The sequence below is a fragment of the Thiocapsa marina 5811 genome (assembly GCF_000223985.1).
GTDB lineage: Bacteria > Pseudomonadota > Gammaproteobacteria > Chromatiales > Chromatiaceae > Thiocapsa > Thiocapsa marina.
The window spans coordinates 169,566-227,236 of record NZ_AFWV01000001.1; the positions used below are offsets into that span (position 1 = coordinate 169,566).

General features: G+C 65.2%; 49 protein-coding genes and 1 tRNA gene (2 of these 50 cut by a window edge). 13 read left to right on the plus strand and 37 right to left on the minus strand.

Going from position 1 to position 57,671, the window contains the following annotated elements; genetic code table 11:
- A protein-coding gene (locus THIMADRAFT_RS00755) for a ferric reductase-like transmembrane domain-containing protein (protein WP_007191030.1) crosses the window boundary here: on the minus strand, positions 1 to 497 show its 5' portion. Its footprint begins 160 nt before the window's first position; 497 of the gene's 657 nt are visible here — the first part of the coding sequence; it begins with the start codon at positions 495 to 497; the stop codon falls past the left edge of the window.
- Between the two features lie 2 nt (positions 498 to 499).
- Complete coding sequence (locus tag THIMADRAFT_RS00760; RefSeq protein WP_007191031.1) at positions 500 to 715, minus strand: 4Fe-4S dicluster domain-containing protein; 216 nt, start codon at positions 713 to 715, stop codon at positions 500 to 502.
- A gap of 327 nt (positions 716 to 1,042) precedes the next feature.
- On the opposite strand from THIMADRAFT_RS00760, the gene THIMADRAFT_RS00765 reads away from it, so the two are divergent.
- The 3 genes from THIMADRAFT_RS00765 to THIMADRAFT_RS00775 all read left to right on the plus strand — a co-directional run bounded on the left by THIMADRAFT_RS00765 (position 1,043) and on the right by THIMADRAFT_RS00775 (position 4,868).
- The gene (locus tag THIMADRAFT_RS00765; RefSeq protein ID WP_007191032.1) at positions 1,043 to 2,644 is read left to right on the plus strand and encodes an ATP-binding protein; all 1,602 of its coding nucleotides are present in this window, start codon (positions 1,043 to 1,045) and stop codon (positions 2,642 to 2,644) included.
- A gap of 31 nt (positions 2,645 to 2,675) precedes the next feature.
- Positions 2,676 to 2,957 (plus strand): hypothetical protein, encoded by a 282-nt coding sequence (locus THIMADRAFT_RS00770; protein ID WP_007191033.1) that lies wholly within the window; start codon positions 2,676 to 2,678, stop codon positions 2,955 to 2,957.
- 624 nt (positions 2,958 to 3,581) lie between these two features.
- Positions 3,582 to 4,868 (plus strand): Lcl C-terminal domain-containing protein, encoded by a 1,287-nt coding sequence (locus THIMADRAFT_RS00775; RefSeq protein WP_007191034.1) that lies wholly within the window; start codon positions 3,582 to 3,584, stop codon positions 4,866 to 4,868.
- 120 nt (positions 4,869 to 4,988) lie between these two features.
- On the opposite strand, the gene THIMADRAFT_RS00780 is transcribed toward THIMADRAFT_RS00775, so the two are convergent.
- Both THIMADRAFT_RS00780 and THIMADRAFT_RS00785 read right to left on the minus strand, forming a co-directional pair.
- Entirely contained in the window at positions 4,989 to 5,693 is a 705-nt protein-coding gene (locus THIMADRAFT_RS00780; RefSeq protein WP_007191035.1) for a response regulator, read from the minus strand.
- A 241-nt stretch (positions 5,694 to 5,934) separates the two neighbouring features.
- The gene (locus THIMADRAFT_RS00785) at positions 5,935 to 6,783 is read right to left on the minus strand and encodes a damage-control phosphatase ARMT1 family protein (RefSeq protein WP_007191037.1); all 849 of its coding nucleotides are present in this window, start codon (positions 6,781 to 6,783) and stop codon (positions 5,935 to 5,937) included.
- 135 nt (positions 6,784 to 6,918) lie between these two features.
- Between THIMADRAFT_RS00785 and THIMADRAFT_RS00790 the strand changes: the two genes are divergently transcribed.
- A complete protein-coding gene (locus tag THIMADRAFT_RS00790) occupies positions 6,919 to 9,126 on the plus strand; it encodes a hypothetical protein (protein WP_007191038.1) in 2,208 nt (735 codons plus the stop codon).
- Between the two features lie 472 nt (positions 9,127 to 9,598).
- On the opposite strand, the gene THIMADRAFT_RS00795 is transcribed toward THIMADRAFT_RS00790, so the two are convergent.
- Positions 9,599 to 9,675: transfer RNA gene (locus THIMADRAFT_RS00795), tRNA-Arg, on the minus strand.
- 176 nt (positions 9,676 to 9,851) lie between these two features.
- On the minus strand, positions 9,852 to 11,867 hold the full coding sequence (locus tag THIMADRAFT_RS00800; protein ID WP_007191039.1) for a UvrD-helicase domain-containing protein: 2,016 nt from the start codon (positions 11,865 to 11,867) through the stop codon (positions 9,852 to 9,854).
- Between the two features lie 174 nt (positions 11,868 to 12,041).
- On the opposite strand from THIMADRAFT_RS00800, the gene THIMADRAFT_RS00805 reads away from it, so the two are divergent.
- The 3 genes from THIMADRAFT_RS00805 (at position 12,042) to THIMADRAFT_RS00815 (ending at position 14,481) form a co-directional block, all read left to right on the plus strand.
- A complete protein-coding gene (locus THIMADRAFT_RS00805; protein ID WP_007191040.1) occupies positions 12,042 to 12,392 on the plus strand; it encodes a DUF2782 domain-containing protein in 351 nt (116 codons plus the stop codon).
- Between the two features lie 135 nt (positions 12,393 to 12,527).
- On the plus strand, positions 12,528 to 13,103 hold the full coding sequence (locus THIMADRAFT_RS00810) for a TRAP transporter small permease subunit (protein ID WP_007191041.1): 576 nt from the start codon (positions 12,528 to 12,530) through the stop codon (positions 13,101 to 13,103).
- Positions 13,096 to 14,481, plus strand: a complete 1,386-nt coding sequence (locus tag THIMADRAFT_RS00815; RefSeq protein ID WP_007191042.1) for a TRAP transporter large permease — start codon at positions 13,096 to 13,098, stop codon at positions 14,479 to 14,481. The genes THIMADRAFT_RS00810 and THIMADRAFT_RS00815 overlap by 8 nt, the downstream gene beginning before the upstream one ends.
- Positions 14,482 to 14,578: 97 nt before the next feature.
- Here THIMADRAFT_RS00815 and THIMADRAFT_RS00820 read toward each other — a convergent pair whose 3' ends face one another.
- The 22 genes from THIMADRAFT_RS00820 to cbiM form a co-directional block, all read right to left on the minus strand.
- Complete coding sequence (locus tag THIMADRAFT_RS00820) at positions 14,579 to 14,935, minus strand: PilZ domain-containing protein (protein ID WP_007191043.1); 357 nt, start codon at positions 14,933 to 14,935, stop codon at positions 14,579 to 14,581.
- Positions 14,936 to 15,050: 115 nt separating this feature from the next.
- A complete protein-coding gene (locus THIMADRAFT_RS00825; RefSeq protein WP_007191045.1) occupies positions 15,051 to 15,755 on the minus strand; it encodes a glycosyltransferase in 705 nt (234 codons plus the stop codon).
- Between the two features lie 511 nt (positions 15,756 to 16,266).
- On the minus strand, positions 16,267 to 18,984 hold the full coding sequence (gene polA / locus THIMADRAFT_RS00830; RefSeq protein ID WP_007191046.1) for a DNA polymerase I: 2,718 nt from the start codon (positions 18,982 to 18,984) through the stop codon (positions 16,267 to 16,269).
- 252 nt (positions 18,985 to 19,236) lie between these two features.
- Positions 19,237 to 19,701: a protein YgfX gene (locus THIMADRAFT_RS00835; protein ID WP_007191047.1), complete on the minus strand. Its 465-nt coding sequence runs from the start codon at positions 19,699 to 19,701 to the stop codon at positions 19,237 to 19,239.
- A 240-nt stretch (positions 19,702 to 19,941) separates the two neighbouring features.
- On the minus strand, positions 19,942 to 21,027 hold the full coding sequence (locus THIMADRAFT_RS00840) for a cytochrome-c peroxidase (RefSeq protein WP_007191048.1): 1,086 nt from the start codon (positions 21,025 to 21,027) through the stop codon (positions 19,942 to 19,944).
- Between the two features lie 149 nt (positions 21,028 to 21,176).
- Complete coding sequence (locus THIMADRAFT_RS00845) at positions 21,177 to 21,464, minus strand: FAD assembly factor SdhE (RefSeq protein ID WP_007191049.1); 288 nt, start codon at positions 21,462 to 21,464, stop codon at positions 21,177 to 21,179.
- Between the two features lie 40 nt (positions 21,465 to 21,504).
- Complete coding sequence (locus THIMADRAFT_RS00850) at positions 21,505 to 22,197, minus strand: succinate dehydrogenase iron-sulfur subunit (protein ID WP_007191050.1); 693 nt, start codon at positions 22,195 to 22,197, stop codon at positions 21,505 to 21,507.
- A 185-nt stretch (positions 22,198 to 22,382) separates the two neighbouring features.
- The gene (gene sdhA, locus THIMADRAFT_RS00855) at positions 22,383 to 24,146 is read right to left on the minus strand and encodes a succinate dehydrogenase flavoprotein subunit (RefSeq protein ID WP_007191051.1); all 1,764 of its coding nucleotides are present in this window, start codon (positions 24,144 to 24,146) and stop codon (positions 22,383 to 22,385) included.
- 7 nt (positions 24,147 to 24,153) lie between these two features.
- Positions 24,154 to 24,498, minus strand: a complete 345-nt coding sequence (gene sdhD / locus THIMADRAFT_RS00860) for a succinate dehydrogenase, hydrophobic membrane anchor protein (RefSeq protein ID WP_007191052.1) — start codon at positions 24,496 to 24,498, stop codon at positions 24,154 to 24,156.
- The gene (gene sdhC, locus THIMADRAFT_RS00865; RefSeq protein WP_007191053.1) at positions 24,495 to 24,869 is read right to left on the minus strand and encodes a succinate dehydrogenase, cytochrome b556 subunit; all 375 of its coding nucleotides are present in this window, start codon (positions 24,867 to 24,869) and stop codon (positions 24,495 to 24,497) included. Before sdhC ends, sdhD begins: the two co-directional genes overlap by 4 nt.
- A gap of 306 nt (positions 24,870 to 25,175) precedes the next feature.
- Positions 25,176 to 26,171, minus strand: a complete 996-nt coding sequence (locus THIMADRAFT_RS00870) for a lysylphosphatidylglycerol synthase transmembrane domain-containing protein (protein ID WP_007191054.1) — start codon at positions 26,169 to 26,171, stop codon at positions 25,176 to 25,178.
- 45 nt (positions 26,172 to 26,216) lie between these two features.
- Positions 26,217 to 27,134 (minus strand): lysophospholipid acyltransferase family protein, encoded by a 918-nt coding sequence (locus tag THIMADRAFT_RS00875; protein WP_007191055.1) that lies wholly within the window; start codon positions 27,132 to 27,134, stop codon positions 26,217 to 26,219.
- The gene (locus THIMADRAFT_RS00880) at positions 27,131 to 31,171 is read right to left on the minus strand and encodes a translocation/assembly module TamB domain-containing protein (protein ID WP_007191056.1); all 4,041 of its coding nucleotides are present in this window, start codon (positions 31,169 to 31,171) and stop codon (positions 27,131 to 27,133) included. Before THIMADRAFT_RS00880 ends, THIMADRAFT_RS00875 begins: the two co-directional genes overlap by 4 nt.
- On the minus strand, positions 31,168 to 32,871 hold the full coding sequence (locus THIMADRAFT_RS00885) for an autotransporter assembly complex protein TamA (protein ID WP_233490111.1): 1,704 nt from the start codon (positions 32,869 to 32,871) through the stop codon (positions 31,168 to 31,170). Before THIMADRAFT_RS00885 ends, THIMADRAFT_RS00880 begins: the two co-directional genes overlap by 4 nt.
- Positions 32,872 to 33,199: 328 nt before the next feature.
- Positions 33,200 to 34,024: an ion transporter gene (locus THIMADRAFT_RS00890; protein WP_007191058.1), complete on the minus strand. Its 825-nt coding sequence runs from the start codon at positions 34,022 to 34,024 to the stop codon at positions 33,200 to 33,202.
- 221 nt (positions 34,025 to 34,245) lie between these two features.
- Complete coding sequence (locus THIMADRAFT_RS00895) at positions 34,246 to 34,455, minus strand: CopZ family metallochaperone (RefSeq protein ID WP_007191059.1); 210 nt, start codon at positions 34,453 to 34,455, stop codon at positions 34,246 to 34,248.
- 100 nt (positions 34,456 to 34,555) lie between these two features.
- A complete protein-coding gene (gene glk / locus THIMADRAFT_RS00900; RefSeq protein WP_007191060.1) occupies positions 34,556 to 35,530 on the minus strand; it encodes a glucokinase in 975 nt (324 codons plus the stop codon).
- A gap of 285 nt (positions 35,531 to 35,815) precedes the next feature.
- Complete coding sequence (locus THIMADRAFT_RS00905; RefSeq protein ID WP_007191061.1) at positions 35,816 to 36,136, minus strand: hypothetical protein; 321 nt, start codon at positions 36,134 to 36,136, stop codon at positions 35,816 to 35,818.
- 639 nt (positions 36,137 to 36,775) lie between these two features.
- Positions 36,776 to 37,801, minus strand: a complete 1,026-nt coding sequence (locus THIMADRAFT_RS00910; protein ID WP_007191063.1) for an MlaD family protein — start codon at positions 37,799 to 37,801, stop codon at positions 36,776 to 36,778.
- A complete protein-coding gene (locus THIMADRAFT_RS00915; RefSeq protein WP_407635139.1) occupies positions 37,798 to 38,526 on the minus strand; it encodes an ABC transporter ATP-binding protein in 729 nt (242 codons plus the stop codon). Before THIMADRAFT_RS00915 ends, THIMADRAFT_RS00910 begins: the two co-directional genes overlap by 4 nt.
- A gap of 159 nt (positions 38,527 to 38,685) precedes the next feature.
- Positions 38,686 to 39,804, minus strand: a complete 1,119-nt coding sequence (locus THIMADRAFT_RS00920) for an MlaE family ABC transporter permease (RefSeq protein WP_007191065.1) — start codon at positions 39,802 to 39,804, stop codon at positions 38,686 to 38,688.
- A gap of 375 nt (positions 39,805 to 40,179) precedes the next feature.
- On the minus strand, positions 40,180 to 40,833 hold the full coding sequence (gene cbiM / locus THIMADRAFT_RS00925) for a cobalt transporter CbiM (protein WP_007191066.1): 654 nt from the start codon (positions 40,831 to 40,833) through the stop codon (positions 40,180 to 40,182).
- Positions 40,834 to 41,060: 227 nt separating this feature from the next.
- On the opposite strand from cbiM, the gene THIMADRAFT_RS00930 reads away from it, so the two are divergent.
- A complete protein-coding gene (locus THIMADRAFT_RS00930; protein ID WP_007191067.1) occupies positions 41,061 to 41,681 on the plus strand; it encodes a DUF2076 domain-containing protein in 621 nt (206 codons plus the stop codon).
- Positions 41,682 to 41,965: 284 nt separating this feature from the next.
- Positions 41,966 to 42,403: a nickel-responsive transcriptional regulator NikR gene (gene nikR, locus THIMADRAFT_RS00935; protein WP_007191068.1), complete on the plus strand. Its 438-nt coding sequence runs from the start codon at positions 41,966 to 41,968 to the stop codon at positions 42,401 to 42,403.
- A gap of 214 nt (positions 42,404 to 42,617) precedes the next feature.
- On the opposite strand, the gene THIMADRAFT_RS00940 is transcribed toward nikR, so the two are convergent.
- From THIMADRAFT_RS00940 to THIMADRAFT_RS00980, 9 genes are all read right to left on the minus strand, one after another.
- Positions 42,618 to 43,520 (minus strand): transglutaminase family protein, encoded by a 903-nt coding sequence (locus THIMADRAFT_RS00940; protein ID WP_007191069.1) that lies wholly within the window; start codon positions 43,518 to 43,520, stop codon positions 42,618 to 42,620.
- On the minus strand, positions 43,517 to 44,482 hold the full coding sequence (locus THIMADRAFT_RS00945) for an alpha-E domain-containing protein (protein ID WP_007191070.1): 966 nt from the start codon (positions 44,480 to 44,482) through the stop codon (positions 43,517 to 43,519). The genes THIMADRAFT_RS00940 and THIMADRAFT_RS00945 overlap by 4 nt, the downstream gene beginning before the upstream one ends.
- Positions 44,482 to 45,954: a circularly permuted type 2 ATP-grasp protein gene (locus tag THIMADRAFT_RS00950; protein WP_040729317.1), complete on the minus strand. Its 1,473-nt coding sequence runs from the start codon at positions 45,952 to 45,954 to the stop codon at positions 44,482 to 44,484. The genes THIMADRAFT_RS00945 and THIMADRAFT_RS00950 overlap by 1 nt, the downstream gene beginning before the upstream one ends.
- Before the next feature lie 214 nt (positions 45,955 to 46,168).
- The gene (locus tag THIMADRAFT_RS00955) at positions 46,169 to 46,813 is read right to left on the minus strand and encodes a potassium channel family protein (RefSeq protein ID WP_007191072.1); all 645 of its coding nucleotides are present in this window, start codon (positions 46,811 to 46,813) and stop codon (positions 46,169 to 46,171) included.
- Positions 46,814 to 47,176: 363 nt separating this feature from the next.
- Positions 47,177 to 48,610 (minus strand): TrkH family potassium uptake protein, encoded by a 1,434-nt coding sequence (locus THIMADRAFT_RS00960; RefSeq protein WP_007191073.1) that lies wholly within the window; start codon positions 48,608 to 48,610, stop codon positions 47,177 to 47,179.
- A 3-nt stretch (positions 48,611 to 48,613) separates the two neighbouring features.
- The gene (locus THIMADRAFT_RS00965; RefSeq protein ID WP_007191074.1) at positions 48,614 to 49,834 is read right to left on the minus strand and encodes a ribonucleotide reductase N-terminal alpha domain-containing protein; all 1,221 of its coding nucleotides are present in this window, start codon (positions 49,832 to 49,834) and stop codon (positions 48,614 to 48,616) included.
- Positions 49,835 to 49,874: 40 nt separating this feature from the next.
- Entirely contained in the window at positions 49,875 to 52,310 is a 2,436-nt protein-coding gene (locus THIMADRAFT_RS00970) for a sensor histidine kinase (protein WP_158308349.1), read from the minus strand.
- Positions 52,311 to 52,642: 332 nt separating this feature from the next.
- The gene (mazF, locus tag THIMADRAFT_RS00975; protein WP_007191076.1) at positions 52,643 to 52,990 is read right to left on the minus strand and encodes an endoribonuclease MazF; all 348 of its coding nucleotides are present in this window, start codon (positions 52,988 to 52,990) and stop codon (positions 52,643 to 52,645) included.
- Positions 52,990 to 53,232 carry an AbrB/MazE/SpoVT family DNA-binding domain-containing protein gene (locus THIMADRAFT_RS00980; protein ID WP_007191077.1) on the minus strand — a complete coding sequence of 81 codons (243 nt, stop codon included), beginning with the start codon at positions 53,230 to 53,232 and terminating at the stop codon, positions 52,990 to 52,992. The genes mazF and THIMADRAFT_RS00980 overlap by 1 nt, the downstream gene beginning before the upstream one ends.
- A gap of 262 nt (positions 53,233 to 53,494) precedes the next feature.
- Between THIMADRAFT_RS00980 and THIMADRAFT_RS00985 the strand changes: the two genes are divergently transcribed.
- The 4 genes in view from THIMADRAFT_RS00985 to THIMADRAFT_RS01000 are tightly spaced (at most 17 nt apart) and all read left to right on the plus strand, a layout consistent with a single transcriptional unit that may run on beyond the window.
- Positions 53,495 to 53,692 carry a hypothetical protein gene (locus THIMADRAFT_RS00985; RefSeq protein WP_007191078.1) on the plus strand — a complete coding sequence of 66 codons (198 nt, stop codon included), beginning with the start codon at positions 53,495 to 53,497 and terminating at the stop codon, positions 53,690 to 53,692.
- A gap of 1 nt (position 53,693) precedes the next feature.
- A complete protein-coding gene (locus tag THIMADRAFT_RS00990; protein ID WP_007191079.1) occupies positions 53,694 to 56,024 on the plus strand; it encodes an acyl-CoA dehydrogenase in 2,331 nt (776 codons plus the stop codon).
- 17 nt (positions 56,025 to 56,041) lie between these two features.
- Complete coding sequence (locus THIMADRAFT_RS00995; RefSeq protein WP_007191080.1) at positions 56,042 to 57,355, plus strand: acetyl-CoA C-acetyltransferase; 1,314 nt, start codon at positions 56,042 to 56,044, stop codon at positions 57,353 to 57,355.
- Positions 57,352 to 57,671, plus strand: partial view of a 3-hydroxyacyl-CoA dehydrogenase NAD-binding domain-containing protein gene (locus THIMADRAFT_RS01000; RefSeq protein WP_007191081.1) — the 5' portion only. 1,768 nt of this gene lie beyond the right edge of the window; 320 of the gene's 2,088 nt are visible here — the first part of the coding sequence; its start codon is at positions 57,352 to 57,354; its stop codon lies off the right edge, out of view. The genes THIMADRAFT_RS00995 and THIMADRAFT_RS01000 overlap by 4 nt, the downstream gene beginning before the upstream one ends.

The following is a 57,671-nucleotide window of genomic DNA, read 5'->3' on the forward strand; positions in this document are numbered from 1 at the left end:
ACCACCAGCAGGACCGACAGCAAGGCGTGCAACAGCCTCCAGGTGCGGTAGTCCAACCCCAGCCGCGCGCGCAGCAGGGAGGTGGCGCCGATCACCAGCATCAGCACCCAGGAGACCATGCCCAGGACGACCCCGAGGCTGTCGAGGGTGGTCAGGATCTGCATCAAGGCATCTCCGGGAGAGACGCCGCCTTCGAAGGCACGGGGCAATACGATCAAAAAGGGATGAACAAGCAACAAACTCACCACCGAATAGCCGATGATCTTGTGCAGATTCAAAAGCCTGCCGAACCTAATCCCTTCGGGTGCAAAGCGCGCGCCGCGCCCGAGCAAAAACTGCCCGAACAGGAGAAAGAAGGCGCCCAGGGTCAGCATGGAGAGCGTTTCCTTCAAGAGCGAGCGCCCGGGATAGTCCCCCCGAGTCAGCAAAACCAGCGGCGGAAGCAAGAGCATCGATGCGGCGGCAATCAACCGGCATCTGTCGGTATCGGATCTCATGTTCATCCCCAGGAGACGACAACGGGTATCGACTTGTCCGGCGTGATGCTGATGGCATCGACCGGACAATACATTCGGCACAAATGGCAGATCTGGCAGTCGGCCACGTATTGAATGAATGCCTTGCCGGTGCGTGGGTCCATGCGAATGACGTCGGTCGGGCAGGACTGAACACAGGTCCCGCATCCGATGCATCCATCGATGCTGCTGATTGCCATCGGGTTCACCTAAAAAGTTGATCCGGCTCATCGGCACGCGGCCGAAGGTTCCGGTGGTCAAGATACGCGGCGAGATTGGGCGAACCGGGGGGAGATTAAGAGGAAACTGTGAGTATCGACGCGAGGGGTCGTTCGAGCGGTCTGAATCTGCAATTCTGTGCGTCGATCCTGATTCCTGCCACGCGTCTGTAGGGACAAGCGCAGCGAAGCCCGACAACAATGGCGCGGGATTTAGTGGACTTCGCTCTCGCTCGTCCACCCTACCCGCTCAGCTGATGACCAGGGGCCCGATCCGGCACCCCGCGACAACTCGGAGGTACGCGAAAAATGCGCATCGGTCTTACGACGAAGCTCCTGTTCATGCTCGGCATCACCAGCCTCGTCACGGTGCTGGCCATGGCGCTTGCGGCCCGCTGGAACTTCCAGCACGGATTTCTCGACTACCTGGGCCAGCAGGAGCTGACGCGTATCGCCCCGCTGCGCGAGGCGCTGCTGCCGATTTACGCCCGCAACGGCTCCTGGGCGTATTTCGAGCGCGACCCCGCTGCCTGGCCGCGTTTCGTCGACGACACCCTCCAGCCGCAAGGCGTGCATCCCCCCGGGCCACGTCAAGGGCCACGACCTCCCGGGGCACCCGAGGAGTCCCTCGAGGGGTTGCCCGGGGGTCCACACGAGCAGGACACCACGGCAGCCTACGAGGCAAGCCCACCGCGTCATCCGCCCGGCCCGCGGCTGGGGCCACCACCCGCGCCGCCCGCCCCGATGGAGCTCCTGGGCCTGCGTGTCCGACTGCTCGACGCCCGGGGTCAGCTGGTGGCCGGTGTCTCGTCGACGGCTAGCGAGCCCTTCCGTTTGCCGATCGAGCTCGACGGAGCCGTCATCGGCTGGCTGCTGCTGTCCCCGCCGGAGTGGTTCGAGGACGATCTCGCCCAGCGATTCAATAGCCAGCACAATCGCACCCTGGTCTGGATCTCCGTCGGCGTGCTCGCGCTGGCCTTCGTACTCGGCTGGGTGTTCGGCCAGGGACTTCTGCGCCGCATCCGGACCCTGGCACGCGGCGCGCGTCAACTGGCCGGGGGGGACTTCGGGACTCGCATTGTCGACCACGCCCACGACGAGCTGAGCGCCCTGTCCGAGGACTTCAATCGCCTCGCCGCGGCCCTCGAGCGCAACGAAGCGCTCAGGCGCCGCGGCATGGCGGACGTATCCCACGAGCTACGTACACCGGTCGCCGTGGCACGCGCCGAGCTGGACGCCCTGATCGACGGCATCCGGCCTTGCAACAAGACAAACCTGGAACAGGTCCAGGGTCGCCTCCTGACGCTCGGACGGTTGCTGGACGACCTCTACGACCTAGCCCTGTCGGACGCGGGCGCGCTGGCCTATCGCTTCTCGCCGCTGGATTTGGGCGAGATCGTCCGACTGGCGGTCGTTCAGATGGAGGACGCGTTCGCACGCCAAGGCATCGCGCTGCATCTTGAGTGCACCGACACGCTGCCGATGGACGGGGATCGCGGACGCCTGCGCCAGGTATTGGACAACCTGCTCGGCAACAGCTTGCGGTACACCGATTCCGGCGGCGTCACGCGGGTCGTGGCGAAACGCGCGGGAGCCTGGATCGAGGTGAGCGTCCAAGACACGGCCCCCGGCGTCGCGCCCGAAGCGCTCGAGCGCCTGTTCGACCGCTTCTACCGCGTCGAGGCCTCGCGCTCGCGCGCCAAGGGCGGCGCGGGGCTCGGCCTGGCGATCTGCCGCAACATCATCGAGGCCCATCGCGGCAGCATCCTGGCCAGGGCTGCCGACGCCGGGGGCTTGGCCATCGATATTCGCCTACCGACCTCCGACGGCTCGCTACGGAGGCAGGATCCGAAACCTCATGATTCGCTCATGATTCCCTCAAGGCGACACCTCAATCAATGCGTAGAGTGAAGCCACCGAAACGAGATCAAGGAGTCTCAAGATGCAGAAGAATCGAACCAACGCCATGATCGCACTACTCGCCCTCCTCCTCGCCGGCACGGCGACGACCGTGTCCGCCAGGCCCGAGCCCGGCGACGGCGGAGGCCGACGCGGCCCGCCGCCCGAGGCGATCAATGCCTGCGAAGGCAAGCAGGTCAACGATCAGTGCAGCTTTAAGGGCCGCGGAGACGAAACCCTTACGGGCATCTGCTCCGCACCTCCGAATGTCGACGAGCTGGCCTGCGCACCGGAGGGCGGCCCGCCAGAGCGCGGCGGTCGCTGATCGGACCTCCTCCGACACATCAATTACCCCCCCTGGCGCAAGGATGGCCGCCCCCATCGGGTACGGATACCCGATCCCCCTCGGGCAGGGACGCCCGACCTGAAGCGCCAATCCGCGGGCATCGACTCCGAGCCCCCCGTTACCGCAACCGCGCTTTCGGCGCAGCGCACTGCGGCTCCCTCCATCGCTGATCCGCTCCCGGGACCGGCTGGGCACCTCATTCCGCTTTCGCTCACGACATCCCTTACCTGCCAGAGCGCGGCCGTTGAGAACCCCTGTCATGGCGCCGGACTGCCTGGAGGATGAGTGGCTGCAGCAGCCTGCTCGCCTCACAATTGCCTTCATTTGTTCCCACAGTGCTCTCACTCTCTTCGCGCATCTTGTTCTCTAACGGAGGGCGCGGTCTCAGCCGCCCGTCCGTTGGCCCCTAGATTCGCGCCGGAGACGCGGTGAGCCAGTCATTGGGAATTGGGAAACGAAGTGTCGGCGACAGTCAGCCAATTCGAGCCCTTCGCAATGAATCGCCATTTCCGGACCCGGTGATTCGACGTCTCTATTGGCGGAAATCAAGGACAAGGGGCCGCGGTGACGACCGATTTCAAATCCCTGAACCGGAGAATTTTCATGTACCCGAAACCGATACTCGCAAGCGCTGTTGCACTCGCCCTTTCCGCGCCGCTGAGCGTCACGGCCGCCCAAATGCCGGGGGGGATGAGCTTCCCCGGTGCACGCCCGCCGCCCCCCAACGAGCGCCAGCTCATGATCGTCGTGGATACCGGTCAGGCGGCTTGCTATGACAGCGATGGCGCAGAGCTCACCTGCCCCGCCGAGGGCGAGGACCTCCATGGCCAGGACGCTCAGAATGCCAACAACGCGGCCAGCTACAGGGACAACCGTAACGGCACGGTCACCGACAACCTCACCCGCCTGATGTGGCAGCAGACGCCTCCGGCCGACAAGTATGAGTGGTCCGACGCGCAGGACTACTGTGAAAGCCTGTCGCTGGCCGAGCATGATGACTGGCGCACGCCGAACCTGAAGGAGCTCTTCTCCATCAGCGACTTCACCTCCGGCTGGCCCTACATCGACACCCGTTTCTTCAACCTGAACGAGACCCCCGAGCTCAAACAGCTCCAATACTGGTCGAACAACTTCTACGAGGTGGGTACCACCCACGGTGGGTCGGACTCCGCGTTCGGCGTCAATCACGGCACCGGACACATCAAGGCCTATCCGGTGGGCGGCGATGACGGCAGCGGGGATATCCCGATTGATGGCGCGGTTGAGGCCCCAACCGACGGCGTTGCAGGGTCTCCCCCCGGCGCTTCACTCACGGCGAAGTACGTGCGCTGCGTACGCGGTAACGGCTATGGCGACAATGCATTCGTCGACAACGGTGACGGCACCGTCACCGACCGCAACAACGAACTCATGTGGAGCCAGTACGACAGCGACGCAGGGGTCGATTGGCGGGACGCCCTGGCCTACGCGGTCGAGAAGAACGCCGCGGGCTATCTCGGCTACAGCGACTGGCGTCTGCCGAACGTGAAGGAGCTACAGAGCATCGTCGACTATTCCGGCAGCTATCCAGCCATAGATACGGACTACTTCAACATCACCGACGTCGACTCGTACTTCTGGTCCAGCACGTCCGCCTACTTCAGCCCAGCCGAGCCCGGCTTCTACTACGGCTGGTACGTGGCCTTCGGTTATGCCGTGGGTGGCGACGGCGAGGATTTGCATGGCGCCGGTGCGGTGCGCTTCGACACCAAGGCACTGGACGGGCCCGCCGGCGAAGACCCGGAGCGGATCTTCAACTATGTGCGCCTGGTCCGGGATGCCGAGCCGCAGACCCAGCACGAGGTTATCCACAACGACCAGGGCTGCTACACGATTCACTGTCGCCGCTGATACGCCCCACCCAAAGCTCACAAACACCAGGCCCAAGGTGGAGACCAAGTCCTCACCTTGGGCATAGTCGTTTCGATGGGGCGCCTGGATTCGACCGGATGGCTCCTGAACCGCCCGTGATCACTCGGGCTCGTACCGATACCCAACACCGTAGACCGATTCGATGAACTGGCGCCCATCGAACTCAGACGCCAGCTTCCGGCGCAGGTTCTTCACATGAGAGTCCACCGAGCGCTCGGTCACCACCCGGTGGTCGTCGTAGAGCTCGTCAAGCAGACGGGTCCGGGACATGATGCGCCCGGGATGTCGGCAGAGCGCGACGAGCAGGCGGAACTCCCCCACGGTCAGACGCAGCGCACGGTCGTCCAGGCGCACCTCGTATCGGTCCTCGTCGAGCACGAGCCCGCCGCGACTCTGCGCATCGGTCTTGCCGGCCGGCCGGGTCAGCATCTCGACGCGACGCAGCTGCGCCTTGACCCGCGCCACCACCTCACGCGGAGCAAAGGGTTTGCAGATGTAGTCGTCCGCGCCGAGCTCCAGACCCAGCAGGCGATCGATCTCCTCCACCCGGGCGGTCACCATGATGATGGGAACCGACGAGAAGGTGCGAAGCTCCCGACAAATCTCCAATCCGTCGCGCCCCGGCAGCATCAGGTCCAGCAGGATAAGGTCGGGCGGGGCCTCGCGAACCCGCGGCACCACGGCCGCGCCATCCTCGATGCGCTCGACCTCCATCGCCGAGGCGCGCAGGTACTCCTCGAGCACCACCGCGAGCGGGGTCTCGTCCTCGACGATGAGCACGGTCTTGGCGGCGGCGGGACTCATGGCGGGCATCTACCTCGAATTCTCTCGAAGCCCCCGGATCGGGGAGCAGTCGGCGTTATTCTCGCCGATCCTCCGCTCCCGGGTAAGGCGCAGTTCAACACCCTACCCCACCCTGAAGAACATCTTCATCCCCCCGCAGCGCCGACCCCGATCAGCTCCGCCATATCCACCAAACCCGCGTCGATCCAACCCAGCCGTCGCCCCGGCGGATCCCTATCGCTCTTCAATCGCCCTCCGGCGTTCATGACGAGGTCGGCCCCTTGACCACAAGCGCACCCGGCGCGACCCCCAGATCGGCGGCGATGACCGCGCATTTGGCCTGCAGCAGAAAAAAGACCGGAGCCGACACGGTGCTGAGCGTCTCGTAGTTGGCCTGTCCCTTCGCGATGATCAGCTCTGCCTCGGCGAAGCGCTCGCGAAAGGACTCGGCGCACTGCTCGAGCACCGTACCGGGCGCTTGCGAGCCGTTGTCGATGATCTCGGCGACACGGTCGATCCCGGCGGCCAGCGCATCCTCGCGGGTAGCATCGTTGATGATGGGGCCGCCCTTCACGACGTAGGTCACCGGCCGGTCGAGGTGCTCGATCAGCACTCGATCGAAGACCGTTTCCCCCGCGTTGTCGGCCAGATAGAGAACAGCCCCTACAGACCCGAGCGCATGACGCAACGCCGTGAGCCCATCGATCGCCAGGGGCGCCGCAAGCACCCGCGCCAATGTCTCGTCCAGATCGTAGGTCTCGGCCGCGCCCAGATCGATGATGTTGCCCGCGATCGCGATACGCACGGCGATGTCGAGCGGATCGGCCGCCCTGTCGACATGCGCGCGGAGCACGGGCCGCAAGGCCAACGCCTCGCGGGTCGCCTCGGCCTTGGCCTCTCGGTAGGGGTCCGGGTTTGCGGTGCGCATGCGCACCAAGCGGTGGATGTCATCCGCCATCATCGGCGGCGTCGCCTCCGGGGGCAGTGCACGTAGCCGCTCCAGTGTTTCCAGGAGAATCTCGCGCTGCAGATCGGGTGTGGCACCGGCACGGCGCGCTGCGCTCAGCGCCTGTCGCACAAAGCAGGGATAGCAGTCGAGATTTGTGTGCATGGTGCAATTGGCCTCTTATCCACTTCGACCCCCGATCTTGCCCGCAGAAGCCCATCCAGACCAAATGACATCGATCATTCCGATCGCGGTTTAGAATCCTCTGAGGACGTCACATCGACTGCACGGGAGCACGCGATGACCCCCTCGGTTCGTATCCTGACATTGGTCTACGCGACTCCACCCGCGGAGGCCTTGCCGCCGGATCATCCCTGGCAGCGATTCGACGCACTCGGCCGGACCCTGCGACGTCATCTTCCGAGCGCAACGGCCGCCCTTTTCGCCCGGCCCGAGATCGCCCTCGACGGCTCGGGTACGGTCACATGGACCAGCGCGCTGGCCGGACAACCACGGCGGTTACTGGATCTGCCCGACGAGGAGCAGGCGGCCGCGCGTCGTGTCCTCGCCGATCACCTGAACGCGATCTCGCATCTCGCCGAGGAGCTGGCGCGCCGCGAGCCGGACGATCCCGAGCCCGCGCAGCTCCTGAAGCGCGCCATCCTCTACCCGGGCGACGCGGCCGTCTTCGTGATCGGCGGCGCCCCGGTCCTGATCTCCTGGGGCGGCACTGACCCCGGCCGCCCGCCGCGCGCGGCCGGTGCGCCCGATCCCGCGACCGTGCCGGCCCCGCGGCGGCGACCGGCGTGGATCCTGCCCGTTCTCGGCTTGATCGCACTCGCATTGGTGGGACTCGGTCTCGGAAGCCTCTGGCTCCGGCAGTTGCAGGAGACCGAGCAGGACTTGCGCGAGGATCTCGCCGTCGCGCTGGCCACGCACTGCGACCCGGTCGCGCCGCTCGTGGAGCTGGCCTCCCGCCTGGAGCGGATCGATCGGGAGGACGCGCGCTACGCAGACATCCGGATGGCGGTCCTGACCGAGCTCGGCATCTGCGAGGAGGCCGCGCTCTTTCGCGAACGACTCGCAACCGAGCCGCCCTGCGATCATCTGCCCGCCTTGAACGCCGAGCTTGCCTTCTACGACCTCGAGCGCGAACCCTTCCGCGCCCTGAAGACCGATCTGGACCGGCGGATCCGGGCCTGCACACGGGTCGATGGGCTCGCGCAACGCCTTGACGCGGTCGCCGGCGATTGCCTTGCCGTAGCCGAGTCGGCGCAAGAGATCGCGACGCTCGATGAACCCAAACGCGAGCTGGCAACGCTGCGAGTCGGACTCGATCGCGCGATTGCCGCCTGCCATCTCGCCGAGAGACTCGGCCCGCGAATCGCCGAGGCGTCCGAGACCTGCACGGCACTGCGCACCCTGGCGCGCGAGACCTCCCCCGCCTTCGTCGAGCTGGATGGCAGCCGGCCACCCTTGAGCGCGATCCGCCGAGGGCTCGACGAGGCCCTCGCACGCTGCGACCTCGCCGATCATCTGGAGGGCGAGCTGGCCCGCTCGCAAGACGATTGCCTTGCCCTCGCCGGCCTCGACGAGACCCTGTCGCGCCATGACCCGGACCGCGAGCCACTCGCCGCCGTGGCAGAGAGGCTCGCCATTGCGCTGCGCCAATGCGCGTCTCTGAACGACCTGGAGCAGCGCTTCGCCGAGGCCAACGGCGACTGCGCCCGTCTTAGGGCACTGGCCGACGGGCTCGATGCCTACAAAAACAACCTCCGCTTCCTCGACATCCGCACCCGACTGGCACCCGAGCTTCAGGTCTGCAGCGAGGCCGACGCGCTGGTTGAGCAGATCGCGGCCATCGGCAGCGACTGCACCAAGGCCCGCGCGCTGGCCACACGTCTGGCCGACCGAGGCGACCCGCGCTTCGCCAAGGCGCGCGAGTCCATCGCGGCACCGATCGCCGACTGCGATCGGATCGACCGCTACACCCGACGCCTCGCCGAGGCCGGCACCGACTGCACCCGACTCGTTGCCCTGGAACGCGACCTCAAGCGCGAGTCCGTTGCGTCGCTGCGACCGGTCAGTCGAGCGCTCGGCGAGCGGATCGGCCCGTGCCGCCCGCCGCCACCAAAACCCGTCGTCGCCCAAACGCCCCCGAAGGGCGCGGCACCAATCCCCCAAGAGAGCGGCACCTTCGCCATGCGCGGAGACTGCAGCGGGCTTCTCACCATCGATCCGTCCTCCGGCTGGAACGGCGACCGTGTCCGACACATCGTCACCATCGATCCGCCGGCGAGCGAGCGCGTCGCCCGCGTGACTTCCACCAACCGTGGATGCCGCAACTGCGGCCTGCGCAAGATCGGCCGCAACACCTGGCGCGGCGATCTATTCCACAGATGCGGCGGTCGCGGGATCATCCCGGTTGCCTACGCAGCTTACGATGCAAGTGGTCGAATGATCTGCAGCGGAAACGGCAGCGGTCTTTGTCTTGGACGACGTCGATAAACCGTCGAGCGTCGCTTGCAGGGCGCCTCAGGCGGAGCCCCGTGCCATTCCAAAAGCGCCGGAAGAGCACTCCCGCCGGAACGGGTGTGGTGGCCTGCTCCAATGGTGGTCAGGTATCGCCCGATGTAAGGTGGGAACCTCAGTTCGAGGCGGGACAACGTTCCCTTGCTCAAGCCGCGAATGTTGACGGCCTGTCCCAAGAGTCCTTCATGGAAATCCTGGTGGGAGGCCGGCATCCCCGCGGTCGACTATCCGCCGCAGGAGCCTGAGGGAGAGCTGGATACGACCCGATGAGCCGGATCGTCGTCGCCGATGCCGGTGGTCCCAGGATGGTCTACGGACGTTTTCCCGGAATTTGCCGGCCTGGAGTGCTGGAATCAAAATCAGAAAACGCCGGAGATGAGCATTGCCCAAGGATAGGGCTTGGCGGGATGCCGAGTCACTTTCGTAACTGGCTGTTTAGAATGGGGTTTGGCGCGCCCGACAGGATTCGAACCTGTGACCCCAGCCTTCGGAGGGCTGTACTCTATCCATCTGAGCTACGGGCGCTTTGTGCGGTTTCGCTCTCCGGGATGATGCGGCGCGATTTTATACCGGCGCGGTCTCGATTGGCGAAGACCCTGAAATATACTGCGATTCGTCTCGGACGTCCATGGGTTCTTCCACGACTGGCTCATGCGCACCCATATGCGCCGGTCTGAATTCGGTCGACCGCTCGGGGGGCGTTACTCTGCTCTGTCGACCTCGAGCATCCCCTTGAGCGCATGCAGATGACTCAAGCCCCGGGCCTTGCGGTTCTCGGGGGTCTCGTCGCGGGCGCTGTCCCAGCGCAGTTGATCCCGCGGCAGCTCGGCAAGGAAGCGGCTGGGCTCGCTGGTCACCCACTCGCCGTAGCGTTTACGCCGCCGCGTGAGTGTGAAGGTGAGTGTGCGTTGTGCACGGGTGATGCCGACATAGGCAAGCCGGCGCTCCTCCTCGATGGTCTCCTCCTCGATGCTGGTGCGGTGCGGAAGCAGCTCCTCTTCCATGCCGACCAGGAAGACGTGGGGGAATTCCAGGCCCTTGGCGGCGTGCAGGGTCATGAGGCTGACCCGGTCGCCGCCTTCGTCCTCGTCCTGACGTTCCATGACGTCCAACAGGGTGAGATGGGTCGCCATCTCGGCGAGTGTCTTCTCTTGCAGCTCGCCCTTTTTGAGTGCGCCGAGCCAGTCGAGCAGATCGGTGATGTTGGCGTAACGGCGGTCGGCAACCGCTTGACTGGAGGCATGCTCGCGCAGCCAGGAGGCGTAGTCGATCGTCTCGACCAGCGTGCGCATGGTCCCGACGGGGTCGCTTTCGCCGCGTCGGGCATGCTCGGAGACCAGTGCACTGAACGCTTGAAGGCGCTCGCGTTGGCGCTCGCTCAGATGTTCGCCGAGACCGAGCTCGCCGCAGGCTTCAAGCAGATGGATACCACGCTCGCGTGCATAGTTGGCGAGCTTCTCCAGGGTCGTCGGGCCGATCTCGCGCCGCGGGGTGTTGACGATGCGCAGGAAGGCGGCATCGTCCTGCGGATTGGCGATCAGGCGCAAATAGGCCATCAGGTCCTTCACCTCGGCGCGGGCGAAGAAAGACGTCCCGCCGCTCAGGACATAGGGCACGTTGTGCTCGCGCAGGGCCTTCTCGAACGGGCGCGCCTGATGGTTGCCTCGATAGAGGATGGCGATGTCGCCGAACTCGGCCCCTTCGGCGAACTTCAGGTGCAGGATCTCGGAGACGACCTGCTCGGCCTCGTGGCCCTCGTCCTTGCAGTGCAGCACACGCGGCGGCTCGCCCGGACCATGCTCGCTCCAGAGCCGTTTCTCGAAGACATGCGGGTTGTTCGCGATCAGGGTGTTGGCGAGTCCGAGGATGGTCGCGCTGGAGCGGTAGTTCTGCTCCAGCATGATGACCTTCAGATGCGGATAGTCGGTCTGCAGCCGGGCGAGATTCTCGGGCCGTGCGCCGCGCCAGGCGTAGATGGATTGATCGTCGTCGCCGACCACGGTGAAGGCCGCGCGCGGGCCGACGAGGCGACGGACCAGGTCGTATTGTGCCCCGTTGGTGTCCTGGTATTCGTCGACCAGCAGATAGCGGATCCGTCCTTGCCAGGTCTCGCGCAGCTCCGGGTGCTCGGCAAGCATTCGCGCCGGGCCCAGGATGAGGTCGTCGAAGTCGACCGCGTTGTAGGCGCGCAGGCTGCGTTCGTAATCGGCATAGAACGCGGCGAGTCGGGCCTCGAAGTCGTCCTCGGCACGGCTGGCGGCCTGCGCGGGGTCGACCAGGTCGTTCTTCCAGCGCGAGATGCGGTGTTGGATCGCGGCGGGGCTGAAGGCGTCGCCGCCCTTGGTGTGGCGCAGGTGCTCCTTGATCAGGGCCTCGGCGTCTTGGGCGTCGAGGAGCGAGAAGCGCGGGCGCAGTCCGGCAGGCTGCGGGTGTCGACGCAGCATGTCGAGACCCAGGGTATGGAAGGTGGAGATGGTCAGGCCGCGCGTCTCGGCGCCTTTGATCCGACTGCCGACCCGCTCGCGCATCTCGCGCGCGGCCTTGTTGGTGAAGGTCAGTGCGCAGATGTGGCGGGGCGAGATCCCGCCCGGGCCGATCAGGTGGGCGATCTTGCGGGTGATCACGCGGGTCTTGCCGGACCCGGCACCGGCCAGGACCAGGAGCGGCCCGGCGGTGTAGTGCACGGCCTCGAGTTGTCGCGGATTGAGTCCGGTCATGCGGGATCCTTTCGGGTGAAGGCGATCCCGTGCTCGCATCGCGCGAGGCCGCCTCCGGTTCGGGCCGACAAAGATACCCTATCGGCCTCGGTCGAGCGCACCTGCGGATGAGGCAATCCGGGTGCGTTCGTACTACCATGCAGGTCTTTCAATCGACGGTCAGATGGTGGTCCCGTGACGAGAACGATCCTGCTGACGATCCCGCTGATGCTTTGCCTCGGGATGGCGCACGCGCAAGAGGAGCAGCCGGCGGCTGCCGGCGGTGGCTTTCTGGAGGCGCCGACGGTGATTCCGTCTCCGGTCACCGGCGAGCCGGTGGAGCCCGAGATCACCATCATCGAATCCGGGGACGAGGTCATCTACGAGTACCGGGTCCGCGGGGTGCTCTACATGGTCCGGATCCAACCCCAGTTCGGACCGCCTTACTTTCTTTTCGACACCAACGGCGACGGCATCCTGGACATGCAGGAGAATGCGGCGAACAACGTCTCGATCCCGCAGTGGGTGCTGTTTGAATGGAATTGAAGTCGGATCGAGCGGCATCCGGTTGACATGTCGATCTCGAGTCCGCGAACGGCCGAGCCGCCGGCGCCGTTCGGCCCGATCTGATGTCTCGTCCGAGTCGCCTGTTTTGCCCGATACAGACGCCTGGAGCCCCCTATGACGAACCATCCCCGACCGGGAGGCCGGACCCGCCTGCTTGTGCTCGCCGATCGGATCGACGCCGTCGTCCGACAGATCGGCGAATGGGCGACCTGGCTTTCGCTTGGCATGGTGCTGGTCACCTTCGCCGTGGTGGTCTTGCGTTATGCGTTCGACATCGGCTCGATTGCGTTGCAGGAGTCGGTGACCTACATGCATGCCGTCCTCTTTATGCTCGGTATCGCCTATACGCTGGGGCGCAACGGCCATGTGCGGGTCGATATCCTCTACGAGCGGCTCTCGCGTCGCGGCCGTGCGCGGGTGGATCTGATCGGCACCCTTCTGCTGCTGATCCCCGTGTGCATCCTGATCATCTGGCTCGGTTGGGCCTATGTCGCGGAATCCTGGCGTGTTCAGGAGGCCTCGCGCGAGACCGGCGGCCTGCCGGCGGTCTATCTGTTGAAAAGCCTGATCCTGATCATGCCGGTCCTGCTGTTGGCGCAGGGCCTGTCCAATGCCGTGCGCAATTGGCTCTTCCTGGCCGGGATGGACGAGGCCCTGCCGTCCGTCGACGGGGAGATCGGTCGTGCATGAGATGATGCCTGTTCTGCTCTTCGTCGGCGTTGTCGCCACCCTGCTGGCCGGCTACCCGGTGGCTCTGTCCTTGGGGGGCACCGCGCTTGCCTTTGCCCTGGTCGGCGAGGCCTTCGGGCTGTTCGAGCCGGCGTTTCTCGAGGCGCTGCCCAACCGGCTCTACGGCGTCATGACCAACGAGACGCTGATCGCGGTTCCGCTCTTTGTCTTCATGGGGGTGATGCTCGAACGCTCGCGGGTGGCCGAGAGTCTGCTCGATACCATGGCGATGCTGTTCGGTCCTTTACGCGGCGGGCTCGGGATCTCCGTGACCCTGGTCGGCATGTTGCTGGCGGCGAGTACCGGAATCGTCGGAGCGACGGTGGTGACGATGGGGCTCTTGTCGTTGCCGATCATGATGCGACGCGGTTATTCGCCGAGCTTGTCGGCCGGGACCATCTGTGCGTCGGGAACCCTGGGTCAGATCATCCCGCCGTCGATCGTGCTGGTGCTGCTCGGGGACGTGCTCTCCTCCGCCTATCAACAGGCGCAATTGGAGATGGGCATCTGGTCGCCGGAGACCGTCTCCGTCGGCGACCTGTTCGTCGGTGCATTGGTACCCGGATTGATGCTGGTCGGTTTCTACATCCTCTACATCGTGGGTGTCGCGGTTTTTCGACCCGAGTCAGTCCCGGCCATGCCGCGCGAGGATCGACCGGTCGACGGCACCGCCCTTGCCTGGCGGGTCATCTCGGTACTGATCCCGCCCCTCTTTCTGGTTGTGGCGGTGTTGGGCTCGATCCTGGGCGGGTTTGCGACTCCCACGGAGGCGGCCTCGGTCGGCGCAGTCGGCGCGCTCATCCTGGCCGCGAGCCGGGGTAGGCTCACCCTGTCGACACTGCGTGAGGTCGTGCGTCAGACCACCATGGTGACCAGCATGGTGTTCTTGATCTTCATCGGTGCTGCGATCTTTTCATTGGTCTTCCGCGGATTCGGCGGCGATGACCTGGTCACCGAGTTCCTCACCGGCTTGCCCGGCGGGACGTTCGGCGCGGTGGCGCTGGTGATGCTGGTGATGTTCCTGCTGGGGTTCATCCTTGACTTCATCGAGATCACCTTCGTGGTGGTCCCGATCGTGGGTCCCGTCCTGCTTGCGATGGGGCTGGATCCGGTCTGGCTCGGGGTCATGATGGCGATCAATCTCCAGACCTCCTTCCTCACGCCGCCGTTCGGCTTCTCGCTGTTCTACCTGCGCGGGGTGGCTCCGCCCGAGATCACGACGGTCGACATCTACAAGGGCGTCGCACCCTTTATCTTGATCCAGTTGCTCGTCCTTGGACTGCTTGCGCTTTGGCCCGCCTTGACCACCTGGTTACCCGGGTTGGTCTATGCCTCCTAAACCGCGCCCCCGCAAAGGGCCATGGACACATCAAATCGCCTGGACGCGGTTTGTGGTCCGAGCGAGCCGCTTGGTGGGCGGCTGCACCATCCGGAAATCAGCGCACGCTCGATCGATGGCCGCTTGCACCGATAGCCTGCGGAGGCGGAAGCTGTCGAGCAGGATCTCGGGTCAAAGCCTGGTAGAGGGCGGGTTGGGGATCTCGGAACATCACGCCGATGCCGGAACCGCGATGGTGTACCACGAGCGCCGGGATCAGCCAGTCCTTGCCGAGACATTCGAGCTCGAGCTCGACCAGGATACCGGTGGGAAGCGTCAGATTGCGGACCTCCAGGAACATGCCCTGATTGGACATGTTGCAGGCATGGGCACAGATGAACCGGCGTTTACGGTAGCGGATCGACACAGGAAGGTCGATCGGGTGTCGGGCGCAGTAGCGGCGTTCGATGGTCATTGGATGGTTTCCCCCTCGTTCTTCGGTTTCGCGGGATAGTAGAGGCTCGACTTGACGAATCGGTTGAGGTCGTATGACGGATTGATGAACCTTATCGAGCACGCCGCCGTCTTCATCAGCCATCGCGATGCTGCCAATAGCCCCAGTCATAGGTCCGATATTTCACAGGCATCAGATTCGTATAGAGCAAAGTGCAGCGGATGATCGAATGCAGCGTCTTGCGTAATCTGCTGCTTTCTATTCGGCGATGGTCGGTCGCATGGACGACCAGATCCTTTTGGAACGAAACCCGAAAGCCTGCTCGTCGAATGCGCCAGACGACCTCCGAGTCCTCGTTGCAGGTCAGCCTCATATCGAAACCGTCCACGCACGCGAGCGCATCTCGCCGTATCAGGAGATTCGAGCCGGACGCGGCAGGAAATCCGCAGGCATGGCTGAGCGCTTGGGCGCGTGCAATGCGGTTGTAATAGTGGCGGAAGCGACCTCGGGAAAGCTTCGGTCCGTAGTAGACCGCACTCCCGGAAAGTGCCGCGAGCCTGTCGAAATAATCCGGCGGAAAAAGGATATCGGCATCGCTGAACAGCAGCCAGTCGGTCCGTGCGAGATCGGCGCCGCGCTGTCTCGCTTGCGTGACCGAGCCGGGCTCGCGCAGGACGATCGTGCGCTCCGGACGTAGGGTCTCGATCAGATCCGGCGTCTCGTCCCGGCTCGCATCCACGACGATGAGCCGGATTTCCGCCGGAACGGACGCCAGAAACTGCCGGATATTGTGGGCCTCGTCGCGCGTCGGAACGATCAGTGTCAGTTCGGCCGGCAGCATTCGCGTTCATCCCGTCTCGCACGGCAAAATGGCCGTCGGTCGAGTTTAAGGCGGCGTCATGTCAAGCTGATGACACGATGGGGTTGGATCGGAGACCCAATCGAGCGCGAGGCCAATAAGCCCATGGGGCATCGGTCCGGAAACCCGGATAAAGAAACCCCGGAGTCCAGGGGTCGGGACTCCGGGGTAATCGCTTCCCCGGCTGGGGGATGCCGGGTAGTGGGGTTGCCCTCAGGGGGGATAGGCAACCCCGATGCGCTCGGCAAATGTGACCCGGTACACCTGAGTAAGTTCCTTGGGTGTTCGACGCGTAAAACCAAGCTCTGCGACATTCAGCGCTGCGATGTCCCGGGTACGGCAAGACAGCCGTACTTGTTCGATATATCAATAGAGGTTTTTCAGCAGCTTAATACCAAAATCTTAATCCAAATCGCGCTCCGCCAGGGCACCCTGCAACGACGAGCCTACGCATACCCGAAACCGGCATGGATGACCTCGGGCGCGATTTGGGTCAATGGGCCTCGTCCCAGTTATCCCCTACCCCGATATCGACAATCAAGGGCACAGCCAGGTCCGCGGCTGACTCCATCATCGTGCGGATGCGCGCACCGGCCGTTTCGACCGCATCGGCGGCGATCTCGAACACCAGCTCGTCGTGCACCTGCATGATCATCCGCACCGGCGGCTGCTCGGATTGGATCCAGTCGTCCGTCGCGATCATGGCACGCTTGATGATGTCGGCCGCCGTGCCCTGCATCGGGGCGTTGATGGCGGTCCGCTCAGCCGCTGCGCGCCGGCCCTGGTTGCTGTGCCCGATCTCGGCGAGATAGAGCCGGCGCCCGAAGAGCGTCTCGACATAGCGGTCCTCGCGTGCCTTGGCGCGGGTGCGCTCCATGAAGTCCTTGACCCCGGGATAGCGCTGAAAATAACGATCGACGTATTCCTGCGCCGCACCCCGCTCGATACCGAGCTGCTTGGCGAGGCCGAAGGCGGACATGCCGTAGATGAGCCCGAAGTTGATCGCCTTGGCCGAGCGGCGTTGCTCGCCGGTAACCGCCTCGGGCTCGAGCCCGAGGATCTCGGCGGCGGTCGCGCGGTGGATGTCGAGCCCGCTCGCAAAGGCCGCGAGGAGCCGCTCGTCGCCCGAGAGATGGGCCATGATGCGCAGCTCGATCTGGGAGTAATCGGCGGCAAGCAGTCGGTTCCCGGACTCGGCGACGAAGGCGCGGCGGATGCGGCGGCCCTCGTCGGTACGGATCGGGATGTTCTGCAGATTCGGGTCGCTCGATGAGAGTCGGCCGGTGGCGGCCACCGCCTGGTGGTAGGAGGTGTGCACCCGCCCGGTCTGCGGATTGACCATCTGGCGGAGCTTGTCGGTGTAGGTGGATTTCAGCTTCGAGAGGCTGCGGTGCTGCAGGATCAGATCCGGCAGTGCATGGCCGTCGGCGGCGAGCTGCTCGAGGACCGACTCCGAGGTCGACGGCGCGCCCGTCGGCGTCTTGGCGACCACCGGCAGGCCCAGCTCCTCGAAGAAGATGGCGCCGATCTGCTTGGGCGAGCCCATGTTAAAGCGCCGACCGGCCGTTTCGTAGGCCCGGGCCTCGATCTCCTGGATACGCTTGGCAAGCTCCCCGCTTTGCACGGCGAGCAGGTCCGGGTCGATCCGCACCCCGTGGCGTTCCATCCGCGAGAGGATGGGGATCAGGGGGATCTCGATGTCCCGGTAGAGTGCGGCCATGCTCGGGACCGCTTCCAAGCGGGGCCAGAGTGCGCGATGCAGGCGCAAGGTCACGTCCGCATCCTCCGCGGCATAGTGTCCGGCCTGCTCCAACGGGATCTGGTCGAAGGTCAGCTGCTTGGCGCCTTTGCCGGCGATGTCCTCGAAATGGACCGTATCGTGGTCCAGGTATTTCTTGGCCAGCGAGTCCATGTCGTGGCGGGTCGCCGTGCTGTCGAGCACGTAGCTCTCGAGCATGGTGTCGTGCGCAATGCCGCGCAGCTCGATGGCGTAGCGGGCCAGGATGCTCATGTCGTATTTGAGGTTTTGGCCGACCTTGCGACGCTGCGGATCCTCCAACAGCGGCTTCAGGCGCTCCAAAACCTCCAGGCGATCGAGCTGATCCGGGGCCCCCGGGTAGATGTGGGCGACCGGGACATAGGCGGCCGTGCCCGGCTCGACCGAGACGGAGAGGCCCACCAGCTCCGCGCGCATGTAATCCAGGTCGGTCGTTTCGGTATCGAAGGCGAAGAGATCGGCGCTCCGCAGCGTCTCGACCCAACCCTCGAAGGCGTCTCGGGTGAGGACGACCTCGTAGTCCTGGCTCGACGTCGACCCCGTCGCTGTCTCGGCGCCGTTCGGGTCGACCGCGGTGTCCGCGTCCTTGAGTGTGGCGAGCAGCCGACGCGACTCCAGGCGCTCGTACCAACCGCGCAGGGTCTCGCGATCCGGCTCGCTCGGGCGCAGGTCCGTCGGCTCGAGGTCGAGCGCGACGTCGCGCTTGATGGTGGTCAGCTCGCGCGACAGAGGCAAACGATCCAGCACGGCACGCAGGTTCTCCCCGACCTTGCCCTTGATCGTCTCGGCATTGGCGATCACGCCGTCCAGATCTCCGAAGTCGGCGATCCATTTGGCGGCGGTCTTGGGGCCGCACTTGTCGACGCCCGGAATGTTGTCGATGCTGTCGCCCATCAGGCTCAGATAGTCGACGATGCGCTCGGGCGGCACACCGAACTTCTCCTTCACGCCGGCCGGATCCAACACCGTATCCGTCATGGTGTTCACCAGCGTGACATGCTCGCCGACGAGCTGCGCCATGTCCTTATCCCCGGTCGAGACCAGGGTCGGGATGCCCTGTGCCGCGGCGCGGGTCGCGAGCGTGCCGATGACGTCGTCGGCCTCCACATCCGGGACCACCAGCAGCGGCAGACCCATCGCCCGAATCACCTCCTGCAGCGGCAGGATCTGCTCGCGCAGCTCGTCCGGCATGGCGGGACGATTGGCCTTGTACTCGGGATAGATGTCGTCGCGAAAGGTCTTACCCGGCGCGTCGAAGACCACACCGATATAGTCGGGACGATGCTCCTCGATGAGCTTGCGCAGCATGCTGACGACACCCATCAGCGCGCCGGTGGCCTCGCCCTTGGAGTTGGTCAATTTCGGGAGTGCATGGTATGCGCGAAACAGGTAGCCGGAGGCATCGACCAGGATCAAAGGGTAGCGTGTCGCCATGAGGGTCTCGTCGGGGGAGGCGGATCAATAGGAGCAACGGTAGCATAGCAGCGCGCGTGCGACCCTCGATCGAGCGCCTCCGCACGGAATTTCACCGGCGGCAGCCTTCTGTTGCCCGTCTGTAGTCAACGCTCGAAGCGCACGCCACGGCTCCGGCGGCGGACGGCCGCTGCCCCCGGCCGGACGCCATCTTGGCCCTCGCTCACTCGGAGCGTCGCGGGCGTGCGGCCGAACACCCCGCGCCGGCCGCCGTCACGTCAGATCGGAGGCACGATCCCCCGCCGCACCCTCGATACGGAGTTGCCGGCGCAGGCGGCGCAGCTGATCCGGGTCGAGCGCGTCGGCGAAGACCGGGAGCGAGCGGCGATGCAGGACGGCAAGACGGAAGCTGAGCACGACGAGCGGGAGGCTGACGAAGGTGGCTGGACACAGGCGCGCCTCGCGCTCGGCACCGGAGACGAAACGGATCCGCCAGGTCCCGTCCGGCTCCCAGCGGACCGAATGGATGGACCAAGGCGCACGCCGCAGGACATCGACATAGCCGATGTAGAGCGCACTCAGGGCAATCGGAATCAACACGAGCAACCAGATCGAAGCATTGCCGAGCAGCGGGATCACGGCTGCCGCCGCGAGATGCGTCAGACCGACGAACCCGGCGAACCGCCGAGAAAACCCCGGGCAGATCATCAGCGGCGGCCGTTCGCGGTGAGAGCCCATTCAAGACCTGATCAATCGCGCTCGAGAGGGTGTGCCGCATCGGAGTCGCGCCTCGCCGTCATGCTCCGATCGAGCGCGTTGCAGATCGAAAACAAGGCGACTTCGGTGCTCGCAAGATGGGGCGGACGAGCGTCTCGCGGTCCGCTCGGGCCGGCGGAGGGCTCGGCGGACTTCGCTCGCTCGTCCACCCGGTTGGTCTCGCGAACAAAAGGCGGTTTCCCGAAGGGTTACCCGCCCGGATCACGGGATCTCGGGCATGTCCCAGGTCTCACGGCTCGTGAGCGCGCGCAGGAAGGCGCCGAGCTGGAAGATCTCCGCATCGCTCAGGCCGCGATCGACAAGCAGCTCGGACTTGTTCGGATCCGGATTGCCGCCGGAGGCCATGTAACGGATCGCCAGCTCGAGCGTCGGCGCACTGGCATCGTGGAAATAAGGTGCGCTCGAGGCGACGGAGCGCAACGAGGGCGTCTTGAATGCACCGCGGTCGGCCTCGTCGTTGGTGACCTTGAATCGACCGGGGTCGGGGGTGTCCTTTCCATGCTCGAGGCCGATGTTGTAGAAGGTGCTGTTGCCGTAGTAAGGCGGGGCGTGACAGGCCACGCATCCGGCCTTGCCGACGAAGAGCGCCTGTCCGGCGATGGCGTCCGGCGTCACCGCGCCCGCCTGACCCGCCTCGTAGCGATCCCAGGGCGAATCGTCGCTGTTCTTGGTGCGCAGATAGGCGGCCAGCGCCTTGACGATCGTCTCGGGTGTGGCCGGTCCGCCGAAGACGGTCTCGAACTGGGCGGCATATCCCGGGACCGCCTGGATGAGCGGTGCGACCTGCTCCGGATCGGCGTTGATCTGGGCCTTCCAGGCCGCCAACACTTGTCCCTCGAGGCTGGTCGCGCGTCCATCCCAATACCAGGCCGTCTGATAACCCGTGTTGTACAGCGACGGGGTATGACGCGTGTTCAGCTCCCCGTTGTCCTTCGGCGAGAAGGCGCGACCGTCAGTCCAGCCGAGATGACGGTAATGACAGCCTTGGCACGCCATAGTGCCGCTACCGGAAAGACGCGGATCGACGAACAATTGTTTGCCGAGCGCGATCTTCCCGGGTGTCGCGGGGTTGTCGTCCGGATGGACCATCGGGGGCAAGGCGGACGGGCGAACGGGCGCGGCGGGCGGCTCGGGGGCCGCAGCCTCGGTCGGGGCGGCGGGCTGCGCAACCGGGATCGATGTCTGATCGGGAACAGGCGGTTCGACGCTCTCGTCCCTGCGGTCGTAGACGATCCACAGGGACGTGGCCACAATCAGCCCGGCGATGGGATAGCGAATATCGATCATGCGTTCTCTCCTCCAGTAATGGTCGGCCTTGCATGCGGCTCTTGTCTCGTCAAGCGAGAGGCTACCGGGTCGGGCCTTCGAACCCGAGTGGTCGCGCCGTTCACGGGCGAGGAGATGATGCGATCGATACTCTATCCCTGCAAGTCGGTCTAGCCGCCGTGTCGTTCACGCACGACCTCGACGATGTGCCGAACGAGATCGCTCAGCTCGGTATCCGGCGGTTGCGTGCGAGACATAAACCAGTCGCTGAGCCGCTGATCCTGCTCGCCGAGCAGGCGCACGAAGGCGAGGCGTTGCGCCTGACTCAACCCTCGGTAGCCGAGATCGAGGAAGCGATCCAGGAGATGATCGAGCTCCAACATGCCGCGCCGGCATTGCCAGCGCAGCCGCCGGATCTCGAGCTCCGTGCTCGACGCCTCCCGGGCAGCCTCGGTCACGGCCGCGGACTCCGATGTCGATTCGGTCGCCACCGGAGCGCTAGACACCCTTGTCGAGCATCAGATCTTTGATCTTGCCGATGGCCCGAGTGGGATTGAGCCCCTTCGGACAGACCTCGACACAGTTCATGATGCTGTGGCAGCGGAAGAGCTTGTAGGGACCGTCAAGCGCATCCAGCCGCTCCTCGGTCGCCTGGTCGCGGCTGTCGGCGAGAAAACGCCAGGATTGCAGCAGTGCCGCGGGACCATGGAACTTCTCCGGATTCCACCAAAAGGACGGGCAGGCCGTCGAGCAGCAACCGCAGAGGATGCACTCGTAGAGCCCGTCGAGCTTGTCGCGCTCTTCCGGTGACTGGAGGATCTCCTGCTCGGGAAGCGGATCCTTGCGCACCAGATAAGGCTGAACGGCGCGGTATTGCTCGTAGAACTGGGTCATGTCGACGACCAGGTCACGGATCACCGGACGGCCCGGGAATGGGCGAACCTGGATCGGCTCCTTCAGCTCGCCGATGGGCGTGATACAAGCGAGCACGTTGCGGCCGTTGACGTTGACCCCGTCCGAGCCGCAAACCCCCTCGCCGCAGGAGTGGCGAAAGCTGAAGGTCTCGTCCTGCTTCTTCACCTCGAGCAAGGCATCGCGCAGCATCATGCCTTGGAAGGTCTTGACCTCGTAGTCCTGCATCCGTGGCTTGGTGTCGGTGTCCGGATTGTAGCGGTAGACGCTGATCTTCATGGCTCATCCTGCTTTCTGGAATTGGAACCGCCAAGGCGCGAAGGACGCAAAGGGTCTTGGCGTCGCGGGTTCTTCGCGGCTCCCGGCCAGGGCGCGAACCCCGGGATGAGAGCAACAGAGTCACCGTCTTCGCGCCCTTTGCGCCTTTGCGGTTCAAACATGTTTGATCGACTGAACCATTCCGCTCAGTAAACCCGCTCCTTCGGCGGGAAAGACTCGACCGTCAGGGGCTTGGTGCGCACCGGTTTGTAGTCCATGCGATCGCCCTCGCGGTAGTAGAGGCTGTGCTTGAGCCAGGACTGGTCGTCGCGCGCGGGATAGTCGGGACGCGAGTGGGCACCTCGGCTCTCTTGGCGATGCAGTGCCGAGACGGCGATCGACATGCCGACATCCATCATGTTCTCCAGCTCCAACGCCTCGATCCGGGCGGTGTTGAAGACCTTGGACTGGTCGGTCAGACGCACCTCGGGGAGACGCTCGCGCAGCTCGCAGAGCTTGTTGTAGCCCTCGGTCATGATCTCCTCGGTCCGAAAGACGCCGGCGTGATCTTCCATGCACTTGCGAAAATCGGCGCGCAGCTGTGCGACCGTGGGGCCGTCGCCCCTTTGCTCCCAACGCCCCAGACGGCCCATGGCCTGCTCCAGGCTCGCGGAATCGGCGGCGCGTTGATAGGGGTTCTCGCGGACATACTCGATGATGTCCTTGCCCGCCAAACGGCCGAACACCAGGATATCGAGCAGCGAGTTCCCGCCCAGTCGATTGGCCCCGTGCACCGAGGCACAAGCGCACTCCCCGGCCGCATAGAGGCCGACCACGACCTCCTCGGAGCCGTGACCCGCCGGCATGGCGACCCGCCCGAAGCGGTCGGTCGGGATACCGCCCATCGCATAGTGAGCGGTCGGAAAGACCGGGATGGGCTCGATGACCGGATCGACGCCCGCGAAGATCTGGCTCGACTCGCGGATACCGGGGAGACGTTTGGAGATGACCGCCTCGCCGAGGTGGTCGAGCTTGAGCATCACGTAGTCGCCGTTCTCGCCGCAGCCGCGGCCCTCCTTCACCTCGGTGACGATGGCACGCGAGACCACGTCGCGGCTGGCCAAGTCCTTGGCGCGCGGGGCGTAGCGCTCCATGAAGCGCTCCCCGTCCTTGTTGATGAGATAACCGCCCTCCCCGCGCGTGCCCTCGGTGATCAACATCCCTTTGCCGGCGATGCCGGTCGGGTGGAACTGGAAGAACTCCATATCCATCAGCGGGATGCCGGCACGCAAGGCCATCGCGGCACCGTCGCCGGTGTTGATGTGCGCGTTCGAGGTCGTTCGGAAGACCTGACCCCAGCCGCCGGTGGCGAGTAGGGTCGCCTTGGACTCGATCAGGAGCGGCTCGCCGGTCTCGATCTCGAGCACCAGCGCGCCGCAGATCACCCCTTCGGCATCCCGCACCAGATCGATGGCGAAGAACTCGTCGAAGAAATGGGTCCGCGCACGGATGTTCTGCTGGTAGAGGGTGTGTAGGATCGCGTGACCCGTACGGTCGGCCGCGGCACAGGTGCGCGCCGCCTGATCGCCGCCGAAGTTCTGGCTCTGCCCCCCGAATGCACGTTGGTAGATCTTGCCGTCGTCGAGCCGCGAGAAGGGCACGCCCGCGTGCTCGAGCTCGTAGACCGTCGGGATGGCCTCGCGGCACATGAACTCGATGGCGTCTTGGTCACCGAGATAGTCCGAACCCTTGACGGTATCGAACATGTGCCAGTGCCAGGAGTCCGGCAAGACGTTGGCCAGCGCGGCGTTCACCCCGCCCTGGGCTGCGACCGTGTGCGAGCGGGTCGGAAAGACCTTGGAGACGACGGCGACGCGCAGATCCGCTCCGGCCAGCTGAAGTGCTGCGTTCAGGCCCGCGCCGCCGGCACCGATGATGAGCGCGTCGAAATGACGTGTTGGAATTCCCATGCCCGAATTACCCCTGCAGACCGGCGGTGATGATGGCCTTGAAGGCCCAGAGGCCCGAGGCGACGAAGACGAACGCGAACAACGTCAGCAGACCGATTCGAAGCCCGAGGGCATGGACGTAGTCGATCAGAACGTCGCGGATGCCGACCCAGGCGTGCGCGAGCAGGAGCGGCACGAACAGCAGCAGACCCAGCGCGACCAGCGGATGTGCAACCCAAACGGTCAGTGCGGCATGGTCGGCCGGCGCATTGAAGGCGAAGTGGATCAGCAAATAGGCGAGGAAGATCGCCAGATAGACCGCCGTCGCGCGTTGAATGACCCAGGCCATGAGGCCGGATGCTTGTCGGCTCATAACGTCAGCCCTCCGCCGATCAGCAGCACGGCAATCGCCGCGAGCAGCGCCATCCAGGAGCTACGTCGAGCCGCCGGTCGATCAAGCCCGATCCCCAGATCGAGAAATAGATAGCGAATCCCTGCAAAGAGGTGGTGCAGCAGACTCCAGGCCAAGACCAAAAGGACGATCTTTACCGGCCAGCTTCCCATGATGCTCGCCACGGCGGCGAATCCGTCGGGACCCGAGAGCGCCGTATGAAAGAGGATCGCGGCGACCGGAATGGTCAGCACCATCAGCACCCCGCTGATGCGATGCAGGATGGAGACGACGGCGGGGATCGGGAGCTTGATTCGCCACAGCTCCAGGAAGACGGGTCTTGTTGTTTGCATTCTTGAACCTTTGGTGATGCGTGCTTGAACCTTTAGGTGCTGCTTAAACCTTTGGTGCTGCGTGATCGGCATGCGGGAGAACCACGACCCGACCACGCTCGGCATCCGGATCGCCCCGGGGCCTTGCCGCGGCCGGACGCCAGGCCTCCGCGCCGGCGCCAGGCTGATGCCGTTCGTAAGGCCGGACTCGGAGCCTAGGCTGATATTGGATCGTTATTGTGCACTGCAACAGGGGACGATTCAATCTTGAGGGTCGTTATGGGTCTTGCCGGTTCGACCGCACAAACGCGCGTGCGATCGACCGGATCAACCACCCGAAGACACCGGTTGTTCGGGACGCCCCCCGCAGACCGAGGTCCTCGGCAACAGAAAGGCCAGAGCGCCGAGGATCAGGGTCGAGCCGAGAAGAAACAGGTGGAGGTTGACCGCACCGGACAAGGCGAGCCCGGGATCCACGCCCAAGGGCATCAGCGCTGCCACGACCGCGAGCTCGTAGCTCCCGCTGCCGGCGATCCCGTGAAAGGGCAGCACGCTCGACAACTCCGCCCCCATGACGCCCGTGAGCACACGCCAGAAGGCGACCGGCAGGAAGTGCTCGAGCAGCACGGCAAAGGCCGTGATCTTCAGCGTCCAGGTCAGTGCAGTCCAGAGATAGACGCGGGCGATGATCCCTGCGTCGGCCGGTGCGGCGATCACCAAGCGCCGGATGAACCGGAGCGGTTTTGCCGTGATGCCCTCCCGTCCCGCGAGCGTCGCCCCGATGGCCCGACGCCGCAGCGGCAGGATGAGTGCGAGGCCGCCGAGCCAGGCCAACGCCGACCACCACCAGATCGGCGCGGGGTCGCGCAGATCGAGGATGAACAGGCCGATCAGGGCCAGAAAGTGTAGATCCAAGAGGCGGATCCAGAGCAAGGACGCCGCGGCATCGAGAAACCCGTGCCCGAAATAGCGCCGCATCAACCAAGGAAACACCATCTCCCCTGCACGCATCGGCAAGAGGTTGTTGGCCGTGTTGTGCAGCACGCTCAGACGCAGCACGGTCAGGAAACACCCCCTGAACCGCGGCCTGAAATAGTCGTAGACGCGCACCGCGCGCAGGGCATAACTCAGGGCGGTCAGCGCAAACAGGGCACCCAAGAGCGGCGCCGAGAGCGTGCGCCAGGGCGAGAGCAGCGGTCCCCACCCGACCGTCCAGTGCACTGCGGCGACCAACGCGATCAAAAGCGCCGCGCCGATCAGCCAATCGCGCACGCGGCCGAGACGCAGCGCCTTGCCCTCATCCATCGCTTCGGGTCGCGTCACAGTGCACTCCGAATCGGAAACCGAGCAGGCGAAACGCGCGGAGGATCAACGCCGGCGCCGCTTCGGAGGATAGATGGGGGCCGCGCCGGGCGGGCGGGTCTTGAAGCGTCGGTGAACCCAGAAATACTGCTCGGGCATGGTGTGAACACGCGCCTCGATGACCCGGTTCATCCGGGCCGTGTCCGCGGTGCGATCTCCGCTCGGAAAGTCCTCCAGTGCCGGATCGAAGATCAGCTCCAGGCCGCGTCCCCACGGCAGAAATCGAGCGAAGGTCGGAATGACGGCCGCGCCGGTCATGGACGCGAAACGCCCGAGCATGGGCACGGTCGAGGCCGCGATCCCGCAGAAGGGCACGAAGAGACCGCGCCGTCCGCCGTCTTGATCGGGCAGATAGAAGAAGGGCGTGCCCTTCTTCATCTCGCGCACCAGCCCACGCAGGTCGTCGTGGCGCTCGATGGAGACGCTGCCGTATTGCTGACGCGCGCGCCGCACCTGCCGGTCGACGACCGGGTTTCGGATCCTTTGATACATGTAGACGCCCGAGTGAACCAGCGCCGTGAAGGCCGCCCCGCCGAGCTCGAGACCGACAAAATGGGGAACGAGGACGATCACCGGACGACCCTCGGCGATGCAGCGGTCGATCGACTCGCGGTTGCGGATCTTCACCAGCCGCGCGAGCCGCTCGCGCGAGGCCCCCCAGCTCACGCCCTGACAAAAGGCCGCGACGCCCAACCACCCGAAATGAGCCCGCAAGATGCGCTCGCGCTCGCGTGCGCTCGCGTGCGGGAGGCAGATCTCGAGATTACGCCGACCGATCAGACGTCTGGTGCCGGCGAGCAGATAGCTCAAGCGCCCGAACCCGGTTCCGATCAACCAGATCAGAGGGAACGGCAAGCGACCGAGCCCGTAGATCAAGCCGACGACGAGCCAACTCGGCCAAAACCTTGGATGCGCGAGGCTCATCGCTCGAAGCTGTAAAAGATGTCGGCGCCCTGATTCCCCCCGGTTTCGGTTTGAATCTCGACGTGCTCGGTCAGGTCGTAGCGCAGTCGAACGCTGTTCGCCTGGTCGCCCAGGCCGGTCTCGTATTCCAAAAAGATTTTGGGTGCGATGTAGGTCCCGACGGCAAGCCCGGTATTGCTCTCGCCGTTCCCGCCCGGGGCGATGCCGGTCAGGAGAAACTTGGTGATCTGCGCTTGGGTCATCCCGGGGTCGGTCCCGGAAAAGAAGGTCAGCTTCGGCTCACGCAGGGTTCCCAGGACGCGGATGCCCGCGACGGTCGATCCCCCGTCACGCTCGGCCTGGATCACGAGCCCGGGATTGTCGATCGGGCTGCGCGCATAGATCACGCGTCCCTGGGAGATATTGAGCGGAGCACCGATCTCGGCGGACAAGCCGAGACCGGTCGTCAACCGATACTGGCCATCGATGATCTGCAATTGGCCGTTGCCCAGCATGTCGCGGCCGGGCGCCTGGGAGACCGCCAGGTCCCCGGCGAGGCGTCCGCGCAGACCGAAGGCATCGACGGTCACGGCATCCCCCAGCTTCACGCGCAGATCGATGGTCAGCGGTAAAGCCGCCTCCTCGGAGCTATCCGCCAAGACCACGTCGCTCGACTGCGTCTGCGTTCCGGCCGGAATGGCGCGAGGCCGGATACGGGCCTCGGGGATCGTGATCTCGCCGCTCAGACGCGCACCCTTCGAGTTGGCCTCGACATTCAGGTCGGGCGACAACAGCGCGAAATATTCCGTCGTGTCCGCGACCTTGAGACCTGTCCCGAATACCCGTGCCTGTGCGGCGAAGCCGCCCCCGCCGAGACGGGCGTCGCCGGTCAACTCCAATCGACCGCCTCCGATGTCCGCCTGACCCTGCAGGTCCAAACGCTCGCCGGTCGGTGCGCTGGCCGTGAGGTTGAGATCCGCGACCCGTAGCCCGACGAGCGGAACGCTGAAGGCCACATCCCGAATCTGCGCCTCGCCGCGCAACGCCGGTGCGCCGAGGGTACCGCGCACCCCGAGATCCACGCCGAGCCCGCCCTTCATCTGGCCGATCTCCGGAACCAGATTGGGGATCCGATCGAGCCCTTGGAGATCGGCCCGCAGGGTACCGGCGAGGGGCTGGCTTTTCCGACCGGGGTCGTCGAGCCGCCAACCGGCAAGATCGAGCGTTCCGTCGACGCGCCCGAGTCCCTCCAGCGGGATCCCGAGACGCGCGGAGAGGGACTTCGCGCCGGCATCGACCGCGAGCCGAGTACCCGAAAAATCCAGGGTCTCGTCCCGGCCTCCGCCCATCAGCACACGCAGCGACCCCTGCGGGATCTCGACGCTTGCAGTGCCCTTCAGCACCGAGCCGGCGGTCTCGAATTGCCCGCGCACGCGTGCGTTGCCGCTCAGGTCAAGCGTCTCGGGCAACACCGGGGCGAGGAGCGCGAAATCGGCCAAGCTCAAGTCCAGACTGGCGATCGCCCGTTCGTTCGCGTCGCGTTTGAGCTCCAGGCAACCGCCGGAATCGGCCGGACCTCGGATACAAAACGGCCCGAAGGCGAGCTTCGAACCGTCCACGGCGATCGGACTCGGTCGCTGCAATGCCCAGTCGCCGAAGGATGCGGCATCGACATCCAGGCGCGCGATTCGCCCGGCATAGGCGCCGGCCGAATCCAGACCGCCCGCGGCTTCGAGGATCACCGACAGGGGCTCGCCCTTCAGGGCCAGCTCGAGTCGGTGATCCGGAATCCTGCCCGCACCGCGCACCGTCAAGGTATCCCAGATCATGTCGCCGAGGACGAGGCGGCTCCCGTCCAAACGGATGTCGAAGGGATCCTCCGTGGAGAGACCCAGGTCCAGGCGTCCCGACAGCTCGGCGATCCCTTGGCCCGACCACTCGGCGTCGCGCGCGGAGAGATCGAGCAGAACGCGCGGCGAGGCGCGCGGCCCGGAGACCTTGCCGCGGGCCGTGAGGCTGCCGGCGGCCTCCGGCATCACACTCGCGAGGTTCTGCGACTCGAGACTGAAGACAAGGTCCAAGGTCTCGTCGATCAGTCCTTGCAGGTTCAGCGAGCTCGGGCCGGAGGCGGCGTCCAGGCCCTCGATCCGGATGGTCTCGCCGACCATCGTGACGGTTCCGGACGCGAGCACGGGATAGCCGCGCAGCAGGCCCTCGAATCGCTCGATGCGGGCGACCAGATCCGGACCCGAGGGCTCGATCGTCCCGCGACTGCTCAGCCGGGCTGCAAGGTTGCCGCCCCACTGCGCGGCGAAGCTGCCGGGGTCGATGTCGGAGGCATCCAAGGTCGCCTCCCAGGTGACCTGCGGATCCCAGCCGAGCGTCGCGCCGCCCTCGATACGTCCGTCCAGGGTCTCCAGAACGAGGGTTTCGATCCGGGTTTGGCGCACATCGCCTCGGCCGCCCAGGCGCAACTGCGACGGCGGCAATCCGGGACCGACGGAGCGCGCCGCGAGATCGTACTCGAAACCGTCGAGGCCGCCCGAGGTCTCGAATTGAAACGACAGGCGGTCCTCGAGCCCCTCGACCACGGCGACGGGGTCGAGATTCGTACCGTCGAGCGCGAGCGTCCAACGCACGTCCGGCGACCAGGTCACCTCGCCTTTGCCGAGCAGCTCGCCGTCAAGCACGGACAGCTCGAGCGCGTCGATTCGGGCCGCGGTTTGAGAACCGCTGCCGCCGAGATCCAGCGTCGCGGGCGGCACATCCGGGCCCTGCACGGCCAGCGACAGCGAATAGACGAAGGCGTCGAAGGCCCCCGAGACATCGAGCGTCCCGCGGGGTGACTCGGCGATCAGATCGCCGCTCAAAGGCCAACGCAGGCGCTGCCATTCGCCGGACAGCGCGAAATGACCGGGCGTCGAACCCGTATCGACCTGACCGGTGAGATTCAGCAGGGCATCGGAGACCTGCTCGGTCAGCGCAAGACTGCGGATCTTCAGGATCTGGTCGGCCCAGCCGACATCCAGCACGACGGCGAGATGTCCGAAATCCGGAAGTTGCGGGGCACGGGCATCGAGCTGTCCCTTGACCGACGCCGTGTCGAGATCACCCTGCGTCTCAAGACTGCCGGTCACCGTGACCTCGGGAAGATCCGATCCGAAATCGGGTAGATCCACGCCGAGGATCTCCAGCCGACCGTCCCACGCCGGCTCGCCGAGCGGGTCGTCGACACGGACATCGAGGTCCGCCTGCGCGGAGCCGCTCAAGCGGTGTCGGACCTGCAAGGATGCCAGATCACCCGTGAGCTGCGCCGAACCCTGCAGGGCGATCGCAGGCGCCTGCGTCATCTCCCAATCGAGGTCGAGATCCAGCGGATAGTCACCGCTGAGCTCGACCCGACCGAAGGCCCGCGCGGCGAGCCGCGGGTTCGGCAGCACCACTTCCAAGCGCGTGACGTCGAGCGCGCTGCCCCGCAGGCTCGCGGACAGGATTGCATCCTCGATCACGAAAAAGGGCTCGGCCTCGCCGTGCTTGAAGAGACGCAGCCGCTCGATTTGCGCCTCGTGCAGCTCGATGCGAAGCGGCAAGGCAATGTCGGGCAGAACGAGCGGTTTAGGCTCTTCGGGACTCGGCGGCAGCACCAGATCCAGATCGTGTATCCGGAGCACCTGGATCGGCAGATCTCCGCGAAGGGCAGCGACAGGCGACCAGTTCAAACCGATGCTGCCGGCACGCATCTCGAAGTCCGCAACCGTGATCGCGAGCCGATCGAGAGTCAACCGACCCGTGATGCGCCCCTCGACACGCTCGACGCTCAGGACGCCGGGGGCCAACTCGTCCACCACACCGATCGCAAAGCGCAGCCCGGTCTGGGTGCCGAGCACCAGCCCCAGCATCAGGACCAACACGAGCGTGAAGGACACGAGCAGACCGACTATCAGGCGCAATGGACGAATGCGCCTAGGCCGCCGGTTGGATCCGGAGGCAACGTCCGTGGGCTCGGCCGACGCGGCCTGCTCGGGTGGTGTTGCTGCGGTCGTGTCGGTCTCGCTCATAGGTCGGGGCCGATGACGAAGACGAGGCGTGCCGGGGGCCAGCCGTCGCCGATCTCGTAGTTGTTTTGGGTGAAGGGCAAGGCCAGATCCAGGCGGACCTGACCGATGGGCGAGGCCCAGCGCACGCCGAAACCCACGCTCTGCTGAAATTTGTTGTCGTAGTCCGGATCGAAGGCGTTTCCGAAATCGGTGAAGACGGCGGCGCTCCATGGACCTTTGATCTGCCGCTCGAGCTCGAGGCTGCCGACGCCCAGATAGCGTCCGCCGACCGTGTCGTCGTTGAAGGGCTCGGTGGGTCCCAGACTGTTGAACCCCCAACCGCGAATCGTGTTGTCGCCGCCGGTGAAGAAGCGACGGCTCGCCGGCAGCTCGTCGAGATCCTCCGCCAGTGTGACGCCGAGATCGGCCCGCGTGATGAAGCGATACTTTTCCGCGAAACCGCGGATCCATTTGAACTGCAATACCCCGCTCAAATAAGTGGCATTCGACACCAGACCCTCGACCGCGCCCAGCAGCGAATAACGAATCCTATATCCCCGTTTGGTGTTGATCGGGTCATCGGCCACGGTCTTCGACCAAGAGATGTTGGGAACCAGCTCCGAGGAGGCCCCGGTCTGGATGTTGCTGATGTCGTAGTCCTCGTAGTTGTAGTCGACGCCGGCGGTGCGTCGCCAGCCGCTCGGGGTGAGCGTCGAGTGGGCGAACTGCACCGAATACAACCAGCCTTTTTGGGTGTTGAGATCCGAGTAGGTGACTTGGGGCTTGACGATGATGTAGTCGCGCGTCGGATCCTGGATCGGGATCCGATAATCGAAGCTCCATTGGGAGAGCACCGGCGAGAGTTGCAGCTCAGTCCGAAAGTTGTGACCCCACTGGTTGACGTAGCGACGCCGCCAATCGGCACTGACCCGTGGGCCGGTATCGGTCGAGAACCCCGCGCCGACGCGAAACTTGTCGCGCTTGTTGCGGGTTGCGACAACCTCGATCGGAACCAGGGTATCGTCGCCTGCGGCATCCTTGCGAGGGACGATCTCCACATCGGAGAAGTATTCGGTGCTCAGCAGCCGACCCTGCATCGCCAGAAGCAAATCCGGATTGTAGACGACGCCGGGATCGAACTTGACGAACTTGTGCAGGAATTTGTCGTTCAGGAGATCCTGCTTGAACGAGACCTCGCCGAGATAATAACGAGATCCGGTCGCGAGCTCGAAGTCGATGATCGCCTCGTAGGCGACCAGGTCGATGAGCACGCGGTGTTGCGCGAGATTGTAGTCGAGATAGCCGCCCGAGGACGCGCGGGCACGCAGATCGGACTTGGCCGCCTCGTAGGTACGATGCAGGAACACCTCGCCGACCTGCATCGGGAAGGTCTTCGGGAAGGCGGGATCATCGGCCCCCTCGCCGGTGATCGAAAAGTTGACCCGGCCGATCTTCACGGGCGGCCCGGGGACGACCTCGTACCGAGCCGTCCAGGTGCCGTTCGGATCCACGGCGGCATCGAGCCGATCCGTCACCTCGACCTGATAGAGCCCGAAAGGCGCCAAGGCATCGCGGATCTGATCCGGCGCCAGGCGATGCAATGCCTCGGCCCGCGCCGGCGTCATATCCTCCTGTGCGCGCTCTTGGTAGATGGACAGGAGAGCCAGGACGTTTGTCTCCTGCTCCCCCTCCAGGCCGGTCACCTCGACGTCGAGCTTCATGGCGAACGCCCCGCTCGCCAGAACGAGCAGAGGGATCGCGAGCAATCGCACCCATGCGCCCGGGCGCACCATAGGAGGCGCTGCCGCATCCCTCGGCGTGGTGCCTCGATGTCTTTCGGCTCGATCCAAACTCAACCCCTTGACGATCAGACGAAACCGGCGAATCCGAAGGTACGGCCCCATCCACGACTCGGCACCCCCGCAGAAGGGCAGCCATGCGTCGAGGAATTACAACAACCCGCATCCCAAAAGCGACAGTTTGTATCATAGTACCAAAAACAGATGCGCGCACGACGCGCCCCCATCCGGTCCGGCATCCCGAGCCTCGTCAACTCTGCTTGGCGCGCATCGCCAAATCGCGCCGCAGCCCCTCGATCTCCTCGCGCAAGGCCCGCACCTCCAACTCGACAGCACGGGTGTCGCTGTGGACCGTCTGCTCGATACGCTCGCGCTCCGCGGCGTGCTGATCGTCATGCAGGGTCTGCATGGTGTCCACGATGATGCCGATGAAGAGGTTCAGCATCGTGAAGGTCGCGATCAAGATGAAGGGGATAAAGAAGAGCCAGGCGTAAGGATGGACATCCATCACCGGGCGCACGATACCCATCGACCAACTCTCCAACGTCATGATCTGAAACAGGGTGTACATGGACCGGCCGAGTGTGCCGAACCACTGCGGAAACCCCGTCCCGAACAGACCCGTCGCAATCACCGCGGCGACATAAAAGAGCAGCAGCATCAGAGAAGCGATCGATGCGATGCCCGGCAATGCCTTGAGGAGCGCCTCGACGACAAACCTCAGACGCGGCGACACCGAGACCAACCGCAAGACGCGAAGCACGCGCAGCGCGCGCAAGACCGCAAGCGGCCCGCTCGCCGGGATCAACGCGATCGCGATCACGGTAAAGTCGAACAGGTTCCAGCCCCGACGGAAAAAGCCCAGCCCGTGAGCGAAGAGCTTCAGCAGGATCTCCGCGACGAACGCGGCCAGGATGACGCGATCAAGGAGATGCAGGAAACCGCCATAGCTCGCCATGATGCGCGACGAGGTCTCCAAGCCAAGGGTGACCGCGTTGACGAGAATCAACACGATGATGATGCGCTGAATCCGGGTCGATTCGATCCATGCGCCGACCTGTTCACGGCTCGACATGGCAACTGCCTCCGACAAAACGACAGACAACAGACGCCGCGGATCGGACGTACCGATCCACGGGACTGGAACAAAAGATTCAGGCGACGCTCGACCGACAGCGGGGTGATCGAGGGTTTAAGCGCAGCGCCCGATGGCGATAACCGCGACATCCGGATGGATGGAGCGTCGGTACCGAGACTCACCCCGGAGGGAGAGGCCCATCGGGACCCGCCTCGGGGTTATGCCGGCGGGGCCGGCTCCGCGCCGTAACCCTCGGCCACGACGGCCGCGATCAAGGCATCGGCGTCGGCGTGCCCCTCGACCCGGGCACGAGCAAGATCCAGATCCACCTCGACAGACTCGACGCCGGCGACGGACTCCAGCGCCGATGTCACGGCACGAACGCAGTGGGCGCAGCTCATTCCGGTAATGCTGAGCGTTTGTGTCATGGGTTCCTCTTTCTTGGATTTGGGGTTGAGCCTCCTGCCTCCTGCCTCCTGCGACTTTGAAGCTGGCGGCTGGTGGCTGGTGGCTGGTGGCCGGAGCCACCTACTGCGACGCCAGAAACCGAGCCGCCCCCATCAACGGAGCACTCGGCTGCACGATCACCCGGACCGGCATCGTGCGCATCAGAGGCTCCAAGCGGCCCTTGTCGAAAAAGCCCTCCAAAAAGGCGCTGCTGCGCAGGGCGTCAAGGTTCTTCGGCGCAATGCCTCCACCCAAGTAGACCCCGCCAAGCGCCATTTGCTTCAGCGCCATGTTTCCGGCCTCGCGCCCGTAGAGACGAAAAAACAGGTCCATCGTCTCGGTGCAGATCGGACAGGATGTCTCGGAAGCGGCCGAGGCGATCGCCGCCGCGGCGTCTCCGCTCGCGATGGCCTCGCGCAAAGCGGACGGGGATTCGATTCCGCGCCATTCGGACAAAAAGTCGTAGAGGTTTCGGATCCCGAGACCTGAGACGACGCGCTCCCAGCTGACCCGACCGAAGCGTTGCTTCAAAAATGCGTGAAGCGCGCACTCGCGCTCGTCCGTGGGCCCGAAGTCCGCATGCCCGCCTTCGGTCGCGAAGGGATGGTGACGCAGACCGTCCCAAAAGAGCCCGGCTTCGCCGAGCCCGGTACCCGCTGCGACCACGCAGGCGTTTCCCTGTACCGACTCCCCCGGATGGACCTCGGCGACGTCGTCGGGCCCCAATACCGCGAGCCCCCAAGCCGTCGCCTCCAGATCATTCAGTAAGGCAACGCCGGCAAAACCGAGCGCCTGTTCCATGGCATCGGCGTCCAGCTCCCAAGGTAGATTGGTCGCCCGACTGCGCCGGTCCCGCACCGGCCCGGCAATCGCGAAGGCGGCAAAACGACACGTCGTTCCGGTCTCCTCGAGATAGCGCCGGACGATCCCGTCGAGCGAGTCGAAATCCGCACTCGGATACTGCCTCGTCTCCTCGAGATCGACGCGGTCTCGATGCGTCTTCGCAAGACCCAATGCGGTCTTGGTGCCCCCGATATCACCGACGAGTACTCGCATATCGCTTCTCCGCTCAGATCGCTGACAGGACTCGCTCGCACACGCGAGCCAGAGCCGAAGCGGATGATAGCAGGCAGCAGACCGCAGGCGGCGACCCGTGCACCGACGAAGCCGCAGCACACGGAAGGCGAGCGACGATCACCGGGGCACGGACCGATCGATCTCCGGGAGCTGGTCTTGCGATTGGAGGCGCGACAACGTCGGCACTGAAGGCCCGATCGCACCTGGCGGCAGCGAATGCGGTGGTTCGCGCCTCGATGCCGGGCGGCATCGAGACGCGGAGAGTCACTTGCTCGAGTCGGTGCTCGAAGGCGTTGTCGGATAGCTGTAGGCCGGATAGCTATAGGCCGGATAGCCGTAAGCGGGGTAGCCGTAGAGAGGCGCACCCCAGCCGTAAGGCACACCGTAGCCACCATAGGGATAGCCATAGCCGCCATAGGGATAGCCGCCGTAGGGTCCGTACCAAGGCGAATTCCAGGGTCCGCCCCAACCGCCGGGGAACATCCCGAAGGGGCCGGAACCCCAAAAGGCGTTCGCAGACATGGAGCCGAACGCAGTGATAGCGGCGACCGCCGCAGCAAGCCCAAGCCGTTTTGTCCTCGTCATCACGTTTGTCCCCTCTCGATAGACCTGGTGAGCACGCCGTGAACAGGATATCGCTCCGACGCGACGTCAAGATTAGGACGGAATCCAATGTAGAGGATTGATCTTGATCAATATTCGCTAATATTAGCGATCACGTCGAAGCACCACCCCAAGCAGGGAGACACGCGGCTCCGGTACCGGAAGACATCGGACGAGGATGATCAAAATAAGGGCTTGCTAATTTAGAATCTGCTTATATAATGATCCCCATACCAGCAACCACTCGAAATCGGAGATGTACCATGGGTGCCTTAGGTGTTCTTGCAGCAGTCGCGTTGCTCGTAGGCGGAGTCCAAACCACGATGGTCCTGCCTGAGCCCGAGCGTCTCGCAAACGAAGAATCGAAAGAGCCGGTTGTCGAAGTGCAGGCGGTTGCCGCCGACTCGACTCAGACCGTGAGCTTCCTCGACTTCTAGTCGAGATCGGCCTCGGCAAATCAGGCCCGGGACGCTTGCGTCTCGGGCCTGTTTGTTTCCGGCGCCGACAAAAAAAGACCCCGACATCAATGCTCTACCGACCTGAAACGCCGGAGGAACAGGGTCGTCGGGGCCGGCGAGATCTTGTCACGACGCACGCAGCGGCCGACTGCCGGATCAAGGATCATCGCTTACCCTGCAACAGCGCTTCCGGATGCCGCTCCAAATAATCGGCAAGATCCCGAAGGGATCGAGCCGCCGCCGATGCCTCGGCGAGGAAGCGGTCGAACCGAATCCGTGTTCCGGACGCATCCCCGGCCAAGGCGCCCAGCGAACGCATGGCGGCTTCCACCTCGCCGAGCGCAGCCCGGGTCGCTCCCGACAGCGGGATCACCTGCTCGTCGACCCGGCGCACCAAGACAGCCAGCGACGCGGAAACCGCCTCGAGGTTTTCCGCGACCGGGACAATGCCGGATTGCACCGCTCGCGCCAACGCGCCGTAATCCTCCAGGGTCGAATCCAGGCGCCGTGCAAGCGGCGGTACCTCCCGATCGACATCTTCGATCAACACCCGAGCCGACTCGAGAGTCCCGTTCAAGGTCTCTAGCAAACGCAGCACTTCCCCGGAACCGATCAATTGCCGGATCGACGCAAGTGTCAGCGACGCCTCGTTGACGAGATCGTCGAGCCGTAGATTGTCGAGCATTTCCGACATCCGATCGCGCGTCGCCTCGATCGAGGGCACCTCCACCGCATCGTCGGGATCCTTCAGCAACCGCAAAGGGCGCCCGGGAATCAACTGGAGCGCAACCACGTATTGCCCGGTGACGAAGCTCAGCGACTCCAGGCGCGCATGCAAACCGCGCTCCTTGACCAAACCGCGGAGGATCTCCTCCGGCGAATCCTCGGAGGCCGAACCGAGGATGCTCACGCTGTCCGGCCAGACCTCGTAGGTCACAGGCACGCTGAAGGTGCCGGTATCCGGCGAGAAGCTCAGCTCGATCCCGGTCACCCGCCCGACCGTCACACCCTCGAACTGGACCCCGGCGCCGACATTCAACCCCTGCACCGAACCGGGAAAATAGGTGACCATGGGAACCTGCGCGCGAAAAAGCGCACCGCTGCCGAACACCAGGATCGCGATGACGACCAGGGCCAAGGCCCCGAGCACGAAGCCGCCGATCACGGTTGGATTGGCCTGCTTGCTCATGTCTCTCCCCGGCTCAAGAAATCGCGAACGATCTGGATCTCGCTGTGCTCGCGCAGCTCGCGGGGATTGCCCGTCGTGAGCATGGTCTGCGTGGCGGCGTCGAGGAACACCGAGTCGTCCGCAATGGCGAAGATGCTCGCCAGGTCATGGGTCACGACGACCATCGTCGTACCCAGGCTCTCGCGCAGCTCTAGGATCAGGTCATCGAGCAGACGTGCACTCAAGGGGTCGAGACCCGCCGACGGCTCGTCGAAGAAAAGGATGTCCGGATCCAGCGCCATGGCACGGGCGACGCCGACCCGTTTGCGCATGCCGCCGCTGATCTCGGAAGGATAGAAGTCGCAATAAGCCGAGAGGCCGACGAGGGCGAGCTTGTAGACCGCAACATCGTGGATCTGGCTCGGTCGAAGCCGCGTGTATTGCTCGAGCGGCAAGGCCACGTTCTCTTCGAGCGTCATGGAGCTCCACAGGGCACCGCTCTGATACATCACTCCGTTGCGACGCATCCTTCGGATCCGCGCACGCTGGGGCGCATCCCAAAAGCTCTCCCCGTCGAACAGAATCTTCCCGGCTTGCGGCGCAAGGAGTCCGATCAGGCTGCGCATGAGCGTACTCTTGCCGCTGCCGCTGCCGCCCATGATGACGAAGATGTCGCCGCGGCGGATTGCAAAGCTCAAATCGCGCTGAATCACCGTGTCGCCGTAGCCCACCGACACGCCATCCACAAGGATATGTCGATCCTCCGCGGAGTGGCCTGGCTGATCGGGAGCCCGGTCAGGCCGCCGATCGGAAGACGGAGCAGCTGGAGAATCGCTGGACGGATCCCTGGACGTCCGGCGGCTTGTATCTCCCGCGACTCGGGTCGGCATCGTCGAATCCGCCGCTTACGACAGGCCGACCGCATCGAAGACGATCGTGAGAACCGCCGATGCAATCACGATGAAGACGATCGAGGTCACCACCGCCGATGTCGTCGCCTCCCCGACGGCCGCAGCGCTGCGCCCGCTCTGCATGCCGCGCAGGCATCCGGAGACGGCGACGATGGCGCCGAAGACGGTCGCGCTGATCAACCCCTGAGTGATGTGGTTCCAGCCGATCGCCGCGACCGTCTCGGTAAAATACTCGGCCGGATTCAAACCACCGACCACGGTGCCGGCAAAGGCCCCGCCGAGGATCCCCGTGAGGTTCGCGTAGATGGCCAACAAGGGCGTCATCGCGACCAGCGCGATCAGTCGCGGCAAGACCAAAAACTCGACGGGCGAGATCCCCAAGGTGCGCAGGGCGTCGATCTCTTCGTTCACCTGCATGGTCCCCAGCTGAGCCGCAAAGGCCGCTCCGGTTCGCCCGGCGAGCACGATCGCGGTGATCAGCGCGCCCATCTGAATGACGATGGCGAGCCCGACGAGGTCGGCGACGAAGATCCGTGCGCCGAATTGGGCCAACTGCTGATCACCGATATAGCCCAGGATGAGTCCGACCAGAAAGCTGATGAGACTGATGATCGGCAAGGCATCGGCGCCCACCTCCTCGATCAGTAGCCAGAGCTCCGAGCGCCGAAAGCGGGCTCGCCCGGCCACCATCGAGCGCACCGCGAGGGTCACCTCCCCGACAAACGCCAGGATCTCGCCGGTGGAGCGCGCCAGATCGATGAAGTCCTGACCGAAACGCCGCAGAAAGGGGTCGGCATGCTCGTTGCGACCCTCGGCACGACGCTCCGGCACCGTCGAGGCCAGACGCAGCAGGGCCTGAACCCCCTCGGGCAGCCCCTCCTCCCGCACCTCGATGCCGCGCTCCCGACACCGCCAGGCCAGTGAGGCGAGGTAGCTCACGAGACCGGAGTCCCAAGCAACCAGGTCGGAAGTCTCGAAAGCAATCGACGTCAGTTCTTGCTCGGAGAACAGATCGGCATCGAGCCGCTCGAGGTCCGGTAGATCCGCATCGAGCTGCCAAGCACCGCCGATCGCCACGACGACGTGGCCGGCCTGCTCGCGCGCAAGCGCCATCCGTGGATCTGAGTGCGGTTTGACGGGATTTGAGACAACGTCGTTCATGGCACCGACAAGGATGCGCATGCCGGGCCATGGAGCGCAAGCGCGGAGAGGCCGGCTTAGACGGGCAAGCATGCGGGAGCGATCGAAGTCACACCGCATCCCGCAGATCACCTGCGGCCGTGGTGACTAAACCGCCTCCAGAGCGAGATGCTCGGTTTCGAGTGAGCTCGACGTTTGGCGCATCCGCGGCCCTTAGCGAGGACGCGGGTTAAAGTGATTCTTTTCTAATCTTTTTAACCGCTCCGACCGCAGCGGTCGTCAAGTCGACCGGAGCCGATCCCGTCCAAAAACATCGCATACCGCGCTTGGCGCGGTTTAGAGTCGTCCCTACAAGGTCGAGCGCTCGGCCGGCAGAAGGCGAGCGGGTAAAACCGCCGGGAGCAGCTCGGGACGCACGGTCAGGAGAAGCCGCAAGGCCGCAGCGGTAAGCGCTCCTTCCACGAGCATCACCGGGATCTGAACGATCAGGATCAGTTTGGCCGCCACGAGGAATTCGCTCCCGCTCAGCGCAAGTACTCCGGCCACCGACAACGCGGATACGCCGAACGACAAGGCACCGACCAGAAAGCCGGCAACGACCAACGTCGCCGAGCGAGGCGAGCCGTCCAAGCGCGCCAAAAGCCGCTGCGCGAGCAGACCGATCACGACCGCCGGTAGAGCCAGATTCAGTGTATTGGCTCCGATCACGGTCAAACCGCCAAACCCGAAAAAGGCCGCCTGTAAAAGCAGCCCGACCAAGATCGCGGGAAAGGCCGCCCAGCCGAGCAGCAACCCCATGAGTCCGGTCAGCATCAGATGGGCGCTCGCCGGACCGACCGGCAGATGGATCAAAGAGGCGACAAAAAAGACGGCCGTCAGAAGGCCGGCGCGCGGGATGGACTCGCTATCGAGGGCGCTCAACCCCCGAGCGACGCCGGCAACCGCGAGCATGGATGCGCCGATCAAAACCGGCGCACCGAGAACACCGTCGACGATGTGCATAGCTGTTATCGATGTCCGGACAAGGCCAAGGCGCGTAGTACCTTGGTGCAAACGGTAATACCCGAGAAGGTAGCACTCGGCCTTGCAGGCGTCTACCCGGGGCCGACGGCGTCGGTAAGTCCTGCCGGCATATATCCGGCGGGCACCGCTATTGGAGTCTCGGTCTCCGACCGGATATCTTTGCCGAGAGGATCAATGCGAGCTGATTCACCCTTCGGAGGCGAGCCATGGACCAAAGCAACACGAGCCAAAACGAACAGAGACTGAACGAGCAGCGGATCATCGACGACCTGTTCGGCAAGCTGCGACAGGCCGAGCATCAAACCGGACCACGCGATCCGGCCGCGGAACAGCAGATCGCCGCGGCGCTCGAGCATCAGCCCGCAGCACCCTATTACATGGCCCAAGCGATTCTGGTCCAGGAGCGAGCCATCGAGACGCTCGGCCAACGGGTCCAGGATCTCGAGCAGGAGCTCGCGAGCCGGCCGGCCGGCGGCGGCTTCCTCGACAGCCTTTTCGGGGCACCGAGCTCCCGTGCGGGCGCCCCGGGCGCTCCGGCCGGCGGAGCCTTGGGCCGTGCGGTTGCGCCGAGCGGCATGGGCCTCGGCGGCATGCAACCCGGTCAAGCCCACCGGGCGGGCGGCGGTTTCCTGGGATCGGCACTGCAAACCGCGGTTGCGGTTGCAGGCGGTGTCATGATGGCCAACGTGCTGACCGGCCTCTTCGCCGCCGAGGAGGCCCAGGCGGCCGAGGAACCTGTCGAAGATCCGGGGCTGGATTCGGATTTCGACCCCAAGATGATGGACGACGGCGATATGGGTGACTTCGACGGCTTCGATGACTTCTAAACCGCGTCCAGAGCGAGATGTTCACTTTCGAGTGAGCTCGACGCTTGGTGTATCCACGATCCTCAGCGAGGACGCGGTTTAAAATAATAGAATACATTTAATGTCTTAAACCGCGCCGGCTCCAGCGGCCGTGAAGTCCGCCGGGGCCGATCCCATCCAATAACATCGCATACCGCACTGGGCGCGGTTTAAACCGCGGCGTCTCCAGCGGCCGTCAAATCCGCCGGGCCGATCCCATCCGGAAACATCGCATACCGCGCTCGGCGCGGTTTAAGAGGCCCGACATGTCTTCTGTCGAGGAAAGCGTTCGCGAGGAAACCATCCGTTTCAGCGTCTCCCTGCCCCGCCCGTTGCTGGACGAGCTTGATCGACGCGTCGTCAAGAAGGGCTACGCCTCGCGCTCCGAGCTGGTGCGCGACCTGATCCGCGAGCGGATCGTCGAGGAAACCTGGGAGCGCGGCGACGTGGAGGTCGCGGGTGTGCTCACCATCGTCTACGACCATCATCAGCGCGAGCTCACCCAGCACATCCTGGACATTCAGCATCGCCAGTACATCCACGTCGTCGCAACGACGCACGTGCACATGGACCATCACAACTGTCTGGAGACCATCATCATTCGCGGCATGCCGGTCGAGATCGAGCGGCTGAGTTTGGAGATCGGGGGGTTGCGGGGCGTGCGGTTCTCCGAGTTGACGCGGGCATCGCGCGTCCAAAACTGAACCGCGCTAAACCGCGTCCGGTGCTCTCGGAGATGGTCGAGTCGATAGAGAGGTTAAAACACTCTTGAATCGCCGGAGTCGACGCGGTTTAGGATAAGAAAAACAATATTTTAAAATTCTTGAACCGCGTCGACTCCGACTTCTTTGGGTCGGCCGAGGCAAGACGCAATCCGCGATGTTCGCATATCATTTCGGACGCGGTTCAATTCGCATATCACTCCGGACGCGGTTCAACAGGTATGACGGCCAGGGTTTCTTCGAGCTCCGGCACCGATCCGTCGCTGCGGCAGGTCTGACGCAAGGGCTGCACGTCGCCTGCATCGCGCCCGACGGCAACGCGCATGTAGGTCGCATCGGCGAGCAGTCCCATCGCCGGATCGACACCGCGCCAGCCGCCGCCCGGGATCAGCACCTCGGCCCAGTGGTGGAGCCTCTGCTCGCGCGGCTGGGTGCCCGGCGGATCTTCGTCGTCCGGGTCGAAATAGCTCGCATCCAGATACCCGGAGACGAATCGCGCGGGAACCGACCACTGCCGCATCAGGGCGATCAAGAGGTGCGCCAGGTCGGCGGCACAGCCGCGCCCTGCGTCGAACAGCGCCGGCAATGCCATGACCGGGCGTGCGACCTCCGGGTCGAACGGCGTCACCGACTGAATCCAGGCACTCGCCTCCTGCACCTGATCCAGGAGCGGTCGATCCTCGCGCAGGATCGGCACCCGGTGTCCGCAGATCTCCTCGGGCAGCGCGGGGGTCAGTGGCCCTTGATGCAGGACGAAGTCCCAGAGGCGCGGGGCTTGATGGAGGGCGTCGTCGATCCAGGCGCGCTCGCGTGCCTGCGCGACCACCGGGAAGTCGAAAGGGTTGCTGCGAAGGGTCTCCACCTCGGCCGTCATGGTGAAGGCGAGCTCCCGGTGCGCTCCCATCACCGCGAAGTGATGCGAGAGGTTGCCGAACCCGTCCCGACAGGCGGAAACGCCCGCGTCGGGTGCCACGGAGAGCTGGATCTGCAGGAGCGACTGACTCTCGTCGTCCCAAGGCGCCAGGCGGATCTGGACGTGGTGCTCGCGTGCCGGGGCCGCGAAATGGATCCGACAAACCCGCTCGATCTGATATCTCACTGAGCATCATCCCCCAGGTGGGCCTCGAAATAGTCGCTCTGCAGCGCCGTGCCGAAATCGGCCAAGAGCCCCAGGAAGTCGTCGAGATACTCGTGCAGGCCCAGATCCAGAATCCCCTGGGGCGTTGCGCCGTCGAGATGACGACGCAGTGCGGCAAGACGCTCGGGCATCGCTCCGTCGGGCAAGCTCCCGATGCGTCCGAGCGCGCGTTCCATACCCTCCACACAGTAGGCGAGCGAACGCGGGAAATCCGTGTCGAGCACCACGAACTCCACCACGTCGATCGGGCGGATGCCGCCTTGATACTTGCGGCGATACGCCTCGAAACCGGAGAGCGACTTGAGCAGTGCACCCCATTGGTAGTAGTCCAACGGCGAGCCGACGAGCTTCAGATCCGGCAGCAGCAAGTGGTAGCGCGTATCCAGGATGCGCGCGGTCATGTCGGCGCGCTCCTGGAGACTGCCGAGCGCCATGAAGCCGTAGGCCTGGCCCCGCATCATGGTGCTTTGGGTCAGACCGAAGAAGGCCGCGACCTGGCGATGAATGAAGGCGTAGAACTCGGCCGCACGCCAGGGCTGCAAGGTCGTCTTCAGATGCTTGTCGGCCGAGAGCCACAGCTCGTTGAGCGCCTCCCACATCTCGCTCGAGATGCGATCGCGCACCACCCGCGCATTCTCGCGGGCAAGCTTGAGACTGAGCAGGAGCGAGCCCGGATTGTTGCGGTCCTGGGTGAGCAGATGGATGACGCGCTGCACCGTCACGCGCCCGTCGGGATGCAGCTCCTCGTACAGCTCGTCTGCACCCATGATGGTAAGCAAGGGACGCCACTGCATCTCCTCGGTCGCACCCTCGTCGGCCTCGAGCATGTAGACGACATTGATGTCCAGCACGCGCGCGGTGTTGTCCGCGCGCTCCAGGTGCCGGGTCATCCAGTACAGCGACTCCGCAATACGACTCAACATTAGTCGGCCAGCACCCAGGTGTCTTTACTGCCCCCGCCCTGCGAGGAGTTCACGACCAAGGATCCCTTGGTCATGGCGACCCGGGTCAAGCCGCCCGGGACGACCTCGATATCGCTGCCGTAGATGCTGAAGGGACGCAGATCCAGATGGCGCGACTCCAGCTCGCCGTCGAGATAGCAGATGTGGCGCGAGAGCTGGATCACAGGCTGGGCGATGTAGTTGCGCGGATTCTCCTCGATCTTGCGGGCAAACTCGGCGCGCTGCGCGGTGGTGGACGAGGGCCCCATCAGCATCCCGTAGCCGCCGGATTCAGCGACCGCCTTGATGACCATTTTCTCCATGTTGTCGAGCACATACATGCGGTCCTGGTGGTCGGTCATCTGATAGGTCGGGACACTCGGCAGGATGGGGGATTCGCCGAGGTAGTAACGGATGATGTCCGGGACATAGGCATAGACCGCCTTGTCGTCGGCGATGCCCGCCCCCGGTGCATTGGCCAAGGCGACGTTGCCGGCCCGCCAGGCGTTGATGATCCCGGCCACGCCCAGCTCGGAGTCCGAGCGAAACACCAGGGGATCGAGGAAGTCGTCGTCGACGCGCCGATAGACCACATCGACCTGACGCAGACCCTGCGTGGTCTTGAGATAGACCTTGTCGTTCTTGCAGACCAGATCCCGCCCCTCGGCCAGCTCCACGCCCATCTCCTTGGCGAGAAAGGTGTGCTCGAAATAGGCCGAGTTGAAGATGCCGGGGGTGAGCACGACGATGGTCGCGTCGTTCGCGCCGCGCGGCGAGAGATGACGCAGGGCCTGCAGCAGCAGCGCCGGATAGTGCTCGACGCGGCGGACCCGATAGCGGGCGAAGAATTCGGGCAGGATGCGCCGCTCCACGATCCGGTTCTCGATCATGTAGGACACACCGGACGGGGTGCGCAGGTTGTCCTCGAGGACCAGATAGCGACCGTCCTCGTCGCGGATCAGATCGACCCCGCTGATGTGGGTGTAGATATCGTGCGGCGGGGTGATGTCCATGATCTCGCGCCGAAAATCCTTGCCCCGGTAGATCAGCTCCGGAGGCACCACACCGTCCTTGAGGATCCGCTGACCGTGATAGAGGTCCTTCAGGAAGAGATTCAGGGCGCGGATGCGCTGCTTGAGTCCGGCCTCGATCTGCGCCCACTCGATCGCCGTGATGATGCGCGGGAGGATGTCGAAGGGCCAGACCCGCTCGATCCCCTCCTCGTCGTTGGAGTAGACGGTGAAGGTCACCCCTTCGGTGTGCAATGTCAGATGGGCATCGCGCGCCTTGGCCCCGAGGATCTGCTGCCCCGTGGTCTGGATGTGCTCCCACATCGGCAGGTAGTGATCGCGCGGCCGGAAGTCGTCCTGATAGAACTCGTGGTAGGCCATCGCTTGTCCCGCGCGTTGCATCTGGATCTGGCCGGCACCGCCGGATTGGAATTGTTTAAGCATCTGCGTGAACCCCACAACATGGCCCATAACGGAGAAAACACGTCAAGAAACGCGCCAAGATCGCGCTCGTCGCCACGCGACGCCAACCGATTCATCGATAAGGACTTTTGCGAAGCGCAGATTGCCGTCGCAAAATGATGCCGCACTATGGGAGTGCACCACCACCGGAAGGGAACACAAAACCAGCCACCGATGCACGAAGATCGAGCGCACCCTACTCAAACCGCTGGCGGAGCGTTTTCAGACCCCGTGCCCGCGTCAGCAACACCACCTCGTCACCGATCTGCAGATGCATCTGCGGATCGGCGAATTTGAGCTCCTCGCCGTTGCGATAGACGCAGATGGCCCGAGCGACATCCGGAATGGCCAACGCCTCGAGCGTCGTCGCCGACGCCTCGTCGACCTTGAAGGAAAAGATCCGGGTGTCGCCGCGCAGGATGTCGGAGATGGCGATGATGTCCTGCCCCTCGGCCATGTCGGCGAGATAGCGGCCGACGGTGTGCATCGGCACCAGCGAGTCGGCCAGACCCAGCTCGGCGCAGATGTGCTCCAGGTCGGGATCCTCGATCTTGGTCACGACCCTTCGGTAACCGAGGGAACGCGCCACCAGGCTCGCGATGATGTTGGACTGATCGTCGTGGGTCAGGCAGAAGAGCAGATCGGTATTCTCGGGATCGGCCTCGCGCAGGATCGCCGGCCGGGTCCCGTCGCCATGGAGGAAACCCACGTCGAGCTCGTCGCGAAACCGCTCGATCGTCGCCGGATCGCGCTCGACGATGACGACCTCGTGACCGCGCTCCACGAGCATCCGCCCGGTAAGCACGGCGAGGGTTCCGCTGCCGATGAAGACGAATCGCATGTCGTGTCCCTCGTTGCGGGGAAAGCCTCCGGCTGCCAGCCCCAGCTCCCAGCTCCCAGCTCCCAGCTCCCAGCCTCCAGCCTCCAGCCTCCAGCCTCCAGCCTCCAGCCTTTGGCCTTTACTTTAGTCGATTTCCGGACCTCGGCATCCCGACGACGCATACGATTCGGCCGGAAGTGATGCCAACGGTCGTCGCGAAGCGGCGACACCTCCCGGGATAGACGACTTGCAGTCGTCCTCTTCAGTCGGCGCGACGCCCCTGAGGTTCGGATGGAGCGCAACCCCGCCGGTACTCAGGACGCTTGGAAGATGACGACTGCAAGTCGTCGATCCCGGGGAACGTCGCTTCGCGACGCCCGCCGCTCAAGGCTTATACCAAGTCCCCGGAAACAGCAGGACCAGCAAGGCGATGATCTCCAGTCGCCCGGCCAACATGTCGAGGCTCAGAAGCAGCTTGAGCCCGGGCTCGAGGTCGGGGCTGGCTATACCCACCGACAGTCCGACCGTCGCCGTGGCCGAGACCACCTCGAAGAGGGCATCGAGCGCCGGATAGCCGGCGGCGAGAAAGGCCATCCAGGACCCGAGCACCAGCAGCACGAACAGCAGAATCAGTACCAGGGCATGCTCGATCTGAAGGCCGCCGAGTGTCCGGTCGCCGATCGCCGGCTGGACCACTGCATGACGCGGCAGTTGAACACGCATCACGGCGAGCTGGATCATGCGGATCAGGATCAGCAGGCGCAGGAGCTTGATGCCGCCGGCCGTCGAGCCGACACCCCCGCCGGTGGCCATCGAGAGGATCAGGACACCTTTGGCCGCCGGGTCCAGCTCGCTCAGATCCAAGGTCGCAAAGCCCGTGGTCGTCTGAGCCGAGCCCGCCTGGAGCAGCGCGTCCGCCGGCGACAGACCCCCGAGCCACCAGAGCAGAACCGCCACCAGCGCGACGGCGATGAGCAGTGCCCGAAGCTCGGGATCGGACCTCAGGGAGACGGGGCCGGACCTCCACGCCCTGTAGTACAAAAAGAGCGGCAAGGCACCGAGCAGCGACACGGCGAAGAGCGCGAAATGAGCGCCTCGCCCGAAGCCGGCCAGGCTGTCGGAGACACCGCCGAACCCGCCGGTCGAGATCGCGGCCAGCGTATGGATGAGGGCGTCGAAGGGCGGCAGATCCGTCGGCAGGACCAGCAGCAAGCCGGCAACCGTGAGCAGCACGTAGATCGTAAAGGCACGCCGGGCGTGGATCCGCGTCCCTTCCGCCAAGCTCTCCTCGTCCACACCCGCATCGGCCAGACGACGCATGTCCTCGGTCCGCCCGAAGGCCAGGGCGAGGGACAAGACGACGATGCCCAAGCCGCCGAACCACTGCATCCAGGCGCGCGTGAAGAGAAAGGCATCGGAACGGAGCTCCGGGTTCGGCACCAAACTGAGACCGGTGGTCGTCACGCCCGAGACCGACTCGAACCAGGCATCCAAAGGCGACAGACCCTCCGCAGTGAGCGGATAGGTCATGAGCGCCGCCGCGATAATGAAGGTCAAGGCCGAGATCACCAGGGCCTCGTTGGCCTGCAAGGGCCGGTCGCTCGGACGGATCCGAGCACAGACGCCGAGCGCCAAGGCCGGCAGAAGCGCCGCGAGCAGGATGCGCCGCGCCAGCTCCCAGTCACCGGTCGCCGCCGCGAAGGCCAAGGGCACCGAGAAGAGCACCGCCAGAATCAGCGCAATCTGACCCAGGTGATGCAGCACCATCGCCGGGCGCACCGGCTGCATCAGCGGCTTGACTGCGGGGTGGAAGGACATGCCTCAGTCCCCTTCCCGCTCCGATCCGCAGCAGGGCCCCGACGCCTCCGGCGTGCGGGCTTCGAGATCCTGGCTCAGGATCTCGCCGGTCACCGGGTTGGGCCTGAAGGTCGTGCAGCCCTTCAGCCCGAGATCGTAGGCACGCCGATAGAGCCGCTCGAACGACGCGAACGGGATCCCGGCCGGCACATTGATCGTCTTGGAGATGGCGTTGTCGACATAGGGCGCAACGGCCGCCTGCATGGCGAGATGGTCCTCCGGCGCCACCTCGTGCGCGGCGACGAAGGCCGGCGGTCCGGGCTGCCGCCCGAAGCGCTCGCGCCAGAGCCGTACGGCATCATCCTCGACCCGATACCGGTCCGATTGACCCGCAACCGTGCGGACTCGGCGATACTGCACGCGAGAGAAGACCGGCTCGATGCCGCTCGAGAGGTTGTTCGCGAGCAGGCTGATGGTCCCGGTCGGTGCAATCGCGGTGAGATGCGAGTTGCGGATGCCGCCCGAGGCGATCCCGGCACGGATGTCCTCGGGCAACCGCCGCACGAAGGGCGCCGCCAGATAGGCATCGCGCACCAGGTACGGAAACGGCCCCTTCTCGACGGCAAGAGCAACCGAGGTTCGGTAGGCCGCATGCATGAAGTCATTCGTGACCAACACCGAGAGATTGAAGTTGCGCAGCGCCTTCGCGTCGCGCTTGGCGTCGATGAAGACCTCGATGTCGGGGTGGTCGCAGCGCAACGTCCCCATCATGGCGCCGCGGCGCACGCCGGTGGAGAGCAGGGTCGCGCACATGCAGTCCCACAGGCCCATGAAGAACACCGACCCCGAGGCCGTACCCCCGACGCGCCGGGCGCGCAGACCGGCGGGGCGCAGCGTGGAAAAGTCGCAACCCACGCCCCCGCCCTGCTGCATGGTCAGGGCCGCATCCCGCAGCGACTCGAAGATGCCCGAGAGGTCGTCCGGGATCGGACCCATGACGAAACAGTTGAACAGGGTCAGGTCCCGATCCAGGCCGGCCCCGGCGAGGATCCGCCCGCCCGGGAGGAACCGAAACCCCTTCAGCACGTCCAGATACCGCGCCGCCCAAACCTCCCGCGCCGCCGGCTCCACCGACGCCAGCGCGCACGCCACCCGCTGCCGGGTCGCGTCGAGATCGGTCTCGCCTTCGGCCCGATAGCGGGTCTCCCAGACGAGACGCGAGATGGTCGGCTGCTGGTCTTTCACGCTTGATCCGCCTCCGGTCGGGACTCCGGATCACGAGGAATCAGTCCATTCGGTCGCCGGGCACGCGAATGCGCATACGCGTTCCAGGTGCGGACGGTTCCACGGAGAGCTCGGCCTCGATCAAGTCCAGGCGCTCGCGGACACGATGCAGTCCGAAGCCTCCGTCGGGGCGCGGTAGCGGCTGCGCTGCGTTCGGGTCGAATCCGATCCCGTTGTCTTCCACGATCAGCTCGAGGTCACCTCCCCGTGACTGCAATCGGATGGCACCATGGCTGGCCCGCGCGTGTTTGATGAGGTTGTACACCAACTCCCGGGCGCACTGGAAGAGGATAACAGACACCTCATGCCGCGGTTGAGGCAGGTCGGGATCCACCGCGGAGGCCATCCGAATACCCCAGCGGGCTTCGGTACTCTCGGCGAGCCATGCCAGCGCCGCGGCCAGACCCTGACGCGCCAATACCGGCGGACTTAGATCGAATTGCAGCGTGCGCAGCTCGGCGATCGCCTCGCTCAGCAACGTCTGTCCTGCGCCGAGCATTTCGGCCGTCTCCGCATCATCGGGGTCCCGCGCGGCGGACTCGACCTGTATTTGCGCCAGGGCGAGTTTCTGCATCGGACTATCATGCAGCTCCCCCGCCAAGCGCGCCCGCGCGGCCTCATCCGAAAGCGACAGATCCACGGCCAGCCGGCGCAGCCGGACATTCGCGCCGGCAAGCTCATGGGTGCGCTCGGCAAGCGCCTGATCAAGTCCGCGAGACAGCTCGGCAAGCGCAGCCTCGGCCCGGCGTCGGCGCCCGACCTCCCGGGACAGACTGAACGCCCACCACCCGACGATCGCCAGCAGCAGCGCGGAACCCGCGGCGACCCGCAGCAAGAGCCCCCAGTCCGCCTCGACGCGATACCGGATCGAGATCCAGTCGTTGTAGATCGCATCCCTCTCGTAACGGGGGATTGCATCCAGGCCCTTCTGCAGGATTGCCGCCAGCATCGGCTCGTCGCGATGAACCGCCATTCCCAAGCGATACACGAACGGGGTCTCCCCGAGCACCTTGATCTCGGTGAGACCGGACGCGCCGATATAGTAGCTGGTGACCGCAAGGTTACCGACGAAGGCAAAGGCATCGCCCCGCGCGACCGCACGCAAGGCCGCGGGCGTATCCGCCACGGGCAGCAACTGGATCTCCGGCTCTTGCTCGCGCAGCCAATCATGCACCGCCTCGCTCTCGATCACGGCGACGACCTTCCCCTGCAACGCCTCGATGCCGCCCAAATAGGCGACATCGGCCGCCGCGAAGATCGCGGCCGGAAAAGACACATAGGGCTCGGTCAGGTCGAAGCGTTGGCGGCGCGACGGCGTCGCCGCCACCGCCGGGAGAAGGTCGAGTTGGCGTCGGTGGAACTGCGCGACGGCCGCTGCCCAGGACCGGGCCTCGACGAACTCGAGCCGCAGGCCGAGACGCTCGGCGACCAGCCTGATATAGGCGACCGAGATCCCCTGCGGTCGGCGCTGCTCGTCGAAGAACTCGATCGGCGCCCAGGTCGGATCGATGCCGACCCGAAGCACGGGATGGTCGGCGATCCACCGCTTCTCCTCGGCACTCAAGCCGGTCGGCGTCGAACCGCCCGAGAAACCATCGGCGCGCCCGAACCAACGCCGATTCAGGACAGCCGACTCCTCGGCGGTGATGGCCGCAAGACCCTTGTCGAGGATGCCGACCAGCTCCGGCCAATCCTTGCGGATCGAGATCCCCAGCCGTGCGGGGCCTTCGGACAGCATCCGCTTCGGCCCAAAGCCAAGCACACCGTTGCTCGCTCGCCAGTACTCCAAGGCGTACGAGCCGATGGCTGCGTCCACCACGCCAGTCAACAGCGCCTCCGCCAGTGCCGCTTGGCTCGGCAGCGCGACCGCCTCGATGGACGCTTGGCCCTCCAGCAGCTTGCGCTCCCGCAAGACCTCCCGCAGATAGCCGACCCGCCGCCCGTTCAACCCCGCGAGGCCCGGCGGCGGCAGAGGGTCACCGTCGCGCAGGTAAAGAAAGAGGTGAACGGTATGGAAGTTCTCCGTGAAGAGAAAGCGATCGCCGCGATCCGAGAGCGGCGCGGCCAACGTCAGACCATCGAGCCGACGTTCCTCGGCCGCGGCGACCATCTCATGCCAAGGACCGGACGCGAGCCCGATCTCGATACCGAGCTTCTCGCCAAGCAGCCGCAGATGATCCACCGCGAATCCGGCGATGCGCCCCTCCCCGACCGGAATCACCCAGGGCGCCCACTCGGCACCGACCCCGAGCAGGATCCGCGGGTGCGCGTCCAGCCAGGCACGTTCGGCCGGGGTCAGCAGGTCCGGACGTTTATCGTCGGCGAGTACGGCTTGGGCCAGGAACAACCAGACCAGACCCATGACGAGAAACGCCCTCGCGGCGCGTCGGCGATCGCTTGCGGCGCTTTGAAATGATACGTGTCGTTCGGTCGTCATGGCGGCATTCTCTGCTGTGCCGAGAAGCAAATCCATTGTGGCCTGAGGGAGACGGAGAGCGTGATCCCTGCGCCCGTGGCTTCGAGATAGCTGTCGTTGGGCATCCGCGAGGCGGCGCGGCGATCGAGAGAATCGGTCGTGAAGGTGCCGTGTAAGCCGGAGCGCGCGACGTACATTTCGGGGAAGGGCGCCGCGGGTCGGTCTTTGGGCCTTTTGGGCTTGATCGTTCCGGGGTCTCGGCGGGAAGGTTCTGTAAGCTATGCTGGTGCTTGCGATTGGTCAGCGCGGGATCGTCAAGCAGAACGCCGTGGCCGGTCATTTTCGCCGGAGCACTATTGTCGGAGCTCCGAGCCCATCAGGGCCAGGACCTTGGCCCTGACGTCATTCAGCTCGGCGGCGGAGACCCGCCCTTTGTGTTGCGCCTTGCGGGCCACCCAATCGAGGCTCTTGAGCTGGTCGGCCAAGGCAACGCTCGGACGATCACCCGCGATCAAGACCTCGAAGGGGTAGCCCTTGATCTGCGTCGTCATGGGACAGCACAAGATCAGCCCGGTCTTGGCGTTGTAGGCCGAAGGGCTGGCGACCAGCGCCGTACGGTGACCGGCCTGCTCGTGTCCGGCTTGGGGATTGACATGCAGCCACACGATGTCGCCGGCCTCGGGCACATAGGGCCCGGCCATCAAAGGGCTTCCTTGCCGACGGGTCCACCGAAATCGACTTCGGAATGCAGGTTCGCCGGTGTGATGCCGTCGAGCAATCGGGCCAGATCGTATCCCTTTGGGCGGATCGGCTCGATCACGATGCAGCCACCCTCTTCGCGGATGTCCACGGTTTCATCCAGCGTCAGACGAGCCGCTTCCATGATGGCGGCCGGGATGCGCACCGAGGCGCTGTTGCCCCACTTCTTGACGGTGACACGCATTTTCGACCTCCACCGTATCTTCAATGTCGATACATTATGCCACCATCGAGGACGTGACAACATCGCCGATTCCTCGCCCCCCGCACACCTCGGGGCATCGCGGGACGGATGCCGCGGCGCGATCGTGGCAGGCCCGAGCACGCGGGATGACCCCGACCTTCCCTGAAACATTCTCGGTGTCGTAAGGGTCTGAGCGATTAACTGACCTCGCTTGTCGGGTAAATCGCCATGACACGACTCCGCCCCCCCCGTCCGGGGATGGATGATCGGCTGGCTGACCAAGGAAGGAGAGCCGCACGAGGTCCCCTTGTGCGATTTCAAGGTGCTACTGAACGACCGCAGCCGCTCCTATCGCGCCGCCGCGAGTGCGACTTGGGTGGTCGGTCCCGCCGGCCGAGTCACGCTCGGCGACCTGCCTTGCGGGTGCTCCGAGACGGCCGTCTCGACCGAGGACTGCTGATATGACCATTCTTATCATCGCGTTCGGCACTATCGCCGCGACGATCGCGGCGCTGACACTTTTCGCACCGCTCCGCCGGCATCTGATCACCCGACACCTGCTCGCGCAGTTTCGGCGCGTCATGCCGGCCATGTCCCGCACCGAGCGGGAGGCGTTGGAGGCCGGAGGGACCTGGTGGGATGCGGAGCTCTTCTCGGGCCGCCCCGAGTGGTCGCGTCTGCGCGACCTACCCCCGGCCCGTTTGAGCCCAGCCGAGCAGGCGTTTTTGGACGGCCCGGTCGAGCAGCTCTGTCGCATGCTCGACGACTGGCGCATCACCCACGAGGATCTGGATCTGGCGCCCGAGGTCTGGTCCTTTATCCGGCGCGAGCGCCTCTTCGGACTCGTGATTCCGACCCGCTACGGCGGGCTCGGCTTCTCCCCGCTCGCCCACTCGGAGATCGTCATGAAGCTCGCCAGCCGCAGCATCACTGCCGCGGTGACCGTAATGGTCCCCAACAGCCTGGGTCCGGCCGAGCTGCTGCTGCGCTACGGCACGCAGGCCCAGCGCGAGCGTTGGCTGCCGCGCATGGCGAGCGGCGAGGAGATCCCCTGCTTCGCGCTCACCGGACCGACGGCCGGCAGCGACGCGGCCTCCACACCGGACATCGGGGTCGTCTGTCAGGGCCTCTTCAAGGGTCACCCCACACTCGGGATCCGGATCGATTTCGACAAGCGCTACATCACCTTGGGACCGGTCGCGACCCTGATCGGACTGGCCTTCCGATTGACCGACCCGGACCAGCTGCTCGGTGACGATCCGCAGCCCGGTTTGACCCTCGCCTTGATCCCGGCCGACACGCCCGGCATCGAGCGCGGGCGCCGTCACCTGCCGCTCGGCATCCCCTTCCAGAACGGACCCCTGGTCGGGCGCGGTGTCTTCATCCCGGTCGATTGGGTCATCGGCGGCCGGGACGGGATCGGCAAGGGCTGGCGCATGCTGATGGAATCGCTCTCGGAGGGTCGCGGCATCTCGCTGCCGGCGCTCGCCACGGGCGGCGGCAAGCTGGCCGCGCGCTACACCGGGGCCTATGCCCGCATCCGCAAACAGTTCGGCCGCCCGATCGGCGATTTCGAAGGGGTCGAGGCCGCACTCGCACGCATCGCCGGGCGGACCTACCAGATGGACGCCGCGCGCCGGGTCTTTCTCGCCGCGCTGCAGGCCGGCGAGCATCCGGCGGTGCTCTCGGCGGTGCTCAAGTATCAGCTCACCGAGGCCTATCGCCGGGTCATCAACGACGCCATGGACGTACAAGGCGGCAGCGGGATCTGTCTCGGGCCCGCCAATCCGCTCGGCCGGGTCTATCAGGCAATCCCGATCGCCATCACGGTCGAAGGCGCGAACATCCTGACGCGCAACCTCATCGTCTTCGGTCAGGGCGCATTGCGGTGTCATCCGCACGTGCTGGAAGAGTTTCGGGCCGCGGGAGATCCGAACCCGACGCGCGCGCCAGAACGCTTCGATGCAGCTATCGCCGGACATGTCGGCTTCCTGATCCGCAACCTCCTGCGCACTCTGCGCGATGGACTGACCGGCGGACATCTCGCCGCACGGCCCATCGCAGGCTGGCTCGGTTCCCACTATCAGCGGCTTGATTGGCTGAGCAGCGTCTTCGCCCTCAATGCGGATCTCGCCATGATGACCTTGGGCGGAAGCCTGAAACGCCGCGAGCGTCTGTCCGCACGGCTCGGCGACATCCTGAGTCTGCTCTTCATGGCATCCTGCACGCTCAAGCATTTCGAGGATCAAGGCCGACCGGAGGCCGACCGCGATCTGGTCGAGTGGGCCATGGCGGATCACCTGATGCGTATTCAGGAGGCGCTGGTCGCGCTCTGGCGGAACTTCCCCCGGCGTGGCCTTGCACGGCTCCTGCGGATGATCAGCTTCCCGACCGGACTGCCCTTCGAGGGGCCGAGCGACGCGCTGGAGCATCGCGTGGCCCGGCTGATCCTGGAGCCGGGTGCGTCCCGCGACCGCCTGACCGCGGGGATCTTCGGCAGCCGCGATCCGAGCTTGGCCGTCGGTCGCATGGAGCTGGCGTTGACGGCGGCGACACGCGCGGAGGAGATCCGGCATGTCCTGCGCGCGGCCATCCGTCAGGGGCGCTTGGGCGAAGGAGACGGCCGAACACAAATCCGAGAGGCGGTCGCGGCCCGTCTGATCACCGCGGATGACGCGGCCGCGCTTCGGGAGGCGGAACAGCTTCGCGATGCCGTCATCGGGGTCGACAGTTTTGCCGCGCTGCGGCCGCTGCAGCCGCGCGTTCAGGATGAAGCGCGGGCCGCGGCCTGAATCGAACGGAGGACACGATGAGCGAACGCACACGAGCGAACACCCGACCTGTCTATCTGGTCGACGGCTGCCGGACACCCTTTCTGAAGGCACGCGGCGTCCCCGGGCCCTTCAGCGCTGCGGATCTTGCCGTCGGCGCCGGCCGTCCACTCCTGTTGCGCCAGCCGTTCCCGGCGGAGGCGATCGACGAGGTCATCCTGGGTTGCGTAGTCCCGGGCCCGGACGAGATGAACATCGGCCGAATCGCCGCACTGCGTCTCGGCTGCAGCGAGCGCACCCCGGCCTGGACGGTGCAGCGCAACTGCGCCTCCGGGCTTCAGGCACTGGACAGCGCCGCGCAGTCGATCGCCTCGGGCCGGGCGGATCTCGTCCTGGCCGGCGGCACCGAGGCCATGAGCCATGCCCCGGTCCTCTTCGGGCGCGCCTTCGTGGACTGGCTGGGGCGCTGGTCGCGCGCCCGCGGCCCGATAGCCCGCGGACGGCTGCTGACGCGGCTGCGACCGCAGGATCTCGTCCCCGTGATCGGTCTGCTCAAGGGTCTCACCGACCCCATCGTGGGGCTTTCGATGGGTCAGACCGCCGAGCATCTCGCTTGGCGGTTCAGGATCGGTCGCCAGGCGATGGATCGGTTCGCCTTGCGCAGCCATCAGCGGCTGGGGACCGCGCTCTCCGACCAGGTCTTTTCAGCCGAGATCACGCCCCTCATCGCGCCCGACGGGACTGCCTATACTCAAGATGAAGGCTATCGGGCCGACTCGGACCTCGAACAACTCGGCGCTCTGCGCCCCGTCTTCGACCGACCCACGGGCGCGGTGACGGCCGGCAACAGCGCACAGGTGACGGACGGCGCGGCGCTGCTCCTGCTGGCCTCCGAGGAGGCGGTGGAGCGTTGGGATATGAGCGTGCTCGCGCAGCTCGTCGATGTCCAGTGGGCGGCGCTCGATCCGACCGAGATGGGCCTCGGACCGGTCCATGCCATGGCCCCGCTAATGCGTCGCCCGGGGCTCGCGACCGTCGACATCGACCTCTTCGAGATCAACGAGGCCTTCGCCGCGCAGGTCCTCGCCTGCCAGGAGGCTTGGTCGGATCGCCACTACCGTGAAGAGGTGCTCGGCGACGAGCCGGACCAGCCGATCCCGGACGATGCCCTGAATCCGGAGGGCGGCGCCATCGCCATCGGCCACCCGGTCGGTGCGAGCGGTGCACGTCTGGCCCTGCACCTGGCGCTGTCCATGAAGCGTCGAGGGCTGACCCGGGGCGTTGCGAGTCTTTGTATCGGAGGCGGTCAGGGCGGGGCCCTGCTGCTTCGAGCCGAAGGAGGTGTGCCATGAAGACACTCTGGACGATCGAACAAGACGCCGTGGACGGATTCTGCCGGCTCGGGATCGACGACCCGTCGCACGCCGTCAACCTGCTCTCGATCGCCGCACTCGATGAACTGGACACGCGTCTGGACGAGATCGAAAGCGCACTCGAAACCGGGATCGCGCCGGGACCCCACTCGCATCCGATCACCGGACTCATCATCCATTCGCGCAAACCCAAGGGATTCATCGCCGGCGCGGATGTCGGCGAGTTCGAGAGGCTCACCGATCCGGCAGCGGCCGAGCGCCACATCCGACGGGTCCACGCCCTGCTCGTCCGCAT

Bases quoted from the DNA above. Each gene is read 5' to 3' on its own strand.
- THIMADRAFT_RS00760 (WP_007191031.1), bottom strand. From the start codon at position 715: ATGGCAATCAGCAGCATCGATGGATGCATCGGATGCGGGACCTGTGTT.
- THIMADRAFT_RS00765 (WP_007191032.1), top strand. From the start codon at position 1,043: ATGCGCATCGGTCTTACGACGAAGCTCCTGTTCATGCTCGGCATCACC.
- THIMADRAFT_RS00770 (WP_007191033.1), top strand. From the start codon at position 2,676: ATGCAGAAGAATCGAACCAACGCCATGATCGCACTACTCGCCCTCCTC.
- THIMADRAFT_RS00775 (WP_007191034.1), top strand. From the start codon at position 3,582: ATGTACCCGAAACCGATACTCGCAAGCGCTGTTGCACTCGCCCTTTCC.
- THIMADRAFT_RS00780 (WP_007191035.1), bottom strand. From the start codon at position 5,693: ATGAGTCCCGCCGCCGCCAAGACCGTGCTCATCGTCGAGGACGAGACC.
- THIMADRAFT_RS00785 (WP_007191037.1), bottom strand. From the start codon at position 6,783: ATGCACACAAATCTCGACTGCTATCCCTGCTTTGTGCGACAGGCGCTG.
- THIMADRAFT_RS00790 (WP_007191038.1), top strand. From the start codon at position 6,919: ATGACCCCCTCGGTTCGTATCCTGACATTGGTCTACGCGACTCCACCC.
- THIMADRAFT_RS00800 (WP_007191039.1), bottom strand. From the start codon at position 11,867: ATGACCGGACTCAATCCGCGACAACTCGAGGCCGTGCACTACACCGCC.
- THIMADRAFT_RS00810 (WP_007191041.1), top strand. From the start codon at position 12,528: ATGACGAACCATCCCCGACCGGGAGGCCGGACCCGCCTGCTTGTGCTC.
- THIMADRAFT_RS00820 (WP_007191043.1), bottom strand. From the start codon at position 14,935: ATGACCATCGAACGCCGCTACTGCGCCCGACACCCGATCGACCTTCCT.
- THIMADRAFT_RS00825 (WP_007191045.1), bottom strand. From the start codon at position 15,755: ATGCTGCCGGCCGAACTGACACTGATCGTTCCGACGCGCGACGAGGCC.
- polA (WP_007191046.1), bottom strand. From the start codon at position 18,984: ATGGCGACACGCTACCCTTTGATCCTGGTCGATGCCTCCGGCTACCTG.
- THIMADRAFT_RS00835 (WP_007191047.1), bottom strand. From the start codon at position 19,701: ATGGGCTCTCACCGCGAACGGCCGCCGCTGATGATCTGCCCGGGGTTT.
- THIMADRAFT_RS00840 (WP_007191048.1), bottom strand. From the start codon at position 21,027: ATGATCGATATTCGCTATCCCATCGCCGGGCTGATTGTGGCCACGTCC.
- THIMADRAFT_RS00850 (WP_007191050.1), bottom strand. From the start codon at position 22,197: ATGAAGATCAGCGTCTACCGCTACAATCCGGACACCGACACCAAGCCA.
- sdhA (WP_007191051.1), bottom strand. From the start codon at position 24,146: ATGGGAATTCCAACACGTCATTTCGACGCGCTCATCATCGGTGCCGGC.
- sdhD (WP_007191052.1), bottom strand. From the start codon at position 24,498: ATGAGCCGACAAGCATCCGGCCTCATGGCCTGGGTCATTCAACGCGCG.
- sdhC (WP_007191053.1), bottom strand. From the start codon at position 24,869: ATGCAAACAACAAGACCCGTCTTCCTGGAGCTGTGGCGAATCAAGCTC.
- THIMADRAFT_RS00875 (WP_007191055.1), bottom strand. From the start codon at position 27,134: ATGAGCCTCGCGCATCCAAGGTTTTGGCCGAGTTGGCTCGTCGTCGGC.
- THIMADRAFT_RS00880 (WP_007191056.1), bottom strand. From the start codon at position 31,171: ATGAGCGAGACCGACACGACCGCAGCAACACCACCCGAGCAGGCCGCG.
- THIMADRAFT_RS00885 (WP_233490111.1), bottom strand. From the start codon at position 32,871: ATGAAGCTCGACGTCGAGGTGACCGGCCTGGAGGGGGAGCAGGAGACA.
- THIMADRAFT_RS00890 (WP_007191058.1), bottom strand. From the start codon at position 34,024: ATGTCGAGCCGTGAACAGGTCGGCGCATGGATCGAATCGACCCGGATT.
- THIMADRAFT_RS00895 (WP_007191059.1), bottom strand. From the start codon at position 34,455: ATGACACAAACGCTCAGCATTACCGGAATGAGCTGCGCCCACTGCGTT.
- glk (WP_007191060.1), bottom strand. From the start codon at position 35,530: ATGCGAGTACTCGTCGGTGATATCGGGGGCACCAAGACCGCATTGGGT.
- THIMADRAFT_RS00905 (WP_007191061.1), bottom strand. From the start codon at position 36,136: ATGACGAGGACAAAACGGCTTGGGCTTGCTGCGGCGGTCGCCGCTATC.
- THIMADRAFT_RS00910 (WP_007191063.1), bottom strand. From the start codon at position 37,801: ATGAGCAAGCAGGCCAATCCAACCGTGATCGGCGGCTTCGTGCTCGGG.
- THIMADRAFT_RS00920 (WP_007191065.1), bottom strand. From the start codon at position 39,804: ATGGCGCTTGCGCGCGAGCAGGCCGGCCACGTCGTCGTGGCGATCGGC.
- cbiM (WP_007191066.1), bottom strand. From the start codon at position 40,833: ATGCACATCGTCGACGGTGTTCTCGGTGCGCCGGTTTTGATCGGCGCA.
- THIMADRAFT_RS00930 (WP_007191067.1), top strand. From the start codon at position 41,061: ATGGACCAAAGCAACACGAGCCAAAACGAACAGAGACTGAACGAGCAG.
- nikR (WP_007191068.1), top strand. From the start codon at position 41,966: ATGTCTTCTGTCGAGGAAAGCGTTCGCGAGGAAACCATCCGTTTCAGC.
- THIMADRAFT_RS00945 (WP_007191070.1), bottom strand. From the start codon at position 44,482: ATGTTGAGTCGTATTGCGGAGTCGCTGTACTGGATGACCCGGCACCTG.
- THIMADRAFT_RS00950 (WP_040729317.1), bottom strand. From the start codon at position 45,954: ATGCTTAAACAATTCCAATCCGGCGGTGCCGGCCAGATCCAGATGCAA.
- THIMADRAFT_RS00955 (WP_007191072.1), bottom strand. From the start codon at position 46,813: ATGCGATTCGTCTTCATCGGCAGCGGAACCCTCGCCGTGCTTACCGGG.
- THIMADRAFT_RS00960 (WP_007191073.1), bottom strand. From the start codon at position 48,610: ATGTCCTTCCACCCCGCAGTCAAGCCGCTGATGCAGCCGGTGCGCCCG.
- THIMADRAFT_RS00970 (WP_158308349.1), bottom strand. From the start codon at position 52,310: ATGACGACCGAACGACACGTATCATTTCAAAGCGCCGCAAGCGATCGC.
- mazF (WP_007191076.1), bottom strand. From the start codon at position 52,990: ATGGCCGGGCCCTATGTGCCCGAGGCCGGCGACATCGTGTGGCTGCAT.
- THIMADRAFT_RS00980 (WP_007191077.1), bottom strand. From the start codon at position 53,232: ATGCGTGTCACCGTCAAGAAGTGGGGCAACAGCGCCTCGGTGCGCATC.
- THIMADRAFT_RS00985 (WP_007191078.1), top strand. From the start codon at position 53,495: ATGATCGGCTGGCTGACCAAGGAAGGAGAGCCGCACGAGGTCCCCTTG.
- THIMADRAFT_RS00990 (WP_007191079.1), top strand. From the start codon at position 53,694: ATGACCATTCTTATCATCGCGTTCGGCACTATCGCCGCGACGATCGCG.
- THIMADRAFT_RS00995 (WP_007191080.1), top strand. From the start codon at position 56,042: ATGAGCGAACGCACACGAGCGAACACCCGACCTGTCTATCTGGTCGAC.